At 71.1% G+C, this 56809-nt stretch carries 53 protein-coding genes (1 of these 53 cut by a window edge); 30 read left to right on the forward strand and 23 right to left on the reverse strand.

The annotated features are described in order from the left end of the window. From aqpZ to ABD663_RS05710, 6 genes are all read right to left on the reverse strand, one after another. On the reverse strand, positions 1–786 hold a 786-nt coding region (gene aqpZ, locus ABD663_RS05685; RefSeq protein ID WP_344736981.1), incomplete at its 3' end, for an aquaporin Z. Between the two features lie 93 nt (positions 787–879). Beyond that, on the reverse strand, positions 880–2181 hold the full coding sequence (locus ABD663_RS05690; protein WP_344736982.1) for a DUF58 domain-containing protein: 1302 nt from the start codon (positions 2179–2181) through the stop codon (positions 880–882). 21 nt (positions 2182–2202) lie between these two features. Continuing rightward, positions 2203–3174 carry an AAA family ATPase gene (locus ABD663_RS05695; RefSeq protein ID WP_344736983.1) on the reverse strand — a complete coding sequence of 324 codons (972 nt, stop codon included), beginning with the start codon at positions 3172–3174 and terminating at the stop codon, positions 2203–2205. Beyond that, positions 3171–4352 (reverse strand): DUF4350 domain-containing protein, encoded by a 1182-nt coding sequence (locus ABD663_RS05700; RefSeq protein WP_344736984.1) that lies wholly within the window; start codon positions 4350–4352, stop codon positions 3171–3173. Before ABD663_RS05700 ends, ABD663_RS05695 begins: the two co-directional genes overlap by 4 nt. Continuing rightward, complete coding sequence (locus tag ABD663_RS05705; protein WP_344736985.1) at positions 4349–5011, reverse strand: DUF4129 domain-containing protein; 663 nt, start codon at positions 5009–5011, stop codon at positions 4349–4351. The genes ABD663_RS05700 and ABD663_RS05705 overlap by 4 nt, the downstream gene beginning before the upstream one ends. Next, positions 5002–6363 carry a DUF7847 domain-containing protein gene (locus ABD663_RS05710; RefSeq protein WP_344736986.1) on the reverse strand — a complete coding sequence of 454 codons (1362 nt, stop codon included), beginning with the start codon at positions 6361–6363 and terminating at the stop codon, positions 5002–5004. Before ABD663_RS05710 ends, ABD663_RS05705 begins: the two co-directional genes overlap by 10 nt. 179 nt (positions 6364–6542) lie before the next feature. On the opposite strand from ABD663_RS05710, the gene mtrA reads away from it, so the two are divergent. The 5 genes from mtrA (at position 6543) to hpf (ending at position 12124) form a co-directional block, all read left to right on the forward strand. Next, entirely contained in the window at positions 6543–7223 is a 681-nt protein-coding gene (gene mtrA / locus ABD663_RS05715) for an MtrAB system response regulator MtrA (protein WP_344736987.1), read from the forward strand. A 10-nt stretch (positions 7224–7233) separates the two neighbouring features. After that, a complete protein-coding gene (mtrB, locus tag ABD663_RS05720) occupies positions 7234–8904 on the forward strand; it encodes an MtrAB system histidine kinase MtrB (protein WP_344736988.1) in 1671 nt (556 codons plus the stop codon). Further along, the gene (locus ABD663_RS05725) at positions 8901–10577 is read left to right on the forward strand and encodes an LpqB family beta-propeller domain-containing protein (RefSeq protein ID WP_344736989.1); all 1677 of its coding nucleotides are present in this window, start codon (positions 8901–8903) and stop codon (positions 10575–10577) included. The genes mtrB and ABD663_RS05725 overlap by 4 nt, the downstream gene beginning before the upstream one ends. 99 nt (positions 10578–10676) lie before the next feature. After that, positions 10677–11375, forward strand: a complete 699-nt coding sequence (locus tag ABD663_RS05730; protein ID WP_344736990.1) for a ComF family protein — start codon at positions 10677–10679, stop codon at positions 11373–11375. A gap of 86 nt (positions 11376–11461) precedes the next feature. Further along, positions 11462–12124, forward strand: coding sequence for a ribosome hibernation-promoting factor, HPF/YfiA family (hpf, locus tag ABD663_RS05735; protein WP_344736991.1), 663 nt, complete (start codon positions 11462–11464; stop codon positions 12122–12124). Between the two features lie 24 nt (positions 12125–12148). On the opposite strand, the gene ABD663_RS05740 is transcribed toward hpf, so the two are convergent. After that, on the reverse strand, positions 12149–13504 hold the full coding sequence (locus ABD663_RS05740) for a coiled-coil domain-containing protein (protein ID WP_344736992.1): 1356 nt from the start codon (positions 13502–13504) through the stop codon (positions 12149–12151). A gap of 10 nt (positions 13505–13514) precedes the next feature. After that, the gene (locus ABD663_RS05745; protein WP_344736993.1) at positions 13515–14126 is read right to left on the reverse strand and encodes a PadR family transcriptional regulator; all 612 of its coding nucleotides are present in this window, start codon (positions 14124–14126) and stop codon (positions 13515–13517) included. A 192-nt stretch (positions 14127–14318) separates the two neighbouring features. Between ABD663_RS05745 and secA the strand changes: the two genes are divergently transcribed. Next, positions 14319–17153: a preprotein translocase subunit SecA gene (gene secA / locus ABD663_RS05750; protein WP_344736994.1), complete on the forward strand. Its 2835-nt coding sequence runs from the start codon at positions 14319–14321 to the stop codon at positions 17151–17153. 76 nt (positions 17154–17229) lie between these two features. Further along, positions 17230–18456: a pyridoxal phosphate-dependent aminotransferase gene (locus ABD663_RS05755; RefSeq protein WP_344736995.1), complete on the forward strand. Its 1227-nt coding sequence runs from the start codon at positions 17230–17232 to the stop codon at positions 18454–18456. Between the two features lie 118 nt (positions 18457–18574). On the opposite strand, the gene ABD663_RS05760 is transcribed toward ABD663_RS05755, so the two are convergent. Beyond that, positions 18575–19009 (reverse strand): Rv3235 family protein, encoded by a 435-nt coding sequence (locus ABD663_RS05760; protein WP_344736996.1) that lies wholly within the window; start codon positions 19007–19009, stop codon positions 18575–18577. A 122-nt stretch (positions 19010–19131) separates the two neighbouring features. Here ABD663_RS05760 and ABD663_RS05765 point away from each other — a divergent pair, with 122 nt between their 5' ends. Continuing rightward, on the forward strand, positions 19132–19731 hold the full coding sequence (locus ABD663_RS05765) for a hypothetical protein (RefSeq protein WP_344736997.1): 600 nt from the start codon (positions 19132–19134) through the stop codon (positions 19729–19731). Positions 19732–19754: 23 nt separating this feature from the next. Here ABD663_RS05765 and ABD663_RS05770 read toward each other — a convergent pair whose 3' ends face one another. Then, positions 19755–20030, reverse strand: a complete 276-nt coding sequence (locus tag ABD663_RS05770; RefSeq protein ID WP_344736998.1) for a helix-turn-helix domain-containing protein — start codon at positions 20028–20030, stop codon at positions 19755–19757. A 98-nt stretch (positions 20031–20128) separates the two neighbouring features. Between ABD663_RS05770 and ABD663_RS05775 the strand changes: the two genes are divergently transcribed. The 3 genes from ABD663_RS05775 to ABD663_RS05785 are packed head-to-tail and all read left to right on the forward strand — an operon-like array spanning position 20129 to position 23499. Beyond that, positions 20129–20758, forward strand: coding sequence for an SAF domain-containing protein (locus tag ABD663_RS05775; RefSeq protein WP_344736999.1), 630 nt, complete (start codon positions 20129–20131; stop codon positions 20756–20758). Next, positions 20755–21984, forward strand: coding sequence for a CpaE/TadZ family protein (locus ABD663_RS05780; protein ID WP_344737000.1), 1230 nt, complete (start codon positions 20755–20757; stop codon positions 21982–21984). The genes ABD663_RS05775 and ABD663_RS05780 overlap by 4 nt, the downstream gene beginning before the upstream one ends. A 30-nt stretch (positions 21985–22014) precedes the next feature. After that, positions 22015–23499 (forward strand): sensor histidine kinase, encoded by a 1485-nt coding sequence (locus ABD663_RS05785; protein ID WP_344737001.1) that lies wholly within the window; start codon positions 22015–22017, stop codon positions 23497–23499. 47 nt (positions 23500–23546) lie between these two features. Here the strand turns inward: ABD663_RS05785 and ABD663_RS05790 are convergent, their stop codons facing one another. Then, positions 23547–23795 (reverse strand): WhiB family transcriptional regulator, encoded by a 249-nt coding sequence (locus ABD663_RS05790; RefSeq protein WP_005048317.1) that lies wholly within the window; start codon positions 23793–23795, stop codon positions 23547–23549. A 261-nt stretch (positions 23796–24056) separates the two neighbouring features. Here ABD663_RS05790 and ABD663_RS05795 point away from each other — a divergent pair, with 261 nt between their 5' ends. Next, on the forward strand, positions 24057–24464 hold the full coding sequence (locus tag ABD663_RS05795) for a histidine kinase (RefSeq protein WP_344737002.1): 408 nt from the start codon (positions 24057–24059) through the stop codon (positions 24462–24464). A 6-nt stretch (positions 24465–24470) separates the two neighbouring features. On the opposite strand, the gene bcp is transcribed toward ABD663_RS05795, so the two are convergent. The 3 genes from bcp to aroA are packed head-to-tail and all read right to left on the reverse strand — an operon-like array spanning position 24471 to position 27387. After that, positions 24471–24947 (reverse strand): thioredoxin-dependent thiol peroxidase, encoded by a 477-nt coding sequence (gene bcp / locus ABD663_RS05800; protein WP_344737003.1) that lies wholly within the window; start codon positions 24945–24947, stop codon positions 24471–24473. A 26-nt stretch (positions 24948–24973) separates the two neighbouring features. Continuing rightward, on the reverse strand, positions 24974–26017 hold the full coding sequence (gene rsgA / locus ABD663_RS05805; RefSeq protein WP_344737004.1) for a ribosome small subunit-dependent GTPase A: 1044 nt from the start codon (positions 26015–26017) through the stop codon (positions 24974–24976). Beyond that, the gene (aroA, locus tag ABD663_RS05810) at positions 26014–27387 is read right to left on the reverse strand and encodes a 3-phosphoshikimate 1-carboxyvinyltransferase (protein ID WP_344737005.1); all 1374 of its coding nucleotides are present in this window, start codon (positions 27385–27387) and stop codon (positions 26014–26016) included. Before aroA ends, rsgA begins: the two co-directional genes overlap by 4 nt. A gap of 66 nt (positions 27388–27453) precedes the next feature. On the opposite strand from aroA, the gene ABD663_RS05815 reads away from it, so the two are divergent. Further along, positions 27454–28140, forward strand: a complete 687-nt coding sequence (locus ABD663_RS05815; RefSeq protein ID WP_425561765.1) for a sigma-70 family RNA polymerase sigma factor — start codon at positions 27454–27456, stop codon at positions 28138–28140. Continuing rightward, positions 28137–28379 carry a zf-HC2 domain-containing protein gene (locus tag ABD663_RS05820; RefSeq protein ID WP_344737007.1) on the forward strand — a complete coding sequence of 81 codons (243 nt, stop codon included), beginning with the start codon at positions 28137–28139 and terminating at the stop codon, positions 28377–28379. Before ABD663_RS05815 ends, ABD663_RS05820 begins: the two co-directional genes overlap by 4 nt. 1 nt (position 28380) lies before the next feature. On the opposite strand, the gene ABD663_RS05825 is transcribed toward ABD663_RS05820, so the two are convergent. Both ABD663_RS05825 and ABD663_RS05830 read right to left on the reverse strand, forming a co-directional pair. Continuing rightward, on the reverse strand, positions 28381–29286 hold the full coding sequence (locus tag ABD663_RS05825; protein ID WP_344737008.1) for a diacylglycerol kinase: 906 nt from the start codon (positions 29284–29286) through the stop codon (positions 28381–28383). A gap of 1 nt (position 29287) precedes the next feature. Beyond that, entirely contained in the window at positions 29288–30919 is a 1632-nt protein-coding gene (locus ABD663_RS05830; RefSeq protein ID WP_344737009.1) for an FAD-binding oxidoreductase, read from the reverse strand. A gap of 34 nt (positions 30920–30953) precedes the next feature. Here ABD663_RS05830 and ABD663_RS05835 point away from each other — a divergent pair, with 34 nt between their 5' ends. Both ABD663_RS05835 and ABD663_RS05840 read left to right on the forward strand, forming a co-directional pair. Continuing rightward, positions 30954–31526, forward strand: a complete 573-nt coding sequence (locus ABD663_RS05835; protein ID WP_344737010.1) for a TetR/AcrR family transcriptional regulator — start codon at positions 30954–30956, stop codon at positions 31524–31526. 2 nt (positions 31527–31528) lie between these two features. Continuing rightward, the gene (locus ABD663_RS05840) at positions 31529–33082 is read left to right on the forward strand and encodes a glycerol-3-phosphate dehydrogenase/oxidase (protein WP_344737123.1); all 1554 of its coding nucleotides are present in this window, start codon (positions 31529–31531) and stop codon (positions 33080–33082) included. On the opposite strand, the gene ABD663_RS05845 is transcribed toward ABD663_RS05840, so the two are convergent. After that, positions 33079–36873, reverse strand: coding sequence for a multifunctional oxoglutarate decarboxylase/oxoglutarate dehydrogenase thiamine pyrophosphate-binding subunit/dihydrolipoyllysine-residue succinyltransferase subunit (locus tag ABD663_RS05845; RefSeq protein ID WP_344737011.1), 3795 nt, complete (start codon positions 36871–36873; stop codon positions 33079–33081). The two genes, ABD663_RS05840 and ABD663_RS05845, sit on opposite strands and share 4 nt — an antisense overlap. A gap of 172 nt (positions 36874–37045) precedes the next feature. On the opposite strand from ABD663_RS05845, the gene guaB1 reads away from it, so the two are divergent. The 4 genes from guaB1 (at position 37046) to ABD663_RS05865 (ending at position 42314) form a co-directional block, all read left to right on the forward strand. Further along, the gene (guaB1, locus tag ABD663_RS05850) at positions 37046–38503 is read left to right on the forward strand and encodes a GMP reductase (protein ID WP_344737012.1); all 1458 of its coding nucleotides are present in this window, start codon (positions 37046–37048) and stop codon (positions 38501–38503) included. A gap of 210 nt (positions 38504–38713) precedes the next feature. Continuing rightward, entirely contained in the window at positions 38714–39694 is a 981-nt protein-coding gene (locus tag ABD663_RS05855) for a hypothetical protein (protein WP_344737013.1), read from the forward strand. 233 nt (positions 39695–39927) lie between these two features. Further along, positions 39928–41262, forward strand: a complete 1335-nt coding sequence (locus ABD663_RS05860; protein WP_344737014.1) for a hemolysin family protein — start codon at positions 39928–39930, stop codon at positions 41260–41262. Beyond that, the gene (locus ABD663_RS05865) at positions 41259–42314 is read left to right on the forward strand and encodes a hemolysin family protein (protein ID WP_344737015.1); all 1056 of its coding nucleotides are present in this window, start codon (positions 41259–41261) and stop codon (positions 42312–42314) included. The genes ABD663_RS05860 and ABD663_RS05865 overlap by 4 nt, the downstream gene beginning before the upstream one ends. Before the next feature lie 33 nt (positions 42315–42347). Here ABD663_RS05865 and ABD663_RS05870 read toward each other — a convergent pair whose 3' ends face one another. Then, positions 42348–43415, reverse strand: a complete 1068-nt coding sequence (locus ABD663_RS05870; RefSeq protein WP_344737016.1) for an NADH:flavin oxidoreductase/NADH oxidase — start codon at positions 43413–43415, stop codon at positions 42348–42350. Between the two features lie 34 nt (positions 43416–43449). Between ABD663_RS05870 and ABD663_RS05875 the strand changes: the two genes are divergently transcribed. The 4 genes from ABD663_RS05875 to ABD663_RS05890 are packed head-to-tail and all read left to right on the forward strand — an operon-like array spanning position 43450 to position 46605. Beyond that, the gene (locus ABD663_RS05875) at positions 43450–44277 is read left to right on the forward strand and encodes an ADP-dependent NAD(P)H-hydrate dehydratase (protein ID WP_344737017.1); all 828 of its coding nucleotides are present in this window, start codon (positions 43450–43452) and stop codon (positions 44275–44277) included. A gap of 38 nt (positions 44278–44315) precedes the next feature. Then, positions 44316–45527: a glycosyltransferase 87 family protein gene (locus tag ABD663_RS05880; RefSeq protein WP_344737019.1), complete on the forward strand. Its 1212-nt coding sequence runs from the start codon at positions 44316–44318 to the stop codon at positions 45525–45527. 21 nt (positions 45528–45548) lie between these two features. Beyond that, the gene (locus ABD663_RS05885; RefSeq protein ID WP_344737020.1) at positions 45549–45881 is read left to right on the forward strand and encodes a thiamine-binding protein; all 333 of its coding nucleotides are present in this window, start codon (positions 45549–45551) and stop codon (positions 45879–45881) included. After that, positions 45868–46605: an NUDIX hydrolase gene (locus ABD663_RS05890; RefSeq protein WP_344737124.1), complete on the forward strand. Its 738-nt coding sequence runs from the start codon at positions 45868–45870 to the stop codon at positions 46603–46605. Before ABD663_RS05885 ends, ABD663_RS05890 begins: the two co-directional genes overlap by 14 nt. Positions 46606–46639: 34 nt before the next feature. Here ABD663_RS05890 and metX read toward each other — a convergent pair whose 3' ends face one another. Beyond that, positions 46640–47845, reverse strand: coding sequence for a homoserine O-acetyltransferase MetX (metX, locus tag ABD663_RS05895; protein WP_344737021.1), 1206 nt, complete (start codon positions 47843–47845; stop codon positions 46640–46642). A 110-nt stretch (positions 47846–47955) separates the two neighbouring features. Here metX and ABD663_RS05900 point away from each other — a divergent pair, with 110 nt between their 5' ends. After that, a complete protein-coding gene (locus ABD663_RS05900) occupies positions 47956–48555 on the forward strand; it encodes a hypothetical protein (RefSeq protein WP_344737022.1) in 600 nt (199 codons plus the stop codon). Positions 48556–48795: 240 nt separating this feature from the next. After that, positions 48796–49731 carry a hypothetical protein gene (locus ABD663_RS05905; protein ID WP_344737023.1) on the forward strand — a complete coding sequence of 312 codons (936 nt, stop codon included), beginning with the start codon at positions 48796–48798 and terminating at the stop codon, positions 49729–49731. Between the two features lie 80 nt (positions 49732–49811). On the opposite strand, the gene ABD663_RS05910 is transcribed toward ABD663_RS05905, so the two are convergent. Next, positions 49812–51134 (reverse strand): bifunctional o-acetylhomoserine/o-acetylserine sulfhydrylase, encoded by a 1323-nt coding sequence (locus tag ABD663_RS05910; protein WP_344737024.1) that lies wholly within the window; start codon positions 51132–51134, stop codon positions 49812–49814. A 126-nt stretch (positions 51135–51260) separates the two neighbouring features. Here ABD663_RS05910 and ABD663_RS05915 point away from each other — a divergent pair, with 126 nt between their 5' ends. Beyond that, entirely contained in the window at positions 51261–52052 is a 792-nt protein-coding gene (locus tag ABD663_RS05915) for an SDR family oxidoreductase (RefSeq protein ID WP_344737025.1), read from the forward strand. A 33-nt stretch (positions 52053–52085) separates the two neighbouring features. On the opposite strand, the gene ABD663_RS05920 is transcribed toward ABD663_RS05915, so the two are convergent. After that, positions 52086–53570, reverse strand: coding sequence for an MFS transporter (locus ABD663_RS05920; RefSeq protein WP_344737026.1), 1485 nt, complete (start codon positions 53568–53570; stop codon positions 52086–52088). Positions 53571–53664: 94 nt separating this feature from the next. Here ABD663_RS05920 and ABD663_RS05925 point away from each other — a divergent pair, with 94 nt between their 5' ends. The 3 genes from ABD663_RS05925 to ABD663_RS05935 are packed head-to-tail and all read left to right on the forward strand — an operon-like array spanning position 53665 to position 55525. Continuing rightward, positions 53665–54177 carry a phosphoribosyltransferase gene (locus ABD663_RS05925; RefSeq protein WP_344737027.1) on the forward strand — a complete coding sequence of 171 codons (513 nt, stop codon included), beginning with the start codon at positions 53665–53667 and terminating at the stop codon, positions 54175–54177. A gap of 3 nt (positions 54178–54180) precedes the next feature. Continuing rightward, positions 54181–54900, forward strand: a complete 720-nt coding sequence (locus ABD663_RS05930; protein ID WP_344737028.1) for a uracil-DNA glycosylase — start codon at positions 54181–54183, stop codon at positions 54898–54900. Positions 54901–54910: 10 nt separating this feature from the next. Beyond that, positions 54911–55525: a GNAT family N-acetyltransferase gene (locus ABD663_RS05935; RefSeq protein ID WP_344737029.1), complete on the forward strand. Its 615-nt coding sequence runs from the start codon at positions 54911–54913 to the stop codon at positions 55523–55525. On the opposite strand, the gene ABD663_RS05940 is transcribed toward ABD663_RS05935, so the two are convergent. After that, complete coding sequence (locus tag ABD663_RS05940; protein ID WP_344737030.1) at positions 55494–55862, reverse strand: protealysin inhibitor emfourin; 369 nt, start codon at positions 55860–55862, stop codon at positions 55494–55496. The genes ABD663_RS05935 and ABD663_RS05940 overlap by 32 nt on opposite strands. Beyond that, positions 55834–56809, reverse strand: partial view of a M4 family metallopeptidase gene (locus ABD663_RS05945; RefSeq protein ID WP_344737031.1) — the 3' portion only. 101 nt of this gene lie beyond the right edge of the window; only the last 976 of its 1077 coding nucleotides appear in the window; the start codon falls outside the window, past its right edge; it ends in the stop codon at positions 55834–55836. The genes ABD663_RS05940 and ABD663_RS05945 overlap by 29 nt, the downstream gene beginning before the upstream one ends.

Genomic DNA, 56809 nt, shown 5'->3' on the forward strand with positions numbered 1-56809 from the left:
CGGCTCGACCCGAGCCGTCTCGTCCGCCGGGGGAGCCGGCGTCTTCTCGAGCAGTGCGCGGTGCACCACGCCCGCGATGATGCCGCCCACGATCGGGAAGACGATGAACACCCACAGCTGCGCGAGTGCGTCCGGTCCGCCGTAGATCGCCGACGCGATCGAACGTGCCGGGTTCACCGAGGTGTTGTCGATCGGGATCGAGATGAGGTGGATGAGGGTCAGCGTCAGGCCGATCGCAAGCGGTGCGAGCAGTGCATTGCCGCGCGTGGGGTGGGTGACGCCGAGGATGATCAGCACGAAGACCGCCGTGAGGAGGATCTCGATCACGATCGCGGCGCCGAGCCCGAATCCCCCGGGCGAGTGGTCGCCGAATCCGTTCGAGGCGAAGCCGCCGTTCTGAGCGTCGGCGAGCCAGGTGCCCGGTCCGAAGACGCCGATGAGCACGATGAGCGTCGTGCCCACGACGCCGCCGACCAGCTGGGCGATGATGTAAGCGATCGTGTCCTTCCACGGGAAGCGGCCGGAGGCCGCGAGCCCGAGCGTGATCGCCGGGTTGAAGTGCGCCCCCGAGACGGGTCCCCACGCGTACGCGCCGACGACCACGGTCAGACCGAACGCCAAGGCGACGCCGACGAAGCCGACTCCGAGCGGGTTGGCCGCGTCGCCGTACGGGAATCCCGATGCGAACAGTGCCGTGCCGACGCCTCCGAAGACCAGCAGCAGGGTTCCGAGAGCCTCTGCGACCAGCCTGGTCGCCATCTTCGGCTCGGTGGTGGTATCCGTCATGGGCGGACTCCTTTCCTCGGCGCGAGAGTAGCGGCATGCGAACCGATTCCGCCGGAGCCACGACGGAACATCCGGCGAACAGCGAAGAACGGTTCAGAGCCGCCCGGCGGCCTTCAGCGCGAGGTACCGGTCGGCGATGCGCGGCGGAAGGCCGTCGGGCGTGTCCGCGATCGCCTCGCCCCCGGCGCGGCGAATGGCATCGGCGACGACGGCGGCGTCGCGCGCGGTGCGCTCCATTGCCGCGATCCGATACACCTCGGCGGCATCGGGACGCTCGGGTGCCGGCTCTTCGTCGTCGGTGACGGTGCCGACCAGCACCTGCGCCCGGGCGGTGAGTGCGGGCAGCGATCCGAGGAATCCGCGCGCCGCGTCGGGTGCGTCCTGCGCGGTCAGCAGCACCACGAGCGACGGTCGGGAGGTCAGCGCGCGGATCTGAGCGAACGCGGCGTCCCAGTCGGTGTCGATCAGCTGCGGCTCGACCGGTGCCATCGCATCGACCAGGGCGGGAAGGAGCGCCGGCCCGTCGACGCGGGTGACCCGGGCGCGCACCGCACGGTCGAACATCAGCAGATGAGTGTGGTCGCCGGCGCGCGTCGCGAGCGCGGCGAGCAGCAGTGCCGCCTCCATCGCGGCATCCATCCGCACGCCGTCGCCGACGCGCGCCGCCGCGGTGCGCCCGGTGTCGATGAGGATCACGACATGCCGATCGCGCTCAGGCCGCCACGTGCGCAGCATCGTGGTGTGCGATCGCGCGGTTGCGCGCCAGTCGATCGAGCGCACGTCGTCGCCGCGCACGTACTCCCGCAGGCTGTCGAACTCGGTGCCCTGCCCACGCACCTGCACGCTGGTGTTGCCGTCGAGTTCGCGCAGGCGGGCCAGTCGCGACGGCAGATGCCGACGCGCGGTGAACGGTGGCAGCACGCGCAGCGCGCCGCGCGACTCGAGGCGCGCCTGGCGTCCGGCCAGGCGCAGCGGACCGTCGGAGCGCAGCACCGCGAAGGCGCTCACGAGTTCGCCGCGCCGGCGCGGCCGAAGCGGCACCTCGATCGTGCGCGCCTCGCCGGGGGGAATGGTCATCCTCGCCCGTTCCTCCGGGGCGCCCGCCGTCGGCTGCCACGCGTCGCGCACGCGCCCACGCAGGGTGCGCCCTCCGCGGTTGCGCACCCGCAACGACGCCACCACCGACTCGCCGAGCAGCACACGGCGGGGAAGCGAACGGCTGAGGTCGACGGCGCGCGGATCGGGTGCCGCAGCGACGTCGACGGCGGCGAGCGCGACGCACAGCAGCAGCCAGCCGCCCGCCGCGGCCCACGCGTCCACGCCCGCGAGCGAGAGCAGCACCACGGGCACGGCGCCGAGGGCGACGAGCACGGGAAGGCGACCGGTGACGTACATGTCAGATGCGCAACAGCCCGGTCACTTGGGCACGGCGGTCTGCTGCAGCACCGATCCGAGCACGGCCTCGACCGAGACACCCTCGAGCTCGGCGTCGGGGCGCAGCCGCATGCGGTGCCGCCACGTGGGCACGAGCATCGTCTGCACGTGGTCGGGCGTGATGGCCGGGTACCCGCCGAGCCACGCCCATGCCTTCGCCGCGGCCAGCAATGCGGTCGCCGCGCGGGGGCTGACCCCCAGCTGCACGCTCGGGCTCTGACGGGTGGCGCGCGCGAGGTCGACGACGTAGCCGAGCAGGTCGTCCGACACGGTGACGGATGCCGCGGCCCGCTGCGCCGCGCGGATCTCGTCCGGCGTCGCCGCGGCAGCAAGCCCCGCCCCCGCGAGGTCGCGCGGGTCGAACCCCGACGCGTGGCGGCGCAGCACCGACAGCTCGGCATCGCGCTGCGGCACCTCGACGATGAGCTTGAGCAGGAACCGGTCGAGCTGCGCCTCGGGCAGCGTGTAGGTGCCCTCGTGCTCGATGGGGTTCTGGGTCGCGGCGACCAGGAACGGGTCGGGCAGCGGCCGCGTGACGCCGTCGGTCGACACCTGGCGCTCCTCCATCGCCTCGAGCAGGGCCGCCTGCGTCTTGGGCGGGGTGCGGTTGATCTCGTCGGCGAGCACGATGTTGGTGAACACCGGGCCCTCGCGGAACTCGAACTCGCCGGTGCGCGCGTCGTACACGAGCGACCCCGACACGTCGCCGGGCATGAGGTCGGGCGTGAACTGGATGCGCTTCGTGTCGAGCCCCAGAGCGGTGCTGAACGATCGCACCAGCAGCGTCTTGGCGACACCGGGCACGCCCTCGAGCAGCACGTGACCGCGCGCGAGCAGCGCGATCAGCAGGCCGGTGACGGTGCCGTCCTGGCCGACCACGGCCTTGCCGACCTCGTGGCGGACGCGGTTCATCGCGTCGCGCAGGGCCGCGTCGTCGACGGGGTTCTCGGTCATCGCGGGGGAGTCCTTTCCGGGCGGACGGCCGCGCGGACCGCCTCTTCGAGATGGGTGAGCCGGGAGTGCACGGCCACCAGGCGGGTGTCTGTGTCGGGGAGCTCGTCGATGAGCAGCGACCGCACGGCCGCGCGATCGAGGCCGGTGCGGGATGCTGCGGCGTCGGCGACGTCGCCGGCGGCGGCGGCCGGCCCGAGCCCCAGCATCCGCGCCAGCCTGTCGATCGTGCCGAGGCGCAGCTGGTCGGCGGCGTGCAGCGCATCGCGGGAGTGCGCGTAGAGTCGCGCGCGGCCCTCGGTGGTCTCGGCCGCGCGCACCGTGACCGGGAGCCGCTCGGTGACGAGGGGGCCGAAGCGGCGGCCGCGCCAGATCGCGGCGGCGGCGCCGGCGAACAGCAGCAGCACGATGACCGGGCTCACCCAGGGCGGAGTGAGCTCGCCGAGCGTCGGGTCCCCGGCGGGCAGGTCGGTGTCGTCGAGTCCGGGCACGTACCAGACGACGAGAGCGTGCCGGCCCATGAGGTTCAGGGCGAGGGCGGCGTTGCCGTCTTCGGTCAGACGCTCGTTGACGAACAGCTCTCGCCCGTCCACTGCGGCGATGCGCCGCTCGCCGTCGTCGAGGACGAGCAGTCCGGCACCCTCGCCGGTCGGGTAGCACGCGGTTGCGGGCACGTCCGCAGTGCCGTCGGCCGTGAACAGGAGGCCCGGGGCGACACGGCCCGAGCGCTCCGCCTCGGGCAGCGCGCACTGCGGGGCGAGGAGGGAAGCGCCGTACCCCGACGTGCGGGCGTCGAGCAGCACGCGCAGGCTGCGCGAGCGCGGGTCCACGAGGACGACATCCGTGGCGGCCGCCGCGAGCTCTTCGAGGGCGTCGTCCGACAGTGCCGGCGCGTCGGGGAGCACCAGGGTGGCCGGTCCAGCGGCGAGGAGTTCGGCGGCGCGGTCGCGACGGGTCTCGATCGCCACCTCGACCCCTTGCTCCGCAAGGATCGACGCGAGCGCCCGTGCGCCGTCGGGCGAGGCTGACTCAGGATCGAGCACGTCGCGCGCGTTCCATGCGCCGATGCCGCTGAGCACCGCCCCGATCGCACCGATGATCAGGACGAACAGACCGATGAGCGTCCACGTGATGGCCGCGCGGCGGCGCGCGGGCGTCGGCGACTGCACGGTGGCCGTCATGCCGGCACCTCGTCGGTCACGAGCGGCCGCGCGGCGGTGAGTGCGTCGTCGGTCGTGGCGACCAGATCGTAGAGCTCGGGCGTGCCCGGTCGGCGCAGGTATCGCACGTCGTCGAACGCGTCGGCGACACGGTCGAGGTCGCCGGCGGACGCGGGGAACGGCCGTGCGGCGGCGCGCGAGAACGCATGGACGGTCGCGCCCGGGGGAGTGTCGACCACTCCGCGCTCGCTGAGTCCCCGCGCGATCGCGCGAACCCGGACGATGATCGCATCCGCCCATTCGCCCCGTTCGGCGTGGGATGCCGCATCCCGCCGCAGTTCGGCGGCCGAGCGCACGTCGTCGGTGCCGAACAGGGCTGCGTCGCGGCCCGGTGCGCGCCGCGTGACGCGCGGCACGCCCCACACGACGAAGGCGACGACGATCAGGATGCCGACCACCACGGCGGCGATGACGGCCAGCGACGGGCCGAAGGAGGCGGGGAGCTCCGGGTTGAACAGCCTGCTGAAGAACTCGCCGATCGCCTGCGCGATCCGGTCGAGCGGAGTGGGCTCGGCCGCCGCGTACACCGGATCGGCGAGCTCATCCTCGGCCCAGCCGCGGGCTTCATCGCCGTCCGGGGTCAGCGGCGGGGCCGCTGCGACAAGGTCGATCAGGACCACGGCGACTCTCGCCGCTCCGGCGCGGACGCGCCGGGTGCGGTCCACCGGGTGGCATCGGGCCCGGTGGCAGCCGACTCGGTGTCGTCGGACACCGGCGCGGGCGACTGCGGCGGCGCGTAGCCTGACGGCGGCGCGTACGCCGGAGGCTGCCCGTAGGCCGGCGGCTGCCCGTATGCGGCAGGCTGCCCGTATGCCGGAGGCTGCCCGTATGCCGGGGGCTGCCCGTAGGCCGGCGGCTGCCCGTATGCCGGAGGCTGCCCGTATGCCGGAGGCTGCCCGTACGCGCCCTGGGGCCCAAGCGGCGCCCGCACCATGACACGACCGACGTTCTCACGGTAGGGATCGGGCAGCGCCGCGGCACCGGCATCCCGCTTCTCGACGTAGGAGAGCAGGTCGAGATCGAGCCCTTCGCGACGCATCCGGCAGTCGATGTAGAGCAGGGCGCTCGCGGTGGACTGCACCACGATCAGCACCGCCTGGATCACGAGGGTGGCCGCCTGCGCGATCAGCGAGACGCCCACGACGGCGATCAGCGACCCCACGTCGGCGTCGCCGGTCGGCGCGATGATGGTGCTCAGCCCGGCGCCGAACAGGCTGAAGGGGATGCTCACCACCTGGGCGACGACGCCGAAGATGAGGTTGATCACCACGATGACCCCGAGCACCGCCCAGAACCGGCCGCGCACGAGCGTCCAGGCCCGGCCGACCGCGCCCAGCAGCGTCGCGTGCTCGAGGATGATCGCCGCGGGCGCCAGCAGCAGCTTGGTGCTGAGCCACAGTGTCAGCGGGATCGCCCCGACGACGATCAGCACCGTCAGCCCCACGGCGAGCGGCGGCGCGGCGAACCAGATGCCGACGATCGAGAGGGTGATCACCCCGACGAGCAGGATCACCGCGGTCGTGAGCAGGAACACATAGCCCAGCAGCCGCCAGACGACGGGCTTGAGCTTGGCCCACAGCGCCCCCAGAGAGAGCTTCTCGGCCACGGCCGCGTGGGCGACTTCGAGCACGACGATGCCCTGCACGATGACCCCGAGGGCGGCCGCGGCGAGCCCGAGCACGAAACCGGTGATGATCGTGAGCGCGGTCGACCCGGCGAGGACGGCGTCGAACTCGTCGGTGCCCTGGGGGATCGTGTCCAGACGCGAGAAGGCCGCGATCGCGACACCGCCGACAGCGAGCAGCACGACGAGGTAGGAGACCGTCTGCACGACCAGCGCGAAGCCCAGCAGCACGCGGGGGTTCTGGCGGAGCGCCGCGAACGAGCGGCCCAGGATCGTGCCGAACGTCAGGGGGTGGAGGGGGATGATCCCGGGCCGGGATGCCGGTGTCCACGCCGGATACGCGCTCACGACGTTCCCCTTCCCCTGCGGTCGCCCCGTCGAGTCTGTCTATGGTGTCACACCGGCCTGCCATCGATCGCGCAGGCGTCGCTCGGCGCGGTCACAGGCGGTGTCGACTACTCTGTGGTCAGCGCACCGCGGCGTCCGAGACCCGTCGCGCGCCCGAGCCTAAGGATGATCTCGCACCCATGACCTCTCGCATCCTCGTCGTCGACGACGACACGGCACTGGCCGAGATGATCGGAATCGTGCTGCGCACCGAGGGCTTCGAGCCCGTCTTCTGCGCGGATGGCGCGAAGGCCGTGGACATCTGGCGCAGCGAGCGCCCCGAGCTCGTGCTGCTCGACCTCATGCTGCCGGGTATGGACGGCATCGAGATCTGCACGCGGATCCGCGCGGAGTCCGGCATCCCCATCATCATGCTCACGGCGCGCACCGACACGGCCGACGTCGTCCGCGGCCTCGAGTCGGGTGCCGACGACTACATCGTCAAGCCGTTCAACCCCAAGGAACTGGTCGCGCGCATTCGCACCCGTCTGCGCCCGACATCGCAGCCGGCCGGCGAACTGCTGCGGATCGGCGATCTGACCGTCGACGTCGCTGCGCACGAGGTGCGCCGCGGCGACGAGACGATCCCGCTCACACCGCTCGAGTTCGAGCTCCTCGTCGCGCTCGCCTCGAAGCCGCAGCAGGTCTTCTCGCGCGAGATGCTGCTCGAGCAGGTGTGGGGTTACCACTACAAGGCCGACACCCGCCTGGTGAACGTGCACGTGCAGCGCCTGCGCGCCAAGGTCGAGCTCGATCCCGACAACCCCAAGATCGTGACCACGGTGCGCGGCGTCGGCTACCGGGCCGGCGCGGTGGCGTGAGGCGACCCTCGTGTCCGCCGACACCGCGGCGGTGCCGACCCGCACTCCGCTGAGCGACTGGCGGAACTGGCGCGCCTGGCCCGAGACGATCGCGGGACTGTGGCGGCGATCGCTGCGATTCCGCACCCTCCTGGTGACGCTCGGGCTGACGGCGCTCGCCGTGATCATCGCGTGCGTCTGGATGGCTCTCGCGATCGGCAACGACCTCTTCGAGTCGCGCAAGGACCAGGTGCTCACCGACGCGCTGCGGGCCACCACGTCGGCGCAGGCGACGCTTGACAACGCCGACGCGGACAGTGTGCAGGTCGAGAACCTCATGATCAGCGTTCAGGCGACACTCGCGCAGCTCTCGGCGAGCGAGATGTGGGCGGCGCTCACGACGTCGTCGCAGGGGCTGCAGGGGTTCACCGTCGGCGCGTTCGACGAGCAGATCCTCACCGACGGGCTGCGCACCGCGGTGCAGGAGGACCCCGACCAGCAGTACTGGCAGTCGGTCCCGCTGCCGACCGACGACGGCGGCACGGTGCCCGGCATCATCGTGGGGCAGCAGCTGATCGCGCCGGGGATCGGCAGCTACGAGCTCTACCTCGGGTACGACCTGGAGGGTGCGTCGCAGACCCTCGGGTTCGTGCAGACGACCCTGTGGATCGTCGGCCTCGGACTCATCGTGCTGCTCGGCGGCATCTCGTGGTTCGTGCTGCGGTCGGTGACCGTGCCGATCGCGGAGGCGGCGCAGACCAGCGCCAAGCTGGCCGCCGGTGAGCTCGGAGAGCGGCTGCCCGTGCGGGGAGAGGACGAGTTCGCGACGTTGGGCCGCTCGTTCAACGCGATGGCGGACAGCATCGAGTCGCAGATCAAGGAGCTCGCCGATCTCTCGCTCGTGCAGCAGCGGTTCGTGTCCGACGTGTCGCACGAGCTGCGCACGCCGCTGACGACCATCCGCCTGGCCGCCGACATGATCAACGACCAGCGCGACGAGTTCGACCCGTCGACCGCGCGTGCCGCGGAGCTGCTCAACGCGCAGGTGCAGCGGTTCGAGACCCTGCTGACCGACCTGCTCGAGATCAGCCGCTACGACGCCGGGTCGGTGCAGCTCGAGCTCGAGCCGACGAGCCTGGCGGCGCTCGCCGAAGATGTGATCGGGTCGATGCAGCAGCTCGCCGAGCAGCACGGCAGCGACGTCAGACTCGTCGCGCCCGGGGGATATTCCCCGGTCGACATGGACCCCCGGCGCGTCCGCAGGATCGTGCGCAACCTGCTCGGCAACGCGATCGAGCACGGGGAGGGCAGGCCGATCGTCGTCACGGTCGACAGCGACCAGCAGGCGGTCGCGCTCGGGGTACGCGACTACGGCATGGGGATGCGGCCCGAGCACGTCGAGCGGGTCTTCGACCGCTTCTGGCGTGCCGATCCCTCGCGCACCCGCACCATCGGGGGCACCGGGCTCGGGCTGTCGATCGCCCTCGGCGACGCCCGTCTGCACGGCGGCGAACTCGCCGTGTGGTCGCAACCGGGCAAGGGGACCAACTTCGTCCTCACCCTTCCGCGCACCGCGGTTCGCCTGAGTGCACCGTCGCCGGTGCCGATCGATCCCGGCGACGACGCGGTTGCGCCGGTCGACGCGCTCGGTCTCAGCGGACCCGTCGACGTGCTTCTTCCCGAGGGCGGTGATCGTTCGTGACCCGACGGATGCTGGCGGCGGCGATCGCCGCAACCCTGGCACTGCTGCTGGCGGCGTGCGCGAGCCTTCCCACCTCGGGTCCGGTCAACCGCGGGCTGGTGCCCGAGGAGGAGTCCGAGGCGCCCTTCGCGTTCGTCCCGGCCCGCCCGCAGCCGGGGGCCACGCCTGAGGAGATCGTGGACGGCTTCTTGCGCGCGGGAACCGGTGTCACCGACAACTGGCTGCGCGCGCGCGAATACCTCGCCCCCAGCATCCGCGAGCAGTGGCGGCCCAGCGCGGGCGTGACCGTCGACGTGTCGGTCGACCGCGTGATCGGTTCGAACGACGAGGGGCGGGTGTCGGTGCGTCTGGTCACCGTGGCTTCCGTCGACGCCCAGGGCGCGTACGAGCCGAGCGACCAGAGCACGGCGACCCTCGATTTCGAACTCGCGCAGCAGGCCGACGGCGAATGGCGCATCACGGCTGCGCCGGACGGCATCGTGCTCGGACGCGACGTGTTCCCACGTGTGTTCCATCGCTACTCGGTCATGTTCTTCGACCCGACGTGGACCTACCTCGTCCCCGACACGCGGTGGTACCCGACCGCGTACGCGGTCGTACGCATCGCCGCCGCCGTCGTCGACGGAGTGCCCACTCCGTGGCTGTCGGAGTCGGTGGTCAGCGCATTCCCCGAGAGCGTGCAGCTCGAACCCGCATCCGTGCCCCTGTCGGGAGGAGTCGCCCAGGTCGGACTCAGCACCAACGCGCTGGCCCTGGACACCACGACCCACAGCCGAATGCAGGCGCAGCTCGATGCGAGCCTTGCGACGGCCGGAGTGGCGAGTGTCGAGATGTCGGTCGGCTCGGCGCCGATCGACGTGACGGCCGCGCCCACACGGTCGACACGGGTGTCCGGGCCGCCGCTCGTGCTCACCGAGGCCGGATTCGGATTCCTGTCGGGCGAGGAGCTCACCGAGATCCCCGGGCTGTCCGACGCTGTGGTCGCGCAATCGCCGACCGCGGTTCAGGTCGCCCCCGAACGCGACCTCGCCGCCGTGCGACGGCCCGACGGTGCCGCCGTGCGCGTCGAGGCGTCCGGGGCGTGGATCCTGGCCGATGCGCGCGCCGGGCTCGCCTCGCCGTCGATCGACCCGCACGGCTATGTGTGGAGCGCGATCGTCGATGATCCGGCGAGTCTGCAGGCGGTCGGTGACGACGGTGAGGCGATCGCCATCGCCGATGCCTGGCCGGGCGCGGCCCGCATCACGGCGTTCTCGGTCTCGCGCGACGGCGCCCGCATCGCCGCCGCCGTGTCGGTGGGCGGAGAGCACGAGGTGTGGGTCGCCGGGGTGGTGCGCGACGGTCAGGTGCCGGTGCGTCTGGGCGAGGGCGATCCGCTGATGCTGGGTTCGCTCGCCGGCGAGGCACTGTCGCTCACATGGCTCGACGACACCACGATCGGCGTGGTGGCTCGGACGGGTGACGACCGCGTCGTGGTCGAGCAGCCCACGGGTGGGTCGGCCACCTCGTACATCGGACCTCCCGACGCCGTGTCGCTCGCGGCGGCGAACCCGCTGTCGAACCTCCGCGTACGCTCTGCCGACGACGCCATGTTCGTGCGGCGGGGGACGAACTGGACCGAGAGCGCCACCGGCGTGCTCGTGCTCGCGACCCAGCAGGGGGCGCCGCAGTAGTCCGCGGCCGTTCCTCCCCAGCACGTCCTTCTCCCCGGCCCGTCCACAGCGTGGCGACGCGGCGGCCGTCGCGCGTCGCGTCGGGCCCAGGCTGAGGGGATGTTCGACGCCGAATCGGTCCCGCGCGCATTCCAGGATGCCCTCGCCTTCGTGCTGCCGGTCGACTGCGCCGGATGCTCGACGCCCGACACCGCGCTGTGCGAGACGTGCCGCGCGGCGCTGGCGCCACGACCGCGTGCGCTCGAGACCGACGTCGATGCGCCGGTGTATGCCGGGCTGCCGTTCGACGGTGTCGCCGCGCGCGTGATGCGCGGCCTGAAGGAGGAGGGGCGCACCGCCCTTGCGCGCGCCCTCGCGCCGGCGCTCGCGGCGGCGCTCGCACGCCTTCCCGGCGATCCGGATGTGCCACCGTGGATCGTCCCCGTGCCGACATCGAGGGCGTCGATGCGGCGACGCGGCTATCGCGTCGCCGACCTGATCGCACGGCGAGCCGGGTTCGTGCCGCGGCATCCGCTGCGCCTCGCGCGTCAGCCCGCCGATCAGCGCGGTCTCACAGCGGACGAGCGCCGAGTGAACGTGGTCGGGAGCATGGCCGCGCGCCGCGCGGCGGGCCGGCGGGTGGTCGTCATCGACGACGTCTCGACCACGGGGGCCACCCTCGGTGAGGCCGTCCGCGCTCTTCGCGAGGCGGGTGCCGATGTCGTCGGCGGGGCGGTCGTGGCGGCCACACCCCTGCGGGCGGGAGGCGGTGCGTCGTTCGGAGGACCCTGGGGGGAGGCATCGGAAACTCATGGGTGACAGGCTCCCGGTCGCGGGATACCGTGGGGGGACAAGGCGACTGAGGTCCGCCCTTGGCCGGGAGGACCGGAACAAGGAGGTCAGGGATGGAAACCAGCATCGTCGGCGTAGGAGTGGGGATCACGGATCGCTTCCGCTCGGTCGTCGAAGAGAAGGCCACCCGCATCGAGCACCTCGCGCCGCGCGCGCAACGGGTCGACGTCAAAGTCACCCACCGCGCGTATCACAACGGCCGCATGGAAGACGACACGGTCGAGCTCACCGTCACGGGCAAGGGTCCGATCATTCGCGCCGAGGCCACCGACGGCGACAAGTTCGCCGCCCTCGATCTGGCCGTCGACAAGCTCTGCGGGCAGCTGCGGCGCGCGAAGGACAAGCGGGTCGACGCCCGCAAGCACCCGCGCGGAGCCAAGCTCGAGAAGGGCACCGGTGCCATCCAGGGCATCGACGTGCAGCCCGCCTCCGCCGATGTGCTGCATGCCGTCGCCACCGGAGGCGTGCCCGTCGTGGCCGTCGAGGATGACGAGGACTACACCCCCGTCGTCATCCGTACGAAGGAGTTCGATGCCGAGTGGATGACGGTCGAAGAGGCGGTCGACCGCATGGAGCTGGTCGGCCACGACTTCTTCCTGTTCATCGACGCGCGCACCGACCACCCGAGCGTCGTGTACCGCCGCAAGGGATGGGACTACGGCGTGATCTCGCTGACCGCGCAGGCCCCGCCGGTCGAGGAGGCCGTGGCGTCGTAGCGGCGAGGGCGATCCTCGGCGGCGTCAATCGAAGATGCCGTCGAGGATGCTGCCGATCACCAGGCCGCCCAGGATGCCGCCCATGAGGTCGGATCCGCCGCCGCGGCGGCCGCCGGGCATCCCCATCCCGGGCATGCCCATGCCGCCGGGAGCGGTCTGCGGACGGGCGCCGTCGATGTCGCGCTGGGCCAGCTGCAGGCCCTCGCTCGCCAGGAAGGCCGCGCGGCGGGCCATGTCCAGCGCCTGCTCGCGGTGGTCCTCGTCGATCTGGGTGGCGGCCGCGGCAGACGTGCCGAGGTGGCGGTCGAGGTCGATCCGCACGCGCTCCGCCTCGGCGAGCCGCGTGCGGGCGTCGGCCCCGATCCAGCCTCGGTGTCCGGCGATCACATCGCGCGCGACGGCGAGCTGGCGGTCGGCGTCGTCGATCGCGTGGCGCACGTGCGCCAGGTCGGGGATCTGGCGCGCCGCCCTCTCGCGGGCCGCGGCGATCGCGGCATCCAGACCGGCGTTCGCCGCGCGCAGCTGCGACAGCTGCGCGAAGGGATCGGTGTTGACGCCGGCGGCCGGCAGCGCCTTCAGCGCGGCCTCGAGTTCGGCCACCGCAGCGGTCACCGCCGGCACCTGAGGCGCCGTGCGCGCCGCGATGAGGTCGCCGCGCGAGTCCTCGACGACCGCCGCGAGCGTCGACTCGGCGCGCAGCGCCTCGACCTCGAACGTCTCGACCGCGTCGATGAGCGTCTCGGCGCGTCGAGCGGCCTCGGTCGCCGCCTCGAGAGCCATGTTGGCCTGCTCGCGCTGACCCGCCTCACGGCGCCGCTCGGCGACGCCCGCGCTGTGCTCGGCGAATCCGATCAGCTGTTCGGCTTCCGCGGGGTTCGCCTCGACCTGCGACAACGCGTGCGCGGCGTAGCGGGCGGCCAGGCGGGTCACGGTGTCACGGGCGTGGGGGATGCGGGTGCGCAGGTGCGCGGCATCCGATCGCACCTTCGCGATGATCTCGGGAGCGCGCCGTGCCCGCGCGATCGGCTCGGCGAGCGCCTCGGTGCGGTCGTCCAGCAGCTCCTCGGCCCACTCGCACAGCTGCACGATGCGCGCGTTGCGGGTCCGCAGCTCTTCGGGGGTGTCGGGGATGTGGTCGTGATTGAGCTGGTGCAGGTGGAACGCCTCGCGCAGGTGGGTGCGCACGGCATCGTGGGCCTCGCGCAGCTCCTTGGTCGCTCCCGGGCCCAGCTCGGCCTCGGCGAAGGCGAGCTCGTCGCCCGTCAGGCGAATGCGCTCATCGGCGTCGACGAGCGCGCGCTGCGCACGCAACGCCAGGTCGGCGTCGGTCGCGTCGAGTTCCGCCTGTTCACGCTTGCGTCTGCCCCAGAATCCGGCCACACCCTTGATCCTATGTGCGCATCTGAGAGGCGGCTGTGGGCTGTGGAGGTCGACCGCGCTTCGGACGTTCGCTCGACAGCTCCAGACTCATCGCATGGTCGGGATGCAGCGCGAGGCGCTGCTCGGCGTGGTCGAGCCAGCGCACCTCGGCCTCGGCCGCGAAGATCATCGAGTCGACGACGAGTTCGCGGGCGAGCTCGGCGGGGCTCGTGGGATTCCCGGCCCGCGGCCTGGTCCGGCGGAGCGCATGGAGGCGGCCGGCCGACGCGCCGCGCTGGGTCTGGATCACGTCGGCGACGTCGACGCCGGGGAGGGTGGCGGCGACCGCGAGCTTGATCGCGAGCTCGTCACGCGTGCCCCCCGACCGCTCGACCGGGGAGGTGAGCCAGGAAACCACCTCGGCGGATCCGGCATCCGTGATCTGCCAGTACACGTGCCCGTGCTCGTCGACGTCGCCCTTCTCGACGAGGCCGTCGCGCTCGAGCCGATCGAGCGTGTTGTAGATCTGGCCCACGTTGAGCGGCCACGTGGAGCCGGTGCGGCGGTCGAACTCAGCTCGGAGCTGATAGCCGTAGCACGGGCCCTGGTCGAGGATCGCCAACAGGCTCTGCCGCACCGACATCGCAGTCTCCTTCGGGTGTATACCGAGTATCTGATTGCCGAGTATATGCATACCGGGAATGGGATCACTCACACCCAGCCCATCTCAAGGTCACGGGTGGATAACATAGGCAGGTATGCCCGTGGGGCGCCCGACGGCGTGCGCGGGATCGGCGGATCGACCGCCGCGAAGCCCGACAGATGGAGACACTCCGTGGCCAACCCTCTCGAGAAACTTCTGCGTGCCGGTGAGGGCCGCCTGCTCCGGCGGCTCCAGCAGGTCGTGAAGGCGGTCGGCGCCCTCGAAGAGGATTACGAGCAGCTCACCGACGAAGAGCTGCGCAACGAGACCGCCGAGCTGCGCGCGCGCCATGAGGCCGGCGAGACGCTCGACCAGCTCATGCCCGAGGCCTTCGCCGCGGTGCGCGAGGCAGCGAAGCGCACGCTCGGCCAGCGGCCGTACGACGTCCAGATCATGGGCGGCGCGGCGCTCCACCTCGGCAACATCGCCGAGATGAAGACCGGTGAAGGCAAGACGCTGACGGCGACCTTCGCGGTGTACCTCAACGCGATCGCGGGCAAGGGCGTGCACGTCATCACGGTCAACGACTTCCTCGCGTCGTACCAGTCCGAGCTGATGGGCCGCGTGTACCGCGCGCTGGGCATGACCACGGGCACGATCGTGTCGGGCCAGACGCCCGAGGTGCGCCGCGAGCAGTACAACGCCGACATCACCTACGGCACGAACAACGAGTTCGGCTTCGACTACCTGCGCGACAACATGGCGTGGCGCAAGGAGGACCTCGTCCAGCGGGGCCACTTCTACGCGATCGTCGATGAGGTCGACTCGATCCTCATCGACGAGGCACGCACACCGCTGATCATCTCCGGACCGTCCTCGGGCGAGGCGAACCGGTGGTTCGTCGAGTTCGCCAAGATCGCCCGCACCCTCGAGCCCGGGGTCGACTACGAGGTCGACGAGAAGAAGCGCACCATCGGCGTGCTCGAGCCCGGCATCGAGAAGGTCGAGGACTACCTCGGCATCGACAACCTCTACGAGTCGGCCAACACACCGCTCATCTCGTTCCTCAACAACTCGATCAAGGCGCTCGCGCTGTTCAAGCGCGACACCGACTACGTCGTGATGAACGACGAGGTCATGATCGTCGACGAGCACACCGGCCGCATCCTGGTCGGACGCCGCTACAACGAAGGCATCCACCAGGCGATCGAGGCGAAGGAGGCCGTGCCGGTCAAGGCCGAGAACCAGACGCTGGCCACCGTCACGCTGCAGAACTACTTCCGCCTCTACGACAAGCTCGCCGGCATGACCGGTACGGCCGAGACCGAGGCCGCCGAGTTCATGTCGACCTACAAGCTCGGCGTGGTCACCATCCCGACCAACAAGCCGATGATCCGCAAGGACCAGCCCGACCTCGTCTACAAGAACAAAGAGGCGAAGTTCGCGCAGGTCGTCGAAGACATCGCCCGCCGTCACGAGATCGGTCAGCCGGTGCTCGTGGGCACCGTGAGCGTCGAGACGAGCGAGTACCTGTCGCGGCTGCTCGCCAAGAAGGGCATCAAGCACGAGGTCCTCAACGCGAAGAACCACGCGCGTGAGGCCGAGATCGTGGCGCGTGCGGGACGCTACGGCGCCGTCACCGTCGCCACGAACATGGCCGGTCGAGGCACCGACATCATGCTCGGCGGCAACGCGGAGTTCCTGGCCGTGCAGGAGATGAAGGCGAAGGGCCTCGACCCGGTCGAGACACCGGAGGAGTACGAGGCCGAGTGGGACGCCGTCTACGAGACGATGCGCGACCGGGTGGCCGAAGAGGCGACCAAGGTCATCGAGGCCGGCGGACTCTACGTGCTCGGCACCGAGCGCCACGAGTCGCGCCGGATCGACAATCAGCTGCGCGGCCGTTCGGGTCGTCAGGGTGACCCCGGTGAGAGCCGCTTCTACCTGTCGCTGACCGATGACCTCATGCGCCTGTTCCAGTCGGGTGCGGCCGAGGCGATCCTGTCGCGCACGAACTTCCCCGATGACGTCGCGATCGAATCGGGCATGGTGTCGCGCGCGATCAAGTCCGCGCAGAGCCAGGTCGAGTCGCGCAACGCCGAGATCCGCAAGAACGTCCTCAAGTACGACGACGTGCTCAACCGCCAGCGCGAAGCGATCTACTCGGACCGTCGCCACATCCTGCAGGGCGACGACATCGCCGACCGCGTGACGCACTTCATCGAGGACGCCGTCGATGCCGTCATCGACGATCACACCGGCTCGGGTCACACCGAGAGCTGGGATTTCGACGCGCTGTGGACCGAGCTGAAGACCCTGTACCCGGTCGGCGTGACGATCGACGAAGTGGTGGCGGAGGCGGGCAACAAGGGCCGCGTCACCCCGGAAGGTCTCAAGCGCGAGATCAAGTCGGATGCGTCGATCGCGTACGCCAAGCGCGAGGAGGCGCTGGGCACCTCGGCGATGCGCGAACTGGAGCGCCGTGTCGTGCTGCAGGTGCTCGACCGCCGCTGGCGCGACCACCTCTACGAGATGGACTACCTCAAGGACGGCATCGGCCTGCGCGCGATGGCCCAGCGCGATCCGCTGATCGAGTATCAGCGCGAGGGATACCAGATGTTCCAGTCGATGATGGGGCAGATCAAGGAGGAGTCGGTCGGCTACCTCTACAACCTCGAGGTCGAGGTGCGTCGCGCCGAGAGTGCAGACGGCGCCGACCAGGTGACGCAGGTCGAGGCCAAGGGGCTGACGGCACCGCAGACCGACGGTCAGCGGCTGCAGTACTCGGCCGCGAACGACGCCGGCGAGGTCGAGGTGCGCAACGAACGCGGACAGGTGCAGCAGGCGGCGACGAACCGCCTGCGGCAGGCCGCGACGGCGGCGGCCGCGCAGCAGCAGACGCAGCAGCCGGCAGCCGAGGCGCCGCGCGGTGCGTTCGGCCAGCGCACGGATGCTCCCGCCGAGGCGCCGCAGCAGCAGGCACCGATGAATCGCGCTCAGCGCCGCGCCGCAGACAAGCGACGCTGAGCCGGTACGCCGTGTCGCGGGCGCGGGGGCCACGCACGGTCGATTGGCCCCGGCGCACCGTCGATATCCTGTGGGGATGAGCCCGCTTCGTCCCCTCGACCAGTCCGCCAAGCTGCGCGACGTCCTCTACGAGATCCGAGGCCGGGCGCTGGTCGAGGCCGACCGGCTGGAGGCCGAGGGGCACACGATCCTCAAGCTCAACACCGGCAACCCTGCGGTGTTCGGCTTCGAGGCGCCGTTCCAGATCGTGCGCGACATGATCGAGGCGGTGCCGCACGCACACGGATACAGCGACAGCCGCGGCATCATGTCGGCCCGGCGCGCGGTGGTCTACCGCTACGAGCAGGATGCCTCGTTCCCGGCGTTCGAACCCGACGACGTGTACCTCGGCAACGGCGTGTCCGAGCTCATCACGATGACGATGCAGTCGCTGCTGGACGACGGTGATGAGGTCCTCATCCCGGCGCCCGACTATCCGCTGTGGACGGCGATGACGAGCCTCGGCGGCGGAACGCCCGTGCACTACGTGTGCGACGAGCAGAGCGGGTGGCAGCCCGACCTCGACGACATCCGCTCGAAGGTGACGGAGCGCACCAAGGCGATCGTGGTCATCAACCCGAACAACCCCACAGGAGCGGTGTACACCCGCGAGATCCTCGAGGGGATCGCCGAGATCGCCCGCGAGCATTCACTGCTGTTGCTCGCAGACGAGATCTACGACCGCATCGTGTTCGACGACGCCGTGCACATCCCGATGGCCTCGGTCGCCCCCGATCTGCTGTGCCTGACCTTCAACGGGCTGTCGAAGACCTATCGGGTGGCGGGCTTCCGGTCGGGCTGGCTCGTGATCACCGGCCCGAAGTCGCACGCGGCGGGTTTCCTCGAGGGGATCACCCTGCTGGCATCCACCCGCCTGTGTCCCAACGTTCCCGCGCAGCACGCGGTGCAGGCGGCGCTGTCGGGAGTGCAGTCGATCGACGCGCTGATCGCCCCCAGCGGCAGGCTGCACGAGCAGCGCGACGCCGCGTGGGAGGCGCTCGAGGCGATCCCCGGCGTCACGTGCGTCAAGCCCGCCGGGGCGCTGTACGCGTTCCCGCGCCTCGACCCCGAGGTGCACGAGATCCACGATGATGCGCGACTGGTGTACGACTTCCTCGTCGCCGAGCACGTGCTGCTCGTGCAGGGCACCGGCTTCAACTGGGCGACGCCCGACCATCTGCGCATCGTGACGCTGCCGGAGTCCCGCGTGCTCACCGAGGCGATCGAGCGCCTGGGCAACTTCCTGTCGTCGTATCGGCAGTAGACGACGACCGGGCCGACCACGACGCTGGGGTCGACCCGCCCGTCGGGCTCTCGCGCGATTCGGTCGCACCGTGCATCGAATCGCGTCGACGCCGCTGCGCGGCATCGGCCCGAGTTCGCTACAGCAGTGCGAGCGACGTCGTGCGCCAGCGGCCGTCGAATCCTTCGACACGCAGCGCGACGGCGCGCGTGCGCGCGATCCCGCGCACGACGACGACCGCCTCGACGACCCCGTCGGCGGGGGAGGAGTGGCGCACCGACACGATCTGGTGCACCGGACGCTTGGCCGGGATGCCGCGCGCGCTGCGCGCCCGTGCGGCGAGGTTCGCGCGCGTCACGAGCTTGCGGTACGGGTCCTCCATGAGCCAGCGCGCGAGCTGGTCGACCTCGCGCACACCGGCGAGGACTTCGAGGACGCCCCTCGTGATGTTGCGCACGAAGGGTTCGGGGTCGGGCAGCACTGCGGCCGACGTGCGCTGCGGGGCGAAATACTCCGACAGCTCGACGGCGTCAGCAGGGTAGGCGCGGGCGGAGCCCGCGGGCGTCTTTGCCATGCGTGGACCAATCTCGGTGGGGGTTCCAGCAGTAGAACACACAGCGAACTCTCAGAAGGAATCCTTTCTCCGGCTGTGGATAACTCGTGATCGACTCGTGATGAATCGTCTAGCCTCGCCGGGTGCGCTGGGATCGCTTCTTCGACGACCTCGAGGACCAACTCTCGTCCGAGTGGGAGGCCGAGCGCGTCGCGCTCGAGACCGAGGCCGAGCGCCTGCGTCTGTCTCGGGTGACCCTGCGCGAACGACTCATGGCGCTCGCCGCAGAGGGCGCCGCATCCGAGGCGTCCCTCGAGCTCTGCGACGGCGCCGTCGTGCGCGGCACGATGAGCGGTGTCGGCGCCGACTGGGTCGCCCTGGCCCTCTCAGGAGCGCGTGGGGGCGCACTCGTCCCGCTGCCGGCCGTCGCGTGGGTCGGGATGCCCGAGTCCGACCTGCTGCGCAGCGCGAGGCCGCTCGCTGCGCGGTCGAGCCTGTCGGATCGGATCACGTTCGGGTTCGTCGTCCGCGACCTCGGACGCCGCCGATCCGGCGTCGAGGTGCACCTGAGCGGGGGCCGCGTGCTGACGGGGACGATCGATCGCGCAGGCATCGACCATCTCGATCTGGCACAGCACGAAGCGGGCGCGCCGCGCCGGGTGGATGCCGTCACCGGGCACCGGATCGTGCCGTTCGCCGCGATCGCGTGGGTACGGGTCGCCGACGAGCGCGTGTTCGGGTGACGGTCTGCGCCGCGGCCGAGGACTCAGTCGGGGTGGCGGACGGCGCCGCTGCCCCACAGCTCGGGGAAGCTCGCCTCGCCCGACTGCCGCCACAGCGCCATGAGTCGGGCCTCCTCGGCCTGATCGTCGAGATACGTCGCGATGCTGGCCTCGTCGACCCGCCACCGTGCCGGCGAGCCGATCCGCATGCCGCGCAGGCGCCCCTGCATCACCAGGGCGACGACGTCGTCGACCGAGACGCCGAGCAGCTCGGCGACCTGGGCAGGCGCGAGCAGCTTCGACTGCGGAGCATCGGGCATGGCCCCATTATGGCGGCACCCGACGGTGCGGGGTCGGGTGCGAAACGCGCTGTGGATAACCGCGGAGGCCGCCGCGCGACCTGGGAGAGCATGGTCGGATGAGCGTCCCCGCATCGTCCCGCCCGCGTGCCCGGTCCGCGTGGGCCGACGCCCGTCTGATCCTCGGACTCGTGCTGATCGCGGCATCCGTCGCCGGCGTCTGGCTGGTGGTCTCGGCCGCGCGGCAGACCGCACCCGCGTACGCGGCCGCCGCGACCATCGTCCCCGGGCAGCCGATCACCGCCGGCGACCTGCGCGAGGTCGAGGTCGGCCTCGGTCAGATCGGCGACGCCTACCTCACCGACGCGGCATTCGGCGAGGATCTGGTCGCGACGCGCACGATCGGGGCGGGTGAGCTGATCCCGCTGGGCGCGGTCGCCGACGCGGACTCGTCGCGCACGACGACGATCGTGCTGCGCAGCCAGGTCGAGGTGCCGGCATCCGTCGACGCCGGAACCGTCGTCGAGGTGTGGGTGGCGCCGCTCATCGAACGGGGCGTCTACGACGTGCCCCGCATCCTCATCCCCGACGCCACCGTCGTGTCGGTCGATCGCGACGACGCGGTCATCGGCAGCACATCCGCCGCTGTCGAGCTCGTGATCCCGCGTGCCGACGTCGCGGCCACCCTCGAGGCGATCGCGGGGGGAGCGGCGCTGTCGGTGGTCCCGGTCGCCGGGGCATCGCGATGACCGTCCTGCTCGCCGTCGACGACGGGCGGCTGGCCGACGCGCTGCGTCGCGAAGGCGTCGACGTCGTCGCGACGATCCCGCCGATCGAACTCGCGGATGCCGCGGCCGATCGCCTGCCCGGATCCGAGACCGCCGGCGCGGTGGCCGCAGCCGACACCGTGCTGCTGCAGGTGTCGCGCGACACCCTCACCGCTGCGACCGTCTCGTTCTGCGACCGCGCGGGAACCCGCATCGTCGCGCTGTGCGACACCGACGAGGCCGAGCGGCTCGCCGCCGCGTTCGGCATCGTCGCCGTCGTCCCTGCGGGACTCGAGGCGTGGCAGGTCGCCGACGCCCTGGCGAAGACCCCGGTCGCAGCGTCGGTCGCGCCCGACGACACGCGGGGACGCACCATCGTCGTGTGGGGTGCGGCGGGCTCGCCCGGCCGCACGACTGTCGCTGTCGAGCTGGCGATCGAACTCGCCCGCGGTGATCGGCACGTCGGCCTCATCGACGCCGACACGCACGCGCCCTCGATGGCCCTCGCCCTCGGCCTGCCCGACGAAGGGCCGGGCTTCGCCTCGGCGTGCCGCCAGGCCGAGCTGGGCGGGCTCGACGGACGCGAGCTCACCCGCATCTCGCAGCCGCTGGGCCGCGGCGTGGACGTGCTCACCGGCCTCAACCGGCCCGGCCGCTGGCCCGAGCTGAGCGAGCAGCGCGTGACGGCTGCACTGGCGGAGTGCCGGCACTGGGCCGACTACACCGTCGTCGACGTCGCTGCCGGGCTCGAGCGCGACGAAGAGATCATGAGCGACCTCGCTGCACCTCGGCGCAATGCGGCGACCCTCGCCGCTCTGGCCTCCGCCGACCTCGTCGTCGCCGTGGTCGGCGCCGATCCGATCGGCGTTTCGCGCTACCTGCGCCACCAGCCCGAGCTGCGCACCGCGGTCGGCGCGACACCGATCGCGGTCGTCGCCAACCGGCTGCGACCGGGCGCAGTCGGCATCGACGCGCGAGGACAGGTGCGGCGGACGCTCGATCGATTCGGTGCCGTCTCCGACGTCTGGTTCCTGCCGCACGATCCACGGTCGGCGGATGCCGCGCTGCTGGCGGCCCGACCGATCGCCGAGGTGGCTCCGAGATCGCCGTTCTCCCTTGCGCTTCGCCGGTTCGCCGGCGAGGCCGTCGCGCCCGCGCCGGCGCCGGCGCGTCCGGCGCGCCGCATCCGTCGCCGATCCGCGGCGTGAAGAAGGGCGGCCTCGCTCTAGGCTGGAGTCGTGTCGACCCTCAGCGATCTCGTCTACGCACAGGGCCTGTTCAGCGAAGCCGACGTCGAGTGGCTGCACCGGCTGGCCGGTGACGGACAGCTGCTCGCCGACCTGGCCTTCGCCGACATCGTGATCTGGGTGCCCACCGCCGACGACTCCTTCATCGCGGTGGGGCATTCGAGGCCCAGCGGTGCGGCGACCCTGTTCTACCGCGACATCGTCGGAGACCGCGTGCGTCCGCAGTGGCGCACCCAGGTCAGGGACGCCTTCCACACCGCGCAGATCATCGACTCGGCCTCGCCTGACTGGTTCGAAGAGACGCCGACGCGCGTACGCGCGGTCCCGATCGCGCGGGCCCGTCCGGGCGAACCGCGCACGACGATCGGCGTGCTGACCCGTCACACGAATCTCGGCGAGACGCGCACGCCGTCGCGCCAGCAGATCACCTTCAACGAGTGCGCCGACGACCTGTTCGGCATGATCGCCGCGGCGGACTTCCCCGACATGGCCGCGCCGACCGCCCCGCGTCGCGGGGCGCCGCGCGCGTCGGACGGCCTGATCCGGGTCGACGTCGACGGCATGGTCACCTTCGCGAGCCCCAACGCCCTCTCGGCGTTCAACCGCCTCGGCTTCGACGACGAGCTCGAGGGAGAGTCGCTGCTCGAGGTCGTCACCCGCATCCTGCCCGACAAGCGCCAGTTCGACGAGTCGCTGCCGGTCGTCGTCGCGGGCCGCGCGCCGTGGCGCGCTGACCTCGAAGCGCGGGGCGTCACGGTGTCGATGCGCACGATCCCGCTGCGCGAGCACGGCGCGCGCGTCGGTGCAGTCGTGCTCTGCCGCGACGTGACCGAGATCCGGCATCAGGAGCAGGAGCTCATCACCAAGGACGCGACCATTCGCGAGATCCACCACCGGGTGAAGAACAACCTGCAGACGGTGGCGTCGTTGCTGCGCATCCAGGCCCGACGGTCGCACTCCGAGGACGCCCGCGAGTCGCTCACCCAGGCGATGCGCCGCGTCGCGGCGATCGCCGTCGTCCACGACACCCTCTCAGAGGGCCTCGCGCAGGTCGTCGACTTCGATGAGGTCTTCGACCGCGTCCTCAAACTCGTCGCCGAGGTGGCCGCCTCGCCGAGCACGCGGGCCAGCACCCGCTCGACCGGACGCTTCGGCACGCTGCCCAGCGAATACGCGACCCCGCTGGCGCTGGCGCTCACCGAACTGGTCACCAACGCCGTCGAGCACGGGCTCGCGGGCCAGGAGGGTGACGTCGAGATCGCCGCCGATCGCACAGCCGACCGGCTCGAAGTCAAAGTGCGTGACACCGGGGCCGGTCTTCCCGAGGGTCAGGTCGGGCGGGGGCTCGGCACTCAGATCGTGCGGACGCTCATTCAGGGCGAGCTGGGCGGCACGATCGACTGGCACACGCTGGTCGGCAGCGGCACCGAGGTCACGATCGACATCCCGCTGCGGTACATCGAACGCCAGACCTGACGCGAGGCGGAGCAGTGCGGCCGCCGGCCGCGTTGCTGCGGCTCGGGTCAGGAGGCGCGGCGGGCGCGGGCGGCGCGGCGCTTGAGCGCGCGGCGCTCGTCCTCGGAGAGACCGCCCCACACGCCCGAGTCCTGACCGGTCTCGAGGGCGTACTGCAGGCAGACCTCGGTGACGGTGCACCGGGCGCACACGGACTTCGCCTTCTCGATCTGATCGACAGCCGGTCCGGTGTTCCCCACGGGGAAGAACAGTTCGGGGTCGACGGTCAGGCAGGCGGCCTTGTCGCGCCAGTCCATGGTGGTGCTCCTAAACAACGGGAAGAGTGGGAATCGAGGGCCCGGATTCGGGTCCGATACCCTGTGGGATGTGCGAGCCTTGCTCGCCCCACGGCACTGTGGGAGCACACGGCTTCATCCATCGTCGCACAGCGGGCGGCGGCGGATCAAGGGTTCCGAACGCCCTATCCGTGCGAGTTGCTGTGGATCTGCTCCACGAGGTGGAGGATTCGCACAACCGGCACGCTCTTGTCCACGCACTCGTGAGGGATACGAACAAACATGGCGGCGAAGCTCGCAGCGGTACTGCTCGCACTCGAGGGCATCGGGATCATCGGGCTCGCGGTGTGGGAGGCGATCGCGCTCGTGTCGGGCGACAACGTCTCGATCGTGAGCGCTGTCGCGCTCATCGTGCTCACCGCCGCCGGCGCGGCGCTGGTGGTGGCGTTCGCTGTGGCCGTGTGGCGAGGGCAGTCGTGGGGCCGTTCCGGGGGCATCGTCACCCAGCTGCTCATACTCGCCGTCGCGCTGGGCGCCGCCACCGGGATCTACGGCGACGGTGCGACCGCGCTCGTGATCGCCGTGCCGGCGCTCATCACGCTCGTGCTGCTCGTCGTGGCGGTGCGGGATGCCGGACGCCGGGAGTCCCGCGAGGGTGGCGGCCCGGATGCGCCACCATCCGCCGGCTGAGCGGCCTCAGGCAGCGAGGCCCAGAAGACCTCGGACGCGGGCGACGTGGCCGGTGGCCTTGACGTTGTACAGCGCGTGCTCGATGCGGCCGTCGGCATCGATGACGAACGTCGACCGCAAGACGCCCTCGACGACCTTGCCGTAGTTGGTCTTCTCGCCCCACGCGCCGTACGCCTCGTGGACGGTCCGGTCGGGGTCGCTCAGCAGGTCATAGGTGAGTCCGTCGCGCTCGCGGAACCGTCGGAGCTTCGCCTCGTCGTCGCGCGAGATGCCGAGCACGGCATATCCGGCGGCCTGCAGTGGGGCCAGGCTGTCGCGGAAGTCGCACGCCTCGGTGGTGCACCCGGGGGTCATCGCGGCCGGGTAGAAGAACAGGATCACGCCCGAGCCGCGCAGAGACGCGAGCGAGACGGACTCGCCGTCCTGGTCGGTGAGGGTGAAGTCGGGGGCGGTGTCTCCGGGTTGCAGGCGGTGCGCGCTCATGCCTCCAGCTTAGGAGCGCGCGGACGTCACGGGCGATCCGAGAAGGTCGCCAGCAGGCGCTGCAGCGAGTCGAGCCGCGCCGCACCGTTGGGCCCGAGCCGACCCTCGGCGACCGCCTCCGCGATCGCGCAGTCCGGAGCATCGGGCAGGTGGGTGCAGCCGCGGGGGCAGTCCTGCGCGATCGCGTCGAGGTCGGTGAACGCCCGCAGGATGTTGGCGGGGTCGACGTGGCCGAGCCCGAACGACCTCACCCCGGGTGTGTCGATCACCCAGCCGGTGCCCGCCGCACCGCGATAGCGCAGCGACACGGTCGAGCTCGAGGTGTGGCGCCCGCGGCCGGTGACCTCGTTGACGTGTCCGGTCGCACGGTGGGCGTCGGGCACCAGGGCGTTGACGAGGGTCGACTTGCCGACGCCGGAGTGCCCGACGAAGACGGTGGAGTGCCCGACGAGCGCCGCGCCGATGCGTTCGACCGGCATCTCGCCGCGAGCGCTCGTGAACACGTCGAGGTCGACGCCCTCGAAGTGCGACAGGAAATCGGTCGGGTCGGCGAGGTCGGTCTTCGTCACGACCAGGAGTGGGCGGATGCCGGCATCCAGCGCTGCGATCAGATAGCGGTCGACCAGCCGCGCCCGCGGCTCGGGATCGGCGGCGGCGACGACGACGAGCATCTGGTCGGCGTTGGCCACGACGATCCGCTCGACCTGGTCGGTGTCGTCGGCGCTGCGGCGCAGCAGCGAGGTGCGCTCCTCGATGCCGACGATGCGGCCGAGAGTGCCGGATTCACCCGAGGTGTCGCCGACGACGCGCACCCGATCGCCGGTGACGATCGGGCTCTTGCGCAGCTCACGCGCCCGCGTGGCGAGCACCTGGTGCTCGTCGTCGGAGCCTTCGCCCACCAGCACCGTGTACCTGCCGCGGTCGACACCGAGCACCCGCGCGATCCGGGCATCGGCGTGCGCCGGTCTGCGCTTGGTGCGCGGGCGGTTCGCCTTCGGATTCGGGCGGACGCGCACATCGGTCTCGTCGAACTCGGGTTCGTCGTCGTCGAGGTCGTCGAGCCAGCTCACAATGCGCGAACGGCCTCAGCTTCGATGACGTCCGAGTCGCCGTCGCCCGCCAGCATCCGCTGCCACAGCTCGGGGAAATTCGGCATCGTCTTGGCCGTCGTGCCGATGTCGTCGACGACGACACCGGGAACGGCGAGGCCGATGATCGCGCCCGCGGTGGCCATGCGGTGATCGTGGTAGGTGTGCCAGGTTCCGCCGTGGAGCGGCCGCGGGACGATGCGGATGCCGTCGGACAGCTCTTCGGCTTCGCCGCCGAGACCGCGCAGCTCGGCGACGAGCGCGGCGATGCGGTCGGTCTCATGGCCGCGGATGTGCCCGATTCCGTACAGCGTCGTCGGGGTGTTGGCGAACGCGGCGAGTGCGACGAGCGTCGGGGTGAGTTCACCCGCGGCCGACAGGTCGAGGTCGACGCCGTGGATCTCGGCGCCTCCGGTGACGGTGAGGGCGCCGCCGCGTCGTGTGGCGCGGCCGCCCATGAGCGACAGGATGTCGGTGAGCATCGCCCCCGGCTGAGTCGAGTGCGGCGGCCACCCGGTCACCGAGACCGCGCCGCCGGCGATCATGGCCGCCGCGAGGAACGGGGCGGCATTGGACAGGTCGGGTTCGATCGCGACGTCCTTGCCGCGGACCGGGCCCGCGGGCACGACCCATTCGCCCGGCGTGGGACGCTCGACATGCACTCCGCGGTGGCCGAGCGCCTCGACCGTCATGTCGATGTGCGGCAGGCTCGGCAGCCGGGCACCCTCGTGGATGAGGCGCAGTCCGACGTCGAGCCGCGGCGCGGCGAGCAGCAGGCCCGAGACGAACTGGCTGGAAGCACCGGCATCGATGACGACCTCGCCGCCGCGCGCCTGACCGTGGCCTCGCACGATGAACGGCAACGACCAGTGGCCACCGTCGTCGATGTCGACGCCGACCTCGCGGAGCGCCTTGATCATCTCGCCCATCGGTCGGTGCAGAGCGCTCTCGTGCGCGGTCATCGTGACGTCGCCCTGCGCGAAGCCGGCCACGCCGGCGATGAAGCGCATGACCGTGCCGGCCTGCCCGCAGTCCACCACGGTGTCGCCGCGCAACGGCCACACCGGGGTGACGACGATGTCGTGGCCGAACGGGCCGTCGCCGGGCTCGTACTCGATGCCCACGCCGAGGGCGCGCAGGGCGTCGACCATGCGGGTCGAGTCGTCGGAGTGCAGAGGCGACATCAGGCGGCTGGGCCCATCGGCCAGCGCGGCGAGCACGAGTTCGCGGTTGGTGAGCGATTTCGAACCCGGAACCGTGACGCTGGCGCGCACCGGGCCCCCCGCCGTGGGCGCGTTCCAGCGTCCGCGGGCGGATGTCGCGGAGGAAGGGGAATACCCGTCGCGTGTCATCGGGTTCTACCCTACAGAGCCGCCCGGACGCACAGAATCGCCACGCGGCCACCCGAATGGAGGACGATGATCGCGACGCTGGAACGGAACGACCGCACCGCGGTCGAACCCGACACCCGGGTGACAGGGCGCGCCGCCGTAGACTGGCCCATGATGTCCGACTCCACTTCGCAGGCCTCAGACGCGCGCACCCAGTTCGAGGAGCAGGCGCTGCCGTTCATGGACCAGCTGTACGCCGCGGCGATGCGGATGACCCGCAATCCCGCCGACGCCGCCGATCTCGTCCAGGAGACCTTCGTGAAGGCGTTCGGATCGTGGGCCTCGTTCACGCAGGGCACGAACCTGAAGGCGTGGCTCTACCGCATCCTGACCAACACGTACATCAACACCTATCGCAAGAAGCAGCGCGAGCCCTATCAGGGCACGATCGACGAGCTCGAGGACTGGCAGCTCGGCGGTGCCGAGTCGACGACGGCACGCTCGTCACGGTCGGCCGAGGCCGAGGCGATCGACCACATGCCGGCATCCGTCGTCAAGGACGCCCTGCAGTCGATCCCGGAGGACTTCCGGATGGCGGTGTACCTCGCCGACGTCGAGGGCTTCGCCTATCAGGAGATCGCCGACATCATGAAGACCCCCATCGGCACGGTCATGAGCCGCCTGCATCGCGGCAGGCGCATGCTTCGTGAGCTGCTGGCCGATTACGCGAAGGAGAGCGGCATCGGCACAGCCGCGACGAGGAGCACGACATGACCGATTGCGGTTGCGAGAAGGCGCGGCGAGATCTCGAGGAGTACCTGCGCAACGAGGTGTGCAAGACGAAGCACTCCGACATCGCGGAGCACCTCGCGAACTGTCCAGGCTGCCAGGACGAGGCTCTCGTGGCTCGAACGCTCACCGACGTCGTGGCGCGCGCCTGCAAGGAGGAGGCACCCGAGGAGCTGCGTGCACGGGTGCTGGCGGAGTTGCGCGCAGCGCACACGACGCACTGACTCACACGGTCGGGGCGAAGACCTTCAGTGCGCCGGGCGCGACCGTGATCTCGAGCGGGAGTAGCCCGATCGGGTCGCCGTCGGCGTACGCCGTGATCTCCGGCGCGTCGAGTCGGACCGAGCGGGCTCGATAGGTGTCGACCTCGGCCGCTTCGGTGTGCGTGCCGCGGTAGGCGCGCGGCAGGATCCGCAGCAGCCTGGCGCGGCCCGCGGCGTGCACGAGGGTGACGTCGAGCAGACCGTCGGACGGGTCGGCCGCGGGGCAGATCGGGATGCCCCCGCCATAGCTCGACGTGTTGCCGACGGTCGCCATCGCGAGGTCGGCGGAGACGCGCTCGCGATGGCCGTCGGCGAGTTCGAGGTCGATGACGTAGGGGATCGGCGTCAGGCGCAGGAACTCGACGAGGACGGCGAGGTTGTACCGGGATCCACCGCGCGGCCACCGCATGCCGTTGGCTCGGTCGTTCACCTTCGAGTCGAACCCGCTTGCGAGCACCGACCCGAAGAACACCTCGGTGCCGTCACGGCGCCGTGCGCGCGCGACATCGACGGTGCGGGTGCGTCGGGCCGCGATGATGTCGGCGGCAGCGTCGGCGTCGAGTTCGCGCAGGCCGAGGGCCGCCGCGAAGTCGTTGCCCGTCCCTGAGGGCACGATGCCGAGCGGGATGCCGGTTCCCGCCACGACCTGCAGGGCGAGCGCCACCGTGCCGTCGCCGCCGGCGACCGCCACGGCATCGGCGCCGAGTGCGCACGCTCGGCGCAGCAGATCCGCCGACTCCGCGGCGCTGCCGCCGCTGATGACGGTGGTGCGCACCCCGTGCGCGCGCAGCCGTTCGGCTGCGCGCACGGCCGTTGCGCGATGGGTGCCGCCCCGTGCGGCGGGGTTCACGACGAGCGCGACGTCCACGTCACCGCCGGTCTGCCGGCACGAGGACGCCCGGGTTCATGATGCCCCGCGGATCGAGCCGCTCCTTCACCGCACGCAGCACGTCGGTGCCGAGCGGGCCGATCTCGGCCTCGAGGTACGGCAGGTGGTCGCGGCCCACCGCATGGTGATGGGTGATCGTGCCGGCGCCCGTCACGATCGCCCGGGATGCGGCATCCTTCGCCGACGACCATTGCGCGAGGGGGTCGGATGTCATCGCACAGGCGACGGTGAAGTAGAGCGAGGCCCCGGCGGGGTACACGTGCGAGATGTGACACATCACGACGGGCTTGGTGCCGTGCGCCGTGAGCGCGTCGGTGAGGGCGGCGGTGACGGACGCCTTGAGCGCGGCCAGGTGCGTCCAGGTCGTCGCCGTCTCGAGGGTCTCCACCAGCACTCCGGAGTCCAGCAGGGTGTCGCGCAGCGCGGGTGAGGCGAATCGCGTGCGCTCCCACGAGCGGGCCGGTGCGTCGCCGCGGGTCTTCGCGCCGTGCGCCGCGAAGACGGCGTCGAGCGCACCGGCTGTGGCGGCCGCATCCGCATCGTCGGCGCCCTCGGCGGTCATGATCGCGAGGCATCCGCCGAGGCGCCCCAGGTGGCCGCCCATGGCCGCATTGACGCGCGTCTCGGTCGTGTCGCTCACGCGCAGCACGGTGGGCCTGATGCCGCGCTGAGTCGCTTCGCGCAGCGCTTCGGCGCCCGCGGCGAAGTCGGGGAACGACCACGCGGCGTACGCGGTCGCGGTCGGAGCGGGGCGCACCCGTACCGTGATCTCGGTCAGCACGCCCAGCGCTCCCTCGGACCCCAGGAACAGCTCGCGCAGATCGGGGCCTGCCGCGCCCGCCTGCGCGCGGCCCAGTCGCAGGTCGCCGCGCGGGGTCGCGACCCTCAGCGCGTGCACGAGCTCATCGAAGCGACCGTAGCCGCGGGACGCCTGGCCGCTGGAGCGCGTCGCTGCGAAGCCGCCGATCGAGGCGAACTCGAAGCTCTGCGGAAAGTGGCCGAGCGTGAGGCCGTGCGCGCTGAGGAGCTCTTCGACCTGCGGCCCCGTGGTTCCCGCCCCCAGTGTCGCCAGCAGCGACGTGCGATCGAGGTCGAGCAGCGCGGCCGTGCGCGAGAGGTCGAGGGCGATCACCGCGGCATGCGATCCGCGGTCGGGGTCGACGCCGCCGACGACCGAGGTGCCGCCGCCGAAGGGCACGACCGCGATGCCCGCGCGGTCGCAGTGGTCGACCACCGCGCGCACCTCGTCGTGCGAGGCCGGGGAGACGACCGCGTCGGGGGCTGCCTGCACGTCGGGGGAGCGGCGGCGGATGAGATCGGGCGTGCTCTTGCCGCCCAGGTGACGGCGGCGGACCACGTCGTCGCGCGTGGCGTGCTCGGCGCCGACGAGGGCGGCGAGGTCATCGAGATCGGTGTCGTCCAGCTGCGACGGGCTCAGCCGCGGCGCAGGCACGCGCGAGAGCGGATGCGCCCTGCCGGGCAGGAGGGTCGCGAGCAGGGTCTTCGCCCCGGCGGGCAGCGTCGCGGGTCGGGTGCCCCAGGCATCCCAGTCCGACCGCGGGCGCGGTGCGGGGACGGCGGGCAGTGCGGGCGTCGACGATGGCGCGGCCATGGCGACAGTATGACACAGACTGTATGGTTGTCTCATGTCTGAGATCGTCGCCGACACCGAGACCGCGATCCTCGACGCGGCACTGGCAGAGGTGCTCACCCACGGCATCCGGCGCACCACCGCATCCGACATCGCTCGACGCGCGGGGGTGGCGCGGCAGACCCTCTACCGGTATTGGCCCGACGTGCAGGCCGTCTTCGCCGCGCTCATGACCCGCGAGCTGGTCGCCGGCCTTCCCGCGCGGACGACGGCGGTCGACCTCGGCGCATTCGTCACCGTGCTCGTCGACACCGCCGACAGCATCCGGCGGATGCCGCTCATCGAGCGGCTGCGCGACACCGACCCCGAACTGTTCGCCCGCTACATCCTCGACCGGCTCGGAAGCAGTCAGCGTGCGATCCATGCCGATCTGTCCTCGCGGATCGCCGCCGCCCAGGCGTCGGGGATCGTGCGACCGGGAAGGCCTGACCGGCTCGCGGCGATGGTGCTGCTCATGGTCCAGTCCGCTGTGCAGTCGGCGCCGCTGGTCGAAGAGTGGCTGCCGCCACGGGCATGGCGATCAGAGCTCGCTGCGGCGCTGCGCGGCTATCTGGGAGCGCAGCCGTGACGATGCGCGTGCTCGGCCGCACGCCGCACGCGTCGGCGCTCCACGCTCGCCGACGACGCCGCGAGCTGCAGCTGCTGGGGGACACGCCAGACGTCGACGTGCTCGTCGTCGGCGGCGGCGTGACCGGTGCCGGCATCGCCCTGGATGCGGCGAGCCGGGGTCTGCGCACCGTGCTGGTCGAACGGCGCGACCTCGCCCACGGCACGAGCAGGTGGAGTTCCAAGCTCGTGCACGGCGGTCTGCGCTACCTGGCGTCGGGGCAGGTCGGCATCGCGCATGAGAGTGCCGCGGAGCGTCATCTGCTCATGACGCGCATCGCCCCGCACCTGGTGCGCCCGATGGCGCAGGTGCTGCCGCTGTTCGCGCCCGATCACGTCGCCCGCGGCGTGTACGTGGGCCTCGGCTACGGACTCGGCGATGGGATGCGCCGGTTCGTCGGGACACCCGACGCCGTGCTGCACGCACCCGGGCCGCTCGGTCGCGCCGAGACGCTCCGCCTCGCGCCCGCCGTCCGGACCGACGCGCTGCGGGGCTCCCTGCGGGGGTGGGACGGACAGCTCTTCGACGACGCACGCCTGGTCGTCGCGATCGCGCGGACGGCGGCCGGCCACGGGGCCTGCGTGCTCACGCGCGTGAGCGCCCTCGAACTGCACGGCGACGGTGCGCTGCTGCGCGACGAGCTGACCGGCGAGACCATGCGGGTGCGGGCACGCGCGGTGATGACGGCGACCGGAGTGTGGGCCGGTGAGGTGCAGCCGGACGTGCGGCTGCGCCCCAGTCGCGGCACCCACCTCGTGGTCGACAGTGCCCGCCTCGGCGGGTCGGACGTCTCGCTCACCGTTCCCGTGCCCGGCTCGTCGAGCCGCTTCGTGTTCACGGTGCCCGCGCCCCACGGTCGCACCTACGTCGGGCTCACCGACGTGCCCGCCGACGCGGTCGTCGACCAGCCGCAGCCGGACGACGACGAGATCGACCTGCTGCTGGGCGTGGTCAACAGCGCCCTGGCCGAACCGATCACGCGCGACGATGTCATCGGGGTGTTCGCCGGCCTGCGGCCGCTCATCGCCGGGGACCGGCAGCAGACGAGCGACCTGTCGCGCCGGCACGACGTCCGAGAGACCGACGACGGCTCGATCGCGGTGATCGGCGGCAAGCTCACAACCTACCGACGCATGGCCGAGCACGGCGTCGACGCGGCGGTGCGGCTGCGGTTCACCGACCGAGCGGTGCCGGGATGCCGCACGCGCGGCATCCCCCTCGTCGGAGGGTGGCCTCGCGGGCGCCTCGCCGAGATCGACGCGGCCCCGCGGTTCGTGCGTCGGTACGGCGCCGAGGCGCCGTACGCGGCAAGCCTGCCCCGCGGCCCGGGTGCGGCGCGCGGCGTGACCGCGCAGGAACTGCAGTGGGGCGTCGAGGTCGAGGGTGCCCTCAGCGTGGCCGACCTCGTCGACCGTCGCACACGTCTCGGGCTGGTCGGGGCCGATGCCGCGGCATCCCGCGCAGCCGCAGCCGACGCGTTCGCGCGCGCCGGTATCGACCCGGTGCGAGACCGCTAGAGCGTGAGCGCCCGCCGCATGATGTCGGCCTGCTCGGCCGCGTGCACCTTCGGCGAGCCCGTCGCCGTCGAGGCAGCGGCCGCCCGCGAGACACGGCGGATCGTGCGGCCGTGCAGGTGCTTGACGACCTCGAGCGCGATGAACGGCCACGCGCCCTGGTTCTCGGGTTCGTCCTGAACCCACACCAGCTCGGCCTCGGGATAGCTGTCGATGATCTCGTTCAGCCGGTCGACGGGAGCAGGATAGAACTGCTCGAGACGCACGAGGGCGATCTCGGGGTTCGGGTTCTTGTCGAGCTCTGTGCGCAGATCCCAGTGGATCTTGCCCGAGTGCAGCAGGATCCGCTTCACCTTCGACGTGTCGATGTCGCGGTCGTCATCGATCACCGGTTCGAACCGCCCGTTGGTGAACGCCTCGACCGGGCTCGTCGCACCGCGCAGGCGCAGCATGGCCTTCGGCGTGAAGACGATGAGCGGCCGACGGGGGCGCATGTACGCCTGGCGGCGCAGCAGGTGGAAGTACGAGGCGGGGGTCGAGGGGCGCGCGACGATCATGTTGTCCTGCGCGCACATCTGCAGGAAGCGCTCGATGCGTGCCGACGAGTGGTCGGGACCCTGGCCTTCGTAGCCGTGCGGGAGGAGCATCACGACACTCGACTGCTGACCCCACTTCTGCTCGGCCGACGAGATGAACTCATCGACCACGCTCTGGGCGCCGTTGACGAAGTCGCCGAACTGGGCCTCCCAGAGTACGAGCGCGTCGGGGCGCTCCACCGAGTAGCCGTACTCGAACGCGAGGGCCGCGTACTCGCTGAGCAGCGAGTCGTACACCCAGAATCGGCCCTGATCCTCACCGAGGTTCGTCAGCGGCAGCCACTCCTGACCGTTCGCGCGATCGTGCAGCACCGAGTGCCGCTGGACGAACGTGCCGCGGCGGGAGTCCTGACCGGCCAGTCGCACGTTGGTCTTCTCCAACAGCAGCGAGCCGAAGGCGAGCAGCTCGGCGAAGCCCCAGTCGATCGAGCCGTTGCGGCTCATGTCGAGGCGCTTGTCGAGCAGCTGCTGGATCTTGCTGTGCACCGCGAACCCATCGGGCTTGTTCACGAAGGTGTCGCCGATGAGGTGCACCACCTCGGTCGACACGCCGGTGGTCTCGGGCTCGCCGGCGCTGGGCGCCTCGACGGCCCCGGTCTCGGTCACGATGCCCGAGGTGCCCGTCTCGGCGGCGTGCGTCTCGGCGAATGCGATCTCGAGGCGGTCCTGGAAGTCGCGCTTGGCCTGCTCGTATTCCTCTTCGGTGATGTCACCGCGACCGACCAGGGCCTCGGTGTACAGGCGGCGAACCGACCGCTTCGCCTCGATGAGGTTCGTCATGAGGGGCTGCGTCATCGACGGGTCGTCGCCCTCGTTGTGGCCGCGGCGGCGGTAGCAGACGAGATCGATGACGACGTCGCGGTGGAACCGCTCGCGGTATGCGAAGGCGATCTGCGCGACGCGCGTGACGGCCTCGGGGTCGTCGCCGTTCACATGGAAGATCGGCGCCTGGATCGTCTTGGCGACGTCGGTGGCGTACACCGAGGAGCGGCCGTCCTGCGGGGTCGTGGTGAAGCCGACCTGGTTGTTGACCACGACGTGGATCGTGCCGCCGGTGCGGTATCCGCGCAGCTGCGACATCTGCAGGGTCTCGACCACGACACCCTGGCCTGCGAACGCCGCATCGCCGTGCACGAGGATCGGCAGCCACGAGAAGGTGCCGATGGGCTTGCGATCCTGCTTGGCGCGCACGATGCCTTCGAGCACGCCGTCGACGGTCTCGAGGTGCGACGGGTTGGCTGCGAGGTAGACGGGAAGCTCCTGGCCGTCGTCGGCCACGAAGGTGCCCTCGGTGCCGAGGTGGTACTTGACATCACCCGACCCGCTCTTGCTGCCGACGGCGACCGAGCCCTCGAACTCGCGGAACACCTGCCCGTAGGTCTTCCCGGCGATGTTGGTGAGCACGTTGAGACGCCCGCGGTGGGCCATGCCGATCGCCGTGCCGTCCAGGCCGGCCTCGGCGGCGCCCTGCAGGATCTCGTCGAGCAGGGGGATGAGCGACTCGCCCCCCTCGAGGCTGAAGCGCTTCTGTCCGACGTACTTCGTCTGCAGGAACGTCTCGAACGCCTCGGCCTGGTTCAGCTTCGACAGGATGCGCAGCTGCTCGTCGTGGCCGGGCTTCTGGTACTTGACCTCGACGATCTCCTGGAACCACCGCCGCGTCTCGGGGTCCTGGATGTGCATGTACTCCAGGCCGATCGTGCGGCAATACGAATCGCGCAGCACGCCGAGGATGTCGCGCAGCTTCATCGTGCGCTTGCCCCCGAACCCGCCGGTGACGAATTCGCGGTCGAGGTCCCAGAACGTCAGGCCGTGCTCTTCGATCTCGAGATCGGGGTGCGTGCGCTGGACGTACTCGAGGGGGTCGATGTCGGCCATGAGGTGGCCCCGCACGCGGAAGGCGTTGATGAGCTCCTGAACGCGTGCCTGCTTGTCGATGCGCTCCGCGAGGTCGACGTTGATGTCGCTGGCCCAGTGGATCGGAGCGTAGGGGATGCGCAGCGCCGCGAAGATGTCGTCGTAGAAACCGCGCTGGCCGATGAGGAGCTCGTGCACCTTCTTGAGGAACTCACCCGAGCCGGCACCCTGGATCACGCGGTGGTCGTACGTGCTCGTGAGGGTGATCGTCTTGCCGATCGCCATCTCGTTGAGCGTCTTCTCGCTCGCGCCCTGGAACTCGGCCGGGTACTCGAGGGCTCCCGCGCCCACGATGCATCCCTGCCCCTTCATGAGACGCGGCACCGAGTGCACCGTGCCGATGCCGCCCGGGTTGGTGAGCGAGATCGTCGTTCCCTGGAAATCAGCGGCGGTGAGCTTGTTGTTGCGCGCTCGCGAGACCAGGTCCTCATACGTGGCGAGGTACTCGCCGAAGGTGAGGGTGTCGGCGCGCTTGATGCTCGGCACGAGCAGGGCGCGGGTGCCGTCGGGCTTGGGCAGGTCGATCGCGATGCCCAGGTTGATGTGGGCGGGCGCGACGACGGAGGGCTTGCCGTCGATCTCGGCGTAGAAGACGTTCTGGCTGGGGAAGTCCTTGAGGGACTGGATGATCGCCCAGCCGATCAGGTGCGTGAAGCTCACCTTGCCGCCGCGGGTGCGCGACATGTGGTTGTTGATCACGATCCGGTTGTCGATCATGAGCTTCGCCGGGATCGTCCGCACGCTCGTCGCGGTCGGGACGGTCAGCGATTCGTCCATGTTCGCGGCGAGTGTCTTGGGCAGCCCGCGCAGAACGGTGACGCGGTCTTCCTCGTTGCTCTCCTCGGACGAGGAGGGGGCGTTGCTCGGCGCCTGCGCGGGGATCGGCTGCGGCTTGGCCGGGCGTGCGGTCGTGCGGGCGGCGACCGGGTGGTTGTTGATGACCGGGACCGGCGCGGTCACCGGGTGGGCGTCCGACGTCCCGTTCGCGGCGGAGGCGGTGGGCGCCGCGGATGCGGCCGGCTTCGCGGCGGCGGGCTTGGCGGCCTCCGATGCCGGGACCGTGGGTGCAGCCGGCACCTGCGCGGCGCTGTCGGCTGGCGAGCCCTCGGCGGCAGACCCGTCGGTCGCGGCGGGCCGGTAGTCCTCGAGGATCGGCCACCAGGCCTTGTCGACGGAGTTCTTGTCGACGAGATACTGCTGGTACAGCTCGTCGACGAGCCACTCGTTCGCGCCGAACTCGCCTTCGTTCGACACCCCGACGCCGGTCACCTGGCTCGACACGCTCGATCGCCTGCTTTCATCGGTGAATCCTTGAGAATGCGGGGCAGATCGCGCCCACACGCATGACTTCCCATCGTAACGCAGTCGCGCGGGTGTTTCCCGGCCGGCGGGATGCCGCGGCGGTACGATCCTGCATCGTCTGCCGCGGCGTTCGCGCCCTACGCTGGAACCCATGGAGTTCTACGGAGAGCGGCCCGACGTCGACCTCACCTACTCGGACGTGTTCCTCGTGCCACGCCGGTCGGCGGTGACGAGTCGACTCGACGTCGATCTGTCGCCCGGCGACGGGACGAACGCGACCATCCCGCTGGTCTCCGCGAACATGAACTCGGTCACGGGCCCGCGTCTGGCGGCGACCCTCGCCCGCCGCGGAGGGCTCGGCGTGCTGCCGCAGGACATGCCGCTGCAGGACCTCGACAGTGCGATCCGCTGGGTCAAGGCGCAGCCGGTCACGTGGGACACACCGCTCCTGCTGCCGCCCGACGCCACGGTGGCCGACGCCGCTCGGCTGCTGCCCGCCACCGACGGCCACGGCATCGTCGTCGCCGACGCGACCGACGGGCGGGTGCACGTGGACGACGTGCGCGGCATCGTGCCCGCATCCCGCCTGGCGACCGCGTTGCCCGACGCGCGGCTGGGCGACCTGACGCGCGGACGCGCGGCATCCGTCGACGCCGACGACATCGAGTCGGCCCGCCACGCGTTCGACGTGATCGTGGCATCCGGTGCCGAGACGGTCTGCGTGCTCGAGCACGGCCACGTCATCGGCACCCTCTCGCAGCGCAGCGCTCTGCGCTCTACGCTGTACCGCCCCGCCGTCGACGCAGCGGGGCGGCTCAGCGTCGCGGCCGCCGTCGGCATCAACGGCGACGTCGCAGCCAAGGCACGAGCGCTCGCTGCCGCGGGTGTGGACGTGCTGGTGGTCGACACCGCGCACGGGCATCAGGAGGGGATGCTGCGCGCACTGCAGGCCGTCGCGCAGCTCGACCTCGGCATCCCGATCGCCGCCGGCAACATCGTCACGGCCGAGGGCGTGCACGACCTGGTCTCGGCGGGCGCGACGATCCTCAAGGTGGGCGTCGGTCCGGGTGCGATGTGCACGACCCGGATGATGACCGCCGTCGGCCGGCCGCAGTTCTCGGCCGTGCTCGAAACCGCTGACGCCGCGCGCATCATGGGCGCGCACGTGTGGGCCGATGGCGGAGTGCGATATCCGCGCGATGTCGCTCTCGCGCTCGCGGCGGGGGCGTCGTCCGTCATGATCGGGTCGTGGTTCGCCGGAACGATCGAGGCGCCGGGCGAGTTGCAGGTCGACGCCGACGGCCGTGCCTACAAGGAGTCGTGGGGAATGGCTTCGACCAAGGCCGTGCATGATCGGTTCGGTCGCCTCGACCCGTACGAACTCGCCCGCAAGGAGCTGTTCGCCGAGGGCATCTCATCGTCGAAGATCTACCTCGACCCGCTGCGGCCGAGCCTCGAGGACCTGGTCGACATGATCACGTCGGGCGTGCGGTCGTCGTTCACGTACGCCGGCGCCGCGACCGTGGCCGAGTTCCACGAGCAGGCCCGCGTGGGCCTGCAGTCCGCGGCCGGATACGAAGAGGGCAAGGCGCTGCCGGTCAGCTGGTAGCCCTCGCGGGGGCCGGGTGCCCCGGACCGGGACCGGCTGCAGTTTCCCGAAAGGGCGCCTCAGGTTTCGGGAGCCATCTCGGGCTCGAGGCGCCATGTCAGCTTTCTGGCGCCCGTCGTCGGCTCCTCCCCACGCGGACGCAGGGGGTGATCTGTCCACGGATGCCGCTCTCGAGCGCGGATGCCGCGCGACGGCGGGCACCGTGGGGCCATGCACCCGCGACCGGAGCCTGTGATCGCCCTGCATCGACGCCGCGAGCATGGGGGTCTGCCGATCGACGACCGCAAGCTCGCCCGCGCGTTGCGGGATCGCACGCACGTCAGGGTCGTCCCTGGCTCCTACGTGGCCGCACGCGATTGGCGCGCACTCACGCCGATCGACCGGCACGACGTCCGGATCGTGGAGGCCGTCGATCGCGCGCAGGGCGCTGTGACCTTGTGCTGCTTCGCTGCGGCCGCGGTGTGGGGAATCGATCAGGTCGCGGCGTGGCCGCAGACGGTGGATGTGCTCGTGCCCCGGACGAGCGGGGGTCGATCCTCCGGGGTGTTCCGGCGCCGCACGTCGACCAGCGGCGATCTCGAGACCGCGGAGTGGAGAGGGCATCGCATCACGACCCCGGCGCAGACGGCGCTCGACCTCGCGAGGATCAGCGGGTTCACCTCGGGAGTGATCGCGCTCGATCAGGTGCTCTGGCGCCGGCGCGCGGGCGGACCGCTCACTTCGCTCGACCGACTCGCTTCGACGCTCGAGGTGGATGCCCGATCGCGAGGCCGCGCCAGAGCACGCGCCGCGCTCGAGTTCTCGACCGACCTGTCGGATTCCGTGCGCGAGTCCGAGGGGCGCGTGCTGATCGAGGCCCTGGGTTTCCCGCCTCCGGTACTCCAGAAGCGTTTCACTCTGCCGAGCGGCCGCCTGGCCGACGTCGACTACTACTTCGAGGACTTCGACCACGTCGCGGAGTTCGACGGTGTCGGCAAATACCTGGATCCCGCGCTCCTTGCGGGACGAACGCCCGAGGAGGCGCTCATCGCCGAGAAGGATCGCGGCGACGAGCTCCAGCGTGCGGTTCGGGCATTCTCGCGCTGGCGCACCCCGGCGCACCGCGACCCGAGGCTGCTCTACGACATCCTGTCCGGTGCGGGGCTGCCTTCGCGGCGGCCGCGACCGCCCGCAGGGCTCATCTTCCGATGACGGGCTGCAGTTTCCTGGTTGGGGGCTCCAGGTATCGCGCGCCATCTCAGGTTTCTGGCGCCGCTCGGCGCACCGGATGCCGGCGAGCGCGGCGGATGCCGCACCGGCGGTGGATGCCGGGGGACAGGCATCCACACGTCGCGCCTGTCGTAGAATCGACGGACGATGGACGACCCTCCTAGTTGCAGACCCTCGCCCCACCGACCCGCCTCCGCAACGGGGGGTGACGCGTGATGGATTACGTCATGTTGGGCGTGGGGCTCCTGCTGACCATCGGCACCGGGCTGTTCGTCGCGAGCGAGTTCGCTCTCGTCAACCTCGACCGGGCCGACCTCGAGGCGCGACGCGAAGCCGGCGAGACCCGGCTGGCACTGACCATCAGCGCGCTGCGGATCACCTCGACCCATCTGTCGAGCGCGCAGCTGGGCATCACGCTGACCACGCTGCTCACCGGTTACACCATGGAGCCGGCGATCTCGAACCTGCTTCGGCCCGTATTCGCCGGGTGGGGCTGGCCGGAGTCGCTCGCATCGCCGGTCGCCGTGTTCGTCGGCATCTCGTTCGCGACCGTGCTGTCGATGATCCTCGGCGAGCTCGTGCCGAAGAACTTCGCGCTGGCGGTTCCGCGGCAGACGGCGAAGCTCGTCATGCCGTTCCAGGTCGCGTTCACCACCGTGTTCCGCCCGGCGATCACCGTGCTCAACGGCAGCGCCAACGGCGTGCTGCGCGCCATCGGCATCGAGCCGAAGGAAGAGCTGTCGGGCGCCCGCACCGCCGAGGAGCTGTCGAGCCTCGTGCGCCGCTCGGCGAGCGCCGGCGTGCTCGAAGAGGACACGGCGACGCTGCTCGATCGCAGTCTGACCTTCGCCCGGCTCACGGCCGCCGACGTCATGACGCCGCGGCCGAGCATCCACGCCCTCGGCGACGACGAGTCGGCGGAGGATGTCATCCAGCTCGCCCGCCGCACCGGCCACAGCCGGTTCCCGGTCTACGACGACTCGCTGGACGACATCACCGGCATCGTGCATCTCAAAGCGGCGGTCAGCGTGCCGCGCAGCCGCCGCCGAGACGTGCCGGCCGGCGCACTCGCGACCGAGCCGCTGCGTGTGCCCGAGGCCGTGCACCTCGACAGCCTCGTCGCCGAACTGCGCTCGCGCGGCTACCAGATGGCGGTCGTCGTCGACGAGTACGGCGGCACCGCCGGCGTCGTCACCCTCGAGGATCTCGTCGAAGAGATCGTCGGCGAGGTGCTCGACGAGCACGACCGTCGTCGCGCCGGCATCGTGCGCACCGGCGACGCCGTGCTGTTCCCGGCCGAGCTGCGGCCCGACGAGCTGCTCGACCGCACCGGCATCCGCATCCCCGAAGACGACGTGTACGACACCGTCGGGGGGTACGTCATGAGCGTGCTCGAGCGCATCCCGGCCGTCGGCGACGAGGTCGAGACCGAGGAGGGCACCGTCACCGTGCAGCGCATGGACGGACGCCGGGTCGACCGGCTTCGCTTCGAGCCGCATCCGATGCCTGCCGAACAGGGCGAGGCGGCGACGGGGGGTGAGGACCGATGAGCGATTGGGCGGGACTGGCCTGGCTGTTCGTGCTGCTGGTGCTCAACGCGTTCTTCGTCGGCGCCGAGTTCGCCGTCATCTCGGCACGGCGCTCGCAGATCGAACCGCACGCCGAGCGGGGCTCCCGCGCGGCGAAGACCGCGCTGTACGCCATGGAGCACGCGACGCTCATGCTGGCGACCAGCCAGCTCGGCATCACGATCTGCTCGCTGCTGATCCTGAACGTGTCCGAGCCGGCGATCCATCACCTGCTCGCCGAGCCGCTCGGTCTCACGGGTCTGGCCGAGGGCGTCGTCGACACGATCGCCTTCGTCATCGCGCTCGTGATCGTGTCGTACCTGCATGTCGTGTTCGGCGAGATGGTGCCCAAGAACCTCGCATTCTCGGTGCCCGATCGCGCCGTGCTCATGCTCGCTCCGCCGCTGGTGTGGGTGTCGAAGCTCTTCTATCCGGTGATCGTCGCGCTCAACTGGGTCGCGAACCACGTGGTGCGGTTGTTCCGGGTCGAGCCGAAGGACGAGGCGACCTCGACCTTCACGCTCGAGGAGGTCGCCACGATCGTCTCGCAGTCGCGCAGGGAAGGCGTGCTCGACGATTCGGCGGGCACGGTCGCCGCGGTCGTGGAGTTCACCGACAAGAAGGCCAAGGACGTCGCTGTGCCGCTCGCCGAGCTCGTGACCCTGCCGCTGACCACGACCCCGCACCAGATCGAGCGGGCGGTCGCCAAGCGCGGCTTCTCGCGGTACGTGATCGTCGACGGCGGCGAACCGGTGGGCTACGTGCACCTCAAGGACGTGCTGCGCGCGGCCGAGGGTCCGGATGCCGCGACCGATGTGACGCGCCCGATCGCGACCAAGCGGGTGCACGCGATGGTTCAGATGCTCGAGACGACCGACCTCGAAGACGCCCTCGCGATGATGCGGCAGGCCGGCCGCCATCTCGCGCAGGTGCGCGATCAGGCGGGCGAAACCACGGGCGTGCTGTTCCTCGAGGACATCATCGAGGAGCTCATCGGCGAGGTGCAGGATGCCACGCGCCGTGGCCTGCGGTGACGGCGCTCGGCGTGCGTCGGCGACGCGATCGGCTCACGCCGGCCGGGCTCGCAGATACTGAGCCGGCCAGTAGTCGATGTCGGCGCCGAGCTCGGTGGCCGCGCGCAGTCCGAAGTGCGGATCGCGCAGCCACTCGCGACCGGCGAGGACGACGTCGGCGCTTCCGTCGACGAGGATCTGCTCGGCCTGCACCGCCGAGGTGATGAGGCCGACCGCGCCGACGGGGACGTCGGCCTCACGGCGCACCTGGGCCGCGAGCGGCACCTGGTAGCCGGGACCGACGGCGATCTGCTGGTGGGCGACGAGGCCGCCGCCCGAGACGTCGAACAGGTCGGCACCGCGGTCGGCGGCCCATCCGGCGACGACGGCCGTCTGCGCGGCATCCCACCCGCCGTCGGCGAAGTCGCTTCCCGAGAAGCGCACGAGCAGCGGGATGCCGGGCGCAGCCTCGCGCACGGTGTCGACGATCCTCAGCAGCAGCCGTGCGCGGTTCTCGAGCGACCCACCGTACGCGTCGTCGCGCTCGTTCGTCAGCGGCGAGAGGAACCCGTGCAGCAGGTAGCCGTGCGCCGCGTGGATCTCGAGCAGCTCGAAGCCCGCCTCGACAGCCCGCTCAGCGGCCGCCGCGAAGTCGGCGACCAGCGCGTCGATCCCGGTCGCATCGAGGGCCGTCGGCGCAGCGAGACCGCGGTACGCGAGCGGTGACGCCGACACGGTCGGCCACCCGCCCTCGTCGAGGGGGACCGAGCCGCGCCGCCCCGTCAGCGGCGACCACGTTGAAGCCTTGCGTCCGGCATGGGCGAGCTGCACGCCGGCGACGGCTCCGTGTGCGCGGATCGCCGCGACGATCGGCCGCCATGCCGCAACCTGGGCCTGGTTCCACAGACCCGCGTCGTCGGGCGAGATGCGCCCCTCGGGGTTCACCGCGGTGGCCTCGGCCATCACGACCCCCGCGCCGCCGACCGCGAAGGACGGCAAGTGGGTGCGGTGCCACTCCTGGGGCACGCCGTCGACCGCGCTGTACTGGCACATGGGCGACACCCACAGTCGGTTTCGCACCTCGGTGTCGCGGACGGTGATCGGGGAGAACAGCAGGCTCATGGTCTCGTCTCAGGGTGGCGGATAGGGTGTCGCCATGGCAGGCGTGTGGACCGTGGCGGATGCCGCCGGCGTCCTGCGCGTTCCAACCTCGGCCGACCACAAGTATTCCCGCGGGGTGCTCGGCGTGCGCACCGGCTCGGACCGCTATCCGGGCGCCGCCGTGCTCGGTGTCGAGGCCGCCTGGCGCACCGGCCTCGGCATGGTGCGCTACCTCGGTCCCGCGCGTGCGACCGACCTCGTGCTCGCCGCACGCCCCGAGACGGTGGTCGCTGCAGGCCGCGTGCAGGCGTGGCTGATCGGCTCGGGCACGTCGGCCGCCGATCGGTCGGATGCCGACGCATCGGCCCTGCGCGATGTGCTCGCCGGCGACGTCCCCGTCGTCGTCGACGCGGGCGCCCTCGATCTGGTGCCCGGCGCACGGGCCTCGGTGATCGTCACCCCGCACGACCGTGAGCACGTCGTGCTGCGGCAGGTGCTGGGTCTGCCCGAGCCTGGCGGGGATCGGGTCGCTGCCGCCGCCGAGACCGCGCGGGCCCTCGGCGGTGTCGTCGTGCTCAAGGGCGCCGTGACCGTCGTTGTCGACGCCGACGGGTGGAGCACGATCGTCGACGCCGGCACGCCGTGGCTCGCCACCGCCGGAACGGGAGATGTGCTCGGCGGTGCCGTCGGGGCGGTGATCGCCGCCAGCGCCGATCGGACCTTCCCGCTCGCGGCCGCCGCCGCCACGGCGGTGTGGCTGCACGCGCGGGCCGCGTCTGTCGCCGCGCACTCCCTCGGTCCGCGGGGCGGGCCGATCACCGCGCTCGATGTCGCCGGCCTGCTGCCCGTCGCCGTCGCCGAGGCGCTCGCCGCGCAGGGGTGACGACGGCGTCGCCTCGCGGCATCCGTAGCATGGGTGTCGTGTCGAGGCGGGCGGTGCTGTGGGTCGCGTTCGTCGGCGTCCATGCGCTCCTCATCGGGGTCGAGTACCTGAACGGCAGACAGGGCTCGTGGGATGTCGACCAGCTCTACAGCTGGTGGTCGGCGCAGGCGGCCACGGGCTTCGCGATCCCGGGCATCACCGACGCGTGGGTCTATCCCGCCTTCGCGCTGCTGCCGATGCTTCTCGCCCAGGTGCTGGCGGGCGCAATGGACTACGTCTTCGCGTGGGGACTGATCGTGACCGTCGCCGACGCTCTCGTCTTCGGGATGCTGGTGGGTCGGGCGACCTCGCGGGCTCGTGTGACCGCGGCATGGTTCTGGCTGATCGCCGCGCTCGCGCTGGGCGGTGTGGGGATGTTCCGGCTCGACGCACTCACGGTGCCCCTCGCGCTCGCCGGATCGCTGTGGCTGGTCGGTCGCCCCTGGCTGGGGTCGGTTCTGCTCGCCCTCGCCGCATGGCTGAAGGTGTGGCCGGCGGCGATCCTCGTGGCGGCGTTCATCGCCGTGCGCCGACGGTGGGCGGTCGCGGGCGGGGCCGCGGGGATCTCGGCCGTCATCGTGGCGACGGTCGTCGCCCTCGGCGGCTCGGCGAACCTGTTCAGCTTCGTCGGCGACCAGACCGGACGCGGGCTGCAGATCGAGGCTCCGGTCACCACCGTCTACCTGTGGCTGGCGATCACCGGCGATGCGGATGCCTGGATCTACTACGACCAGCAGATGGTGACCTTCCAGGCGACCGGGCCGAACGTCGACGCGGTGATCGCGGCGATGACGCCGTTGCTGGTGGTCGCGCTCGCGGCCGTCGCCGCCCTCGGAGCCGTCCAGGTCTGGCGTGGAGCCGCCTTCGTGCGGGTGTTCCCGCCGCTGGCGACGGCCCTCGTCCTCGGCTTCATCGTGTTCAACAAGGTCGGCTCGCCGCAGTACGGGGCGTGGCTCATCGCCCCCGTCGCCGTCGGCCTCGTGATCGACGGCCGCCGGTGGCGACCGCTCGCGGTGCTCACGGTCGTCACGCTCGCGATCACCCAGCTCATCTTCCCGTGGGGATACGACGCGCTTCTCGTCCTCGACGCGGGCATGGTCCTGGTTCTCACGCTGCGCAACGCCCTGCTCGTGGCCCTGTTCGTCTGGACGGTCGTCCTGGTCGTCCGCTCGCGGATGCCGCAGGCATCCGTCGCCCGTTCCCTGCTGTAATCACCGACCCGGGAGGTCACCATGCTCGTCGCTTTCTCCGTCGCCCCCTCCGGCACCGGCCGCGCGGACGGCTCGGTCCACGATGCCGTCGCCGCCGCCGTGCGCATCGTCCGCGACAGCGGCCTGCCGCACCGCACGACCTCGATGTTCACCGAGATCGAGGGGGAGTGGGACGAGGTGTTCGCGGTGGTGCGCAGCGCGACCGACGCCGTCGGGGCGTACGGCTCGCGCGTATCTCTCGTGCTCAAGGCCGACATCCGGCCCGGGTGGACGGGCGAGCTCGACGGCAAGCTCGAGCGACTCGAGGCCGCGATCGCCGACGGGGAGTCGTCGCGTGACGATGACGCCTCCTGACGACCGTTCGCTCGCGGACACGCTCGACGGCGCGCGCGAGCCGCAGCCCGGTGACGACGAGGGTGTGCCGGTCGCGGCGACCGTCGTCGTGCTCCGCGAGACGCAGGACGGCGCCGAGACGCTGCTGCTGCGGCGCCCCGATCGCGGTTCGTTCGGCGGCGCGTGGGTGTTCCCGGGCGGCAAGCTCGAGCCGGGCGACCACGACGGTGTCGACGCCGGCGACGAGGAGGCCGTCGCGCGGCGTGCAGGCATCCGCGAGACACAGGAGGAGACGGGGCTGGCGCTCGACGCCGCCGAGATGGTGACGCTGTCGCGGTGGAACCCTCCGCCCGGGATCGCACTGCGCATCCGCACGTGGTTCTTCGTGGCCCCGGACCCCGGCGGCGACCTCGTGCCGGCGCCGGAGGAGGTCGCCGAAGCGGCGTGGATCCCGCCTGCGGAGGCGCTGGCACGTCACGGCCGCGGCGAACTGTCGCTGTACCCGCCGACGTGGCTCACGCTGCACCACCTCGCCGGCATCGGCCGACCCGCCGCCGTGCGCGACGAGGCCCGCGTCGCCGGGATCCGGCGCTTCGACACCGTCGCGCGGCGCGACACGGCGGGGCCCGTCCTGCTGTGGCAGGGCGACGCCGAGTACGACGCGGATGCCCCCCATGCGGCATCCGGGGCCCGGCACCGGCTCGAGATCGGCGCGCTGCCCTGGATCTACACCCGCACGCTGTGAGCTGCGCGAGCCTGGGCGCGAACCCGCGCCGGCGTCACGCGTCGAGCAGGCGGCGCAGATGCGCGCCGACGGCGTGCGTCTCGATGAGGAAGCCGTCGTGACCGTAATCGCTGGTGAGCACCACGGCCTCGTCGCCGTCGAGGGTCGAGCGGATGCCGCGGGCGATGCGGTGCTGCCCCCCGATCGGGAAGAGACGGTCGCTGTCGATGCCGAGCACGAGGGTGGTCGCGGTGACGCGGGCGAGGGCGTCCTCGACGCCCCCGCGACCGCGGCCGACGTCGTGTGAATTCATCGCCTCGACCAGGACCAGGTACGAGTTGGCGTCGAACCGGCGGGTGAAGCGGTTGCCGTGGAAGTCGAGGTACGACTCGACGGCGAACCGCCCGCCGTGGCCGAGCGGGCTGATGCCGGACTGCCACGAGCGCTGGAAGCGCTGGTTCAGCTCGGTCGGGGAGCGGTAGTTCAGCAGCGCCATGCGGCGGGCGAGGGCGAGGCCGCGGTGGGGGCCGTCGCCATCGTCGGCGTCGTAGTACTCGCCGCCGGCGAAGCGCGGGTCGATGCGGATCGCTTCGAGCTGCACCGAGTTGAGGGCGATCTGGTCGGCCGTGTTGACCGGTGGGGCACTCAGGATCGCGGCACGCGCGACCCGGTCAGGATGGCCGATCGCCCACTCCAGGGTGTGCATGCCGCCCATCGAGCCGCCGACCACGCCCGCCCAGGTGTCGATGCCGAGCGCGTCGGCGAGCCGCACGTGGGCGGCGACCTGATCGCGGATCGTCAGGTACGGGAACCGCGACGCCCACTCGTACCCGTCGGGCGCGACACTCGACGGGCCGGTCGACCCCTGGCATCCGCCCAGCATGTTCGGAGCGACGACGAACCAGCGGTCGGTGTCGATCGGTGCGCCGGGGCCGACGATGTCGTCCCACCACCCGGCGGTCGCATGTCCGGGTCCGGCGGGACCGCGCACGTGCGCATCGCCGGTGAGGGCGTGCAGCACCAGCACGGCGTTGTCGCGGGCCGCGTTGAGCTCGCCCCAGGTCTCGTAGGCGAGTCGGTATCCGGGCAGCTCGGCGCCGCCCTCGGTGCGGAACGGGCCGAACGCGGCGAACTGGCGCTCGCCGGCGGGATCGCCGTCGCGCCACGCGCCCGTCGCGGGTGGGCGGGCGCGCAGCAGGCGCGCGTCGGCCTCCGTCACCGGCGCCGACGGCACGGTGTCTTCGGAGGTCTGCCAGTCCATCTAAAGGCGTCCTTTCACGCTTGTGCGCCAGATTCCAAAGTAACTGCCGCGGCTCTGTGGGGGCGGAACGTTACGACGCGAGCCCGCGCCGTACGTCGTATGCTCGCTTCATGCCTGGCTGGTCTGCGAGCGAGATCGAAGCGGAACTCGCGGCTCGGTATCGTGACGACCCGGCCTACAGAGCCGAGGTCGACGAACGTCGCGAACAGCAGCAGGCGCGCTCGCTGGAGCGGAAGCGGAAGCTAGCTCCGTTCAAAGCTGACCTGTCGCGCGCAGGGGTGACCGAAACATACGATCGGATGACGGGCCGCGGCTACGCCGATGAACGCATTTTTGATGTTGCGTTTCTCCACCTTAGCCAGCGCGGAGGCGACGACGAGACACGAGCGTGGATCGCGAGGAGCTTCGAAACCCGTGGTGCCGCACCCCACTGGGATCGCCTGGCAGCGATGTATCTGGCTGCCGAAGGACCCCAAGAGCGCGAAGCCCTGGCCGCGGCGCTGTGTACGAGCGCCAGGTCGACGAACGTCGAGCAGATGAAGCAGTTCGTCCAGACTCCCGAACTTGGCAGCAGCCGCATCTTCTTCCTTCGGCCGATCAACCGACTGGACCGGAAGGGTGGCAGGGACTTCGTCCTCACCCTGCTCGGCGACCCCGAGCTCGGCCCAGAGGCTGATCGCGTGCGGCGCCGAGTTTCGCGGAATTCCTGACGTGTCCGCGGCGGGCTCGCACGAGGTCGGCTGCGTCAAGGGATGTCAGAATTCGGTTGGACTCGGAGGTCTGCCAGTCCATCGGTCCATTCTGCCGGTGCCGCACCCACCCCGCCGTCGTGTTACGCCGCCCCCTTCCTTCGAGCGGACGAGGATGCGCGCTGATCGCGGCGTGTCGCGTGCATTCCCGTCCGCTCGAAGGAAGGGGGCGGTGGGGGCGGCCGGCGCTATCGTGGTGCCGTGGACGTCATCGAGTGGTTGCTGGACTCCGACCCCGCGATCCGGTGGCAGGTGATGCGCGATCTCACGGATGCCTCACCTGCGGCCGTCGCGGTCGAGCGCGCCCGCGTCGCGACGGAGGGGTGGGGTGCCGAGCTGCTGGCCGCCCAGGCCGACGACGGCCGATGGGACGGCGGCACGTACCGGCCGGGATGGGCGGACGAGGAGCGGCCCTTCTTCGACGCCTGGACGGCGACCCACTTCTCGCTGCAGGCGCTCGCCGAGTTCGGACTCGACCCTGCGTCCGGCCAGGCGCGTGCGGCGATCGCGCGGGTGCGCGAGCACGTGCGGTGGGAGCACGCCGGCGAGCCGTACTTCGACGGCGAGGTCGAGCCGTGCATCAACGGCGTCGCGCTGTCGATCACCGCGCACTTCGGTGAGAGCGGCGACCGCATCGCCCGGACCCTGGTGGACGGACGCCTCGACGACGGCGGCTGGAACTGCTGGGCCGAGTACGGCGCACGGACCTCGTCGTTCCACTCCACGATCTGCGCGATCGAGGGGCTTCTCGCGTGGGAGCGGGCCGGTCAGGCATCCGACGCGGTCACGGCGGCGCGTCGGGCAGGTGAGGACTATCTGCTCGACCGCGCGCTGTTCCGCCGGCGGTCGACGGGCCGGGCCGCCGACCCGCGGTTCACCATGTCGTCGTATCCGGTGCGGTGGTACTACGACGCGCTGCGGGGCCTCGAGCACTTCCGCATCGCCGATCGGCGCGACGACCGACTCGGTCCCGCGATCGACCTGCTCCGGTCCAAGCGGATGGCGGACGGCCGCTGGGCGCGCGAGCTGCACCACGAGGGTCCGCAGCTCATCGACGTCAGCCACCCCGAGGGCTTCGCCAGCCGCTGGATCACCCTGCGCGCGCTGCGGGTGCTGCGCTGGTGGGATACCGCCTGACGAAACGTCGATCGGGGTTGGGCCCCGACGCACGGATGCCCCGGACCGAGGCCCGGGGCATCCGTCTTCCCTTGCACAGGTCAGGCGTGGGCGGCCTCTCCGACCCGACGAGCGGCGGCGAGCGCCTGCTCGAGGTCGGCCTTGAGGTCATCGACGTTCTCGATGCCCACGGACAGACGCACCAGGCCCGGGGTCACGCCCGCGGTCAGCTGCTGCTCCGGCGTCAGCTGCGAGTGGGTGGTCGAGGCCGGGTGGATCACCAGCGAGCGCACGTCGCCGATGTTGGCGAGGTGCGAGAACAGGGTCAGCGAGTTGACGAACTCGCGTCCCGCCTCGACCCCGCCCTTGAGCTCGAACGAGAGCACGGCGCCGACGCCCTTCGGGGCGTACGTGTTGGCGGCCGCGTACCACGGCGAGGTCGGCAGGCCCGAGTAGTTCACCGACGCGACGTCATCCTGGTTCTCGAGCCACTCGGCGATCTCCTGCGCGTTCTGCACGTGGCGTTCGATGCGCAGCGACAGGGTCTCGATGCCCTGGATCAGCAGCCACGCGCTCTGCGGCGAGATGGCCGAGCCGAGGTCGCGCAGCAGCTGCACGCGGGCCTTGATGATGTACGCGAGACCGTCGCCGACCGCGGTGGTGTACGACGCGCCGTGGTACGACGGGTCGGGCTCGGTGAGGCCCGGGAACTTCTCGACGTTCTGCGACCAGGCGAAGGAGCCGCCGTCGACGATGACACCGCCGATGACCGTGCCGTGGCCGCCGAGGAACTTCGTCGCCGAGTGGATGACGATGTCGGCGCCGTGCTCGAACGGGCGGATGAGGTACGGGGTGGCGATCGTGTTGTCGACGATCAGCGGCACACCCGCCTCGTGGGCGACGTCGGCGACGGTGCGGATGTCGAGCACGTTGATCTTCGGGTTGCCGATCGTCTCGGCGAAGAAGAGCTTCGTGTTCGGGCGCACCGCGGCACGCCACTCCTCGGGGTCGTCCTGGTTCTCGACGAACGTCGTCTCGATGCCGAGCTTGGCCAGCGTGTACTTGAACAGGTTGTAGGTGCCGCCGTAGATCGAGCTCGACGAGACGATGTGGTCGCCCGCCTCGGCGATGTTGAGGATCGCGAACGTCTCGGCCGCCTGCCCCGACGCGACCAGCAGCGCACCCGTGCCGCCTTCGAGCGCCGCGACGCGCTGCTCGACGACGTCCTGCGTCGGGTTCATGATGCGGGTGTAGATGTTTCCGAACTCGGCGAGCGCGAACAGATTCGCGGCGTGATCGGTGTTGTCGAACACGTAGGACGTGGTCTGGTAGATCGGCGTGGCGCGAGCCTTCGTCACCGGGTCGGGCTGCGCGCCCGAGTGGATCTGCTTGGTCTCGAAACGCCAGTTCTCGGGTGCGGACATGGCAAGCTCCTGTGGTCGGTCGGGCCGGGGCGGGATGCCGGACGGCCACCAGCGACGATAGGCAGGCGTTCCGCGACGGACAACGGCCGGGAAATGTTACGTAACACAGCGGGTAGCGTTGAGGGCATGGTGACACGACGGGCTGTGGTGACGGGTGCGAGTTCGGGGATCGGCGCGGCGACCGCCCAGATCCTGCGTCGCCGGGGCTGGGACGTGGTTGCCGTCGCGCGCCGCGCCGACCGCCTGGCGGCGCTCGAGCACGATACCGGTGCCGTCGCGTACGCGGCCGACCTGACGCGCGACGCCGACGTCGCCGCGCTCACCGAGTGGCTCGCCGACTCGGGCCCCGTCCATGCGCTCGTGCACGTCGCAGGAGGCGCCCGCGGAGCGGACCGCGTCGAGGACGGTGCGCTGGCCGACTGGCGGTGGATGTACGACGTCAACGTGCTGTCGGCGCAGCGACTCGTGGTCGCACTGCTGCCGCTGCTGCGCGCCGCCGCCCTGGAAGACGGTCACGCCGACACGCTGTTCGTCACGTCGACCGCCGCCCAGCTGGCCTACCCGGGCGGGGGCGGCTACAACGCCGCGAAGGCAGCGGAGTCGATGCTCGCGCGTGCGCTGCGCCTCGAGTTGAACGGCGAGCCGATCCGCGTGGTCGAGGTGGCGCCGGGGATGGTGCGCACCGAAGAGTTCGCGCTCAATCGCCTGGGCGGCGATGCGAGCGCGGCCGACGCGGTCTACGAGGGTGTCGCCGAGCCCCTCACCGCCGACGACGTCGCCGACGTGATCGGGTACGCGCTCGACGCACCGGGGCACGTCAACCTCGATCTGGTCACGATGCGCCCCGTTGCGCAGTCCGCGCAGCACCTGCTGGCGCGGGGCCCGTTGCGGCCCCGCATCGGCGAGCAGCCCGCCTGATCTCGCATCGACGCGGTCGTGAACCGCGCGTCCTCAGATGACCTGCGACTCGCCGGCTGCGGCATCCAGTTCCTCGTCCATCGTGTCGGCGAACGCGACCTTCGGCACGAAGAACAGCAGGATCGCGGCCAGGATGCCGCCGGCGGCGCAGATCGCCCACACTGCGAGGTAGCCGCCGAGCGACGCGGCGGTCTCGCTCGCGACCGCGCCCGCACCCACCGCGAGCACGACGCCGAACACGGCCGATGCGAAGGTGCCGCCGATCGTCTTCGTCGTGTTGGTAAGCGCGGATGCCACACCCGTCTGACCGCGGGGAGCCGCCGCGGCCGCCGCGGCGGGCATCGCTCCGACGAGCGCACCCGACCCGATGCCTGCGATCGACAGATTGACGAGCACCTGCCACAGCTCGGTGTGGAACGGCAGGAACAGCAGGTAGCCGACGCCGACCATCGCCGCGGCGATGATCAGGATGACGCGGGGGCTCGCCTTGCGCGAGGTGACGGCGAACAGGATCGCGCCGACGATGAGGGATACGAGGTACAGGCCGATGATGTTCGAGCGGCCGGTCGCGTCGAGTCCGAGTCCGTACCCGAGCGAGCTGTCGGTGCCGGCATACGTCGACAGGGGTCCCTGGGCGCCCAGCAGGCTGATGCCGATGAGGAACGCGGTCGCCTGCACCGGCCACATCTCGGGGCGGCGCAGCACGCGGATGTCGATGGCCGGGTCCTGCTGACGCAGCTCGTACCGGACGAACCAGACGAGGGCGCCGAGGCCGAGTGCCAGCAGCACCCAGACCCAGATCAGGCCGGGGCCGCTCAGGCGCAGGAGCGTCAGCGAACTCGTGATCAGCAGCAGTCCGAGCGCGAGGATGACGAAACCGCCCGTGTCGAGCTTGCGACCGGGCAACGGCTCGGATTCGGGCACGCCGAACCAGATGACGAAGATGACGGCGGTCACCACGACCGCAGGGATCATCAGCGTCACCGTGAGGTCACCGCCGGTCGCATCGAAGATGCGGCCTGCCGCGAGTGCACCGATGATCGCGCCGGCCTCGAGACCGACCACCAGCAGGCCCGCCGCACGCCGCGTGAGCGAGACGCCGCGGTTCTGCGTGCGGCCGCGTTCGAAGATCAGCGCGATCTCGAGCGGCAGCCACACGACGTAGAAGCCCTGCAGAGCCCACGCGAGCAGGAACGTCCAGAACGACCCGGCGAAGGCCAGCCACCACGTCGCGCCGGCGGTGATCACGGTCGCGATCAGCAGCACGCGCTTGTGGCCGTACATGTCGCCGAGCTTGGCGAGCACCGGCACGACCAGTGACGACAGCAGCAGCTGAGCCGCCTCGAACCAGTTCACATCCGAATCGTGGATTCCGAGCTCGACGACGATGTCGCTGAACAGCGGCACGTAGTAGCCCTGGAGGATGCCGCTGGTGATCTCCACGAGGATGAACCAGCCGATGAGGCCCGCGGTGATGCCGAGGGCGGTGGCGCGGAGGCGACCGGAGGCGGGAGACACGTCGGCGAGGCTACCATTGCGGCCGGTCCGGATCCGGCCCGGCGGGCGGGCCTGTGGACGGGGCGCCCCGTAGGCTGGTGAAGAACGGAGAGGGATGCCCGTGACCGACGATCAACAACGCGAGACGCTCACCTGGGACCTCTTCGGCGCGGCGTGCCGCGCACTGTCCCGCGCGATCGTCGCGGACGGCTATGCCCCGGACGTGGTGGTCGCGATCGCACGCGGCGGACTGCTGCCGGCGGGAGCGATCGCCTACGGCCTCGGGGTGAAGCACTGCGGCGCGATCAACGTCGAGTTCTACACCGGCATCGGAACGGTGCTCGATGAACCCGTCGTGCTGACCCCCGCACTCGATGTCGCGTCCCTGGCCGGATGCCGCGTGCTGCTGGTCGACGACGTCGCCGACAGCGGTCGCACGCTCGACCTCGCGGTCGGCCTCATCGCCGGCCACGCGGACGAGGTGCGGTCGGCGACGATCTACACCAAGCCGACGACGATCATCCAGCCCGACTACTCGTGGCGCGACACCGGTCGATGGATCGACTTCCCGTGGTCGTTCCGCGGAACGGTCGCCGAGGAGGACGCCGCGCTGCCCGGGAGCGCCTGAGCGATGGCGATGGGTCTCGACGAGCTCGCTGCGGCGGGTCTGATCGATGCGGGGTGGGCGGCGGCACTCGCACCGGTCGCCCCCGACATCGCCGCGCTCGGCGAGAGGCTGCGCGCCGAAGTCGCCGCCGGCCGCCGCTATCTGCCCGCCGGCGACCGCGTGCTCCGCGCGTTCCAGCGTCCTCTCACCGATGTCCGCGTGCTCATCGTGGGGCAGGACCCGTACCCGACCCCGGGGCACCCGATCGGTCTCTCCTTCGCGGTCGACGCGCACGTGCGGCCGCTGCCCCGCAGCCTCGCCAACATCTACCGTGAGCTCGAGTCCGACCTCGGCGTGCCGCCGGCCGAGCACGGTGACCTCTCGGCCTGGGCCGATCAGGGCGTCATGCTCCTCAACCGCGTGCTGACCGTTTCGCCCGGAGCGCCGGCATCCCATCGCGGGTGGGGGTGGGAAGCGGTCACCGAGCACGCGATCCGCACTCTCGTCGCGCGCGACCGTCCGCTCGTCGCGATCCTGTGGGGCCGGGATGCCGCAGGCCTGCGGCCGATGCTGGGCGAGACGCCGTCGGTCGAGTCGCCGCATCCGTCGCCCTTGTCGGCGTCGCGCGGGTTCTTCGGGTCCCGCCCGTTCTCGGCCGCGAACACCCTGCTCGAACGCCAGGGCGCTCCGCCGGTCGACTGGCGCATCCCGCCGGCCGCCGACGGACCGCAAGGTGGCGCTTAGGCTGGGCGTCATGCTGGAGGAGGAGTACGAGAAGACCCGTCGTCGGCTGCCGCGCCATCTGCGTCGCGGATCCGAACCCGAGCGTCCGTTCTCGTACGAGATCCGACCGGTGCGCGACGGCGACATCCCCGACATCCGCGAGATCTACAACTACTACGTGACCAACTCGGTCGTGACCTTCGACGAGAAGAAGTGGACGATGGCGCAGTGGCGCGAGAAGGTCGCGTATCTGCGCAAGCTGTCGCTGCCGTTCCTGGTCGCCGAGTCGCCCAGCGGACAGGTGCTCGGATATGCCTACGTGCAGCCGTGGACCGGGAAGTCGGCGTACCGCTACACCGTCGAGAACTCGATCTACCTCGGTCAGGCAGCCGCAGGCAAGGGACTGGGTCGAGCACTGCTCGAGGCGCTCATCGAGGCGTGCGAGCAGGCCGGCATCCGCGAGCTGGTGGCCGTCATCAGCGACAAGGGTGCCGAGGCATCCGTCGCGCTGCACGAGAAGCTGGGGTTCACCGAGGTCGGCCGCATGGGTCGTGTCGGCTTCAAGTTCGGGCGCTGGCTCGGCACGATCTATCTGCAGAAGTCACTCAAGCCGGTCAAGAAGAAGAAGGCGCTGTTCGGTCGCTGACCCCGCCCGTGTCTCCTGCACGCACGGCGTCGACCAGGTCGCGCCACGCGCCGGTGACCTCGGCGTCGCCCAGTTCCGCCCGTCGCACATCGCCCTCGCATCGGGCGCGGATGCTCCAGACGAACCGGTCGGCCCCACCCGCGGCCCCGCCCGGGCTCGTCACGTCCCACGGACACCGGGTGATGAGCTCGATCCACGCGGCGGTCTGGTCGGGCGGCGGACTCGCCCTCCATTCACGACGGATGCCGGCGATGCCGCCCGTGCGCGCAACGCCGACTTCGACGTCGCCGGCGGCGTCGCGCGGGGCTTCAGTCTCGCGTGGTCGCGGTTCGTCCATCGTCGTCCCACACGCCGACGCCCACCCAGCCTGCGCGGACGGCGGCGGCCTCCTCCGAGTCCTCACCGTACTCCGCCCGGGCCGTCGCCAGGGTCGCGGCCGCGAAGGTCGTGAAGTCGGCCAGAGGCGTGAGCAATCCGCTCGTGAGGGTGCGGTACCAGATGAGCCCCGCACGCTCCCACGCGAAGCCGCCGAGTGCTGCTGCGGCGAGGTGGAAGGCTCGATTGGGGATACCGGAGTTGATGTGCACGCCGCCGTTGTCGTCGCGCGTGACGACGAAGTCGCGCATGTGGGCGGGCTGCGGGTCGCGGCCGAGCACATCGTCGTCGTAGGCGGTGCCGGGAGCGGCGAGCGAGCGCAGAGCGCGACCCTCGACCGCGGGAGTGAAGATCCCCTCGCCGATGAGCCACGATGCCGCCGATGCGGACTGGCCGAGCGCGTGCTGCTCGGTGAGCGCACCGAACACATCGGCGATCGACTCGTTCAGCGCGCCTGACTGCCCGCGGTAGGTGAGTCCGCCCGACGCGTCGATGACGCCGTGCGCGAGCTCGTGGGCGACCACGGTCAGCGAGCGCGTGAACCCGGCGAAGATCTCACCGTCGCCGTCGCCGAACACCATGCGCTCGCCGTTCCAGAAGGCGTTGTCGTATTCGACGCCGTAGTGCACGGTCGCCAGGAGCGGGCCGCCGGCCCCGTCGATGCCGTTTCGGGAATACGCGTCCTGAAAGAAGTCGAACGTCGAGCCGAGCCCGTCGAAGGCCTCGTCCGCCGCGGCGTCGCCGGTCGGCGGGTCGTCCTCGCCCCGCACGCGCACGCCCGGCAGCGCCTCGCGGCCGCCGGCATCCGAGATCGTGCGGTCGGGCGCCGGCACGCTCTCGGCGACGAGGGTGTCGCCGTCTTCGATCGACAGGCGCAGCCGCGTGCGGGGCGGCCGGTACGCGAGCGGC

Source organism: Microbacterium awajiense (assembly GCF_039536545.1).
In the GTDB taxonomy this organism is placed as follows: Bacteria; Actinomycetota; Actinomycetes; order Actinomycetales; family Microbacteriaceae; genus Microbacterium; species Microbacterium awajiense.

Coding starts and splice junctions, on each gene's coding strand:
- aroA (WP_344737005.1), bottom strand. CDS start 27,387: ATGACACGCGACGGGTATTCCCCTTCCTCCGCGACATCCGCCCGCGGA.
- ABD663_RS05830 (WP_344737009.1), bottom strand. CDS start 30,919: ATGGCCGCGCCATCGTCGACGCCCGCACTGCCCGCCGTCCCCGCACCG.
- ABD663_RS05755 (WP_344736995.1), top strand. CDS start 17,230: ATGAGCCCGCTTCGTCCCCTCGACCAGTCCGCCAAGCTGCGCGACGTC.
- ABD663_RS05780 (WP_344737000.1), top strand. CDS start 20,755: ATGACCGTCCTGCTCGCCGTCGACGACGGGCGGCTGGCCGACGCGCTG.
- bcp (WP_344737003.1), bottom strand. CDS start 24,947: ATGAGCGCGCACCGCCTGCAACCCGGAGACACCGCCCCCGACTTCACC.
- ABD663_RS05865 (WP_344737015.1), top strand. CDS start 41,259: ATGAGCGATTGGGCGGGACTGGCCTGGCTGTTCGTGCTGCTGGTGCTC.
- ABD663_RS05875 (WP_344737017.1), top strand. CDS start 43,450: ATGGCAGGCGTGTGGACCGTGGCGGATGCCGCCGGCGTCCTGCGCGTT.
- ABD663_RS05760 (WP_344736996.1), bottom strand. CDS start 19,009: ATGGCAAAGACGCCCGCGGGCTCCGCCCGCGCCTACCCTGCTGACGCC.
- ABD663_RS05835 (WP_344737010.1), top strand. CDS start 30,954: ATGTCTGAGATCGTCGCCGACACCGAGACCGCGATCCTCGACGCGGCA.
- ABD663_RS05820 (WP_344737007.1), top strand. CDS start 28,137: ATGACCGATTGCGGTTGCGAGAAGGCGCGGCGAGATCTCGAGGAGTAC.
- ABD663_RS05775 (WP_344736999.1), top strand. CDS start 20,129: ATGAGCGTCCCCGCATCGTCCCGCCCGCGTGCCCGGTCCGCGTGGGCC.
- ABD663_RS05815 (WP_425561765.1), top strand. CDS start 27,454: ATGATCGCGACGCTGGAACGGAACGACCGCACCGCGGTCGAACCCGAC.
- ABD663_RS05900 (WP_344737022.1), top strand. CDS start 47,956: ATGCCTGGCTGGTCTGCGAGCGAGATCGAAGCGGAACTCGCGGCTCGG.
- ABD663_RS05770 (WP_344736998.1), bottom strand. CDS start 20,030: ATGCCCGATGCTCCGCAGTCGAAGCTGCTCGCGCCTGCCCAGGTCGCC.
- guaB1 (WP_344737012.1), top strand. CDS start 37,046: ATGGAGTTCTACGGAGAGCGGCCCGACGTCGACCTCACCTACTCGGAC.
- metX (WP_344737021.1), bottom strand. CDS start 47,845: ATGGACTGGCAGACCTCCGAAGACACCGTGCCGTCGGCGCCGGTGACG.
- ABD663_RS05940 (WP_344737030.1), bottom strand. CDS start 55,862: ATGGACGAACCGCGACCACGCGAGACTGAAGCCCCGCGCGACGCCGCC.
- ABD663_RS05695 (WP_344736983.1), bottom strand. CDS start 3,174: ATGACCGAGAACCCCGTCGACGACGCGGCCCTGCGCGACGCGATGAAC.
- ABD663_RS05930 (WP_344737028.1), top strand. CDS start 54,181: ATGGCGATGGGTCTCGACGAGCTCGCTGCGGCGGGTCTGATCGATGCG.
- ABD663_RS05935 (WP_344737029.1), top strand. CDS start 54,911: ATGCTGGAGGAGGAGTACGAGAAGACCCGTCGTCGGCTGCCGCGCCAT.
- ABD663_RS05885 (WP_344737020.1), top strand. CDS start 45,549: ATGCTCGTCGCTTTCTCCGTCGCCCCCTCCGGCACCGGCCGCGCGGAC.
- ABD663_RS05910 (WP_344737024.1), bottom strand. CDS start 51,134: ATGTCCGCACCCGAGAACTGGCGTTTCGAGACCAAGCAGATCCACTCG.
- ABD663_RS05690 (WP_344736982.1), bottom strand. CDS start 2,181: ATGTACGTCACCGGTCGCCTTCCCGTGCTCGTCGCCCTCGGCGCCGTG.
- ABD663_RS05915 (WP_344737025.1), top strand. CDS start 51,261: ATGGTGACACGACGGGCTGTGGTGACGGGTGCGAGTTCGGGGATCGGC.
- ABD663_RS05795 (WP_344737002.1), top strand. CDS start 24,057: ATGGCGGCGAAGCTCGCAGCGGTACTGCTCGCACTCGAGGGCATCGGG.
- hpf (WP_344736991.1), top strand. CDS start 11,462: ATGGAAACCAGCATCGTCGGCGTAGGAGTGGGGATCACGGATCGCTTC.
- ABD663_RS05730 (WP_344736990.1), top strand. CDS start 10,677: ATGTTCGACGCCGAATCGGTCCCGCGCGCATTCCAGGATGCCCTCGCC.
- ABD663_RS05790 (WP_005048317.1), bottom strand. CDS start 23,795: ATGGACTGGCGCGACAAGGCCGCCTGCCTGACCGTCGACCCCGAACTG.
- ABD663_RS05855 (WP_344737013.1), top strand. CDS start 38,714: ATGCACCCGCGACCGGAGCCTGTGATCGCCCTGCATCGACGCCGCGAG.
- ABD663_RS05890 (WP_344737124.1), top strand. CDS start 45,868: ATGACGCCTCCTGACGACCGTTCGCTCGCGGACACGCTCGACGGCGCG.
- ABD663_RS05840 (WP_344737123.1), top strand. CDS start 31,529: ATGCGCGTGCTCGGCCGCACGCCGCACGCGTCGGCGCTCCACGCTCGC.
- ABD663_RS05870 (WP_344737016.1), bottom strand. CDS start 43,415: ATGAGCCTGCTGTTCTCCCCGATCACCGTCCGCGACACCGAGGTGCGA.
- ABD663_RS05745 (WP_344736993.1), bottom strand. CDS start 14,126: ATGTCGGTGCGGCAGAGCCTGTTGGCGATCCTCGACCAGGGCCCGTGC.
- ABD663_RS05860 (WP_344737014.1), top strand. CDS start 39,928: ATGGATTACGTCATGTTGGGCGTGGGGCTCCTGCTGACCATCGGCACC.
- ABD663_RS05925 (WP_344737027.1), top strand. CDS start 53,665: ATGCCCGTGACCGACGATCAACAACGCGAGACGCTCACCTGGGACCTC.
- mtrA (WP_344736987.1), top strand. CDS start 6,543: ATGACCTCTCGCATCCTCGTCGTCGACGACGACACGGCACTGGCCGAG.
- ABD663_RS05700 (WP_344736984.1), bottom strand. CDS start 4,352: ATGACGGCCACCGTGCAGTCGCCGACGCCCGCGCGCCGCCGCGCGGCC.